This window comes from Bradyrhizobium sp. SZCCHNGR1005 (assembly GCF_032489995.1).
Classification (GTDB): Bacteria; Pseudomonadota; Alphaproteobacteria; order Rhizobiales; family Xanthobacteraceae; genus Bradyrhizobium.
Map to the genome: position 1 here is coordinate 345,364 of NZ_JAUEZC010000002.1, position 57,417 is coordinate 402,780.

The window sequence follows — 57,417 nt, forward strand, 5'->3', positions numbered from 1 at the left end:
GTTTCGCGTGGGTGCCGTTCGGCGGCGGCGCCCATATGTGCCTCGGTCTGCACTTCGCCAACATGCAGGCGAAATGCTTCGCTCGGCACTTCCTCGCCAACGTCGAGGTGTCGTTCGCATCGGACTATCGGCCGAGCTGGCAGGTGTGGCCGATCCCGAAGCCGCGTGACGGGCTGAAGGTGACGCTGAAGGCGCTGTGAGTGCACGCTCGAACAGAACATGCAGCACGCGGATCAGCTTCCCGGTCGCTTCGCTAACGCTCGCGATGACGGAGTTCATGATCTCGGCCCGTGCAGCACGTCATGGCGAGCCAACGGATTTGCGCAAAGCGCGGAGCGATGACAGGCTTCGCGAAGCCATCCAGAAAGCGCGTCAGGCTTCGGGATTGCTCCGCAGTGACGAGGCATCGCCGCGAACGCCCTCCGCCTTACTCCACCGCCTGACCCAACAGCTTGCGCATCGCTTCATATCCTTGCTGCTGCTGGCTCCAATTGCGGCCGCCGGTGATGGCGCCGTCGATGACGAGGTCATGCCCGTTGATGAAGCTCGATTCGTCGCTGGCGAGAAACACCGCGGCATAGCCGATGTCGTCGGGCAAGCCGGCGCGCGGGATCGGCTGCGCCGTCGCATAGGCGTTGCGGATCGTCTCGGGTGTCTTCTCCGCGACATCGGTGGACAGCCCCAGCGCCTTGCCGAAGATGCCGGTGGCGATCAGGCCCGGCGAGATCGAGTTGACGCGGATGCCGGACTCGCCGAGCTCCATGGCCACGCATTTGGTGAGATGAATGACCGCGGCCTTGGCTGTGCTGTAGACCAGCGAGGTCGAAAAGCCGGCGAGCCGGCCGGCGATGCTGCCATTGTTGATGATGCTGCCCGAACCCTGCTTCTTCATGTGAGGCGCGGCATACTTCATACCAAGCATCACGCTGCGCAGCAGAACAGCGATCGCGGCATCAAACCGCTCCGCCTCGAGCCCTTCGATGCCGCCGGTCTGCGCGGGACCGCCGGCATTGTTGAACAGGCAATCGAGCCGGCCGAAGCGTTCGACCGCGCCATCGATCAAGCCACGCACCTGCTCGTCGACCGCCACGTCGGTCTGATGAAAAATGCAATTCGCGCCCAACCTGCGCGCCAAGGCTTCGCCCTCGGCCGCGCGACGGCCGGCAGCGACGACCTTCGCGCCCTCGGCCACGAATATTTCAGCCGTGCGCAAGCCGATGCCGCTGGTGGCGCCGGTGATCACCGCGACCTTGCCGTTCAGTCGTCCCATGTGTTGCTCCCTTGTCCTTATCCAGGCGTGACCAGCGCGGATCCCGTTCCGCGTTGGAACTATTCTCAACCGTACCGCATGACAGGACAAACGGGAGACCTATCCACGATCGTGTCGAACTTCCGCCCTCTTGGCCTTAATTTGGATGCGCCGTTCAGGCTGATGAATGCAATGAGGCGATTCGTCGACGAGTTCCGGAGCGCTTGGCGGGGCGAATTGCAGCCGGCGCCAGCGATGAGTGTCGGTTTTGGTGTTCTCTGCCTGGCGCTGGCGACGCTGGTGCGCTGGGGGCTGGCGCACATCCGTCCGGACATCTTTTTCACGCCGTATTTTCCTGCAGTGGTCTTCGTCGCCGCATTCGGCGGTCCGCGCTATGGAATTGCAACCTCGATCGCAGGCGGCGCACTCGGCATGCTGCTGGAATTCGGCGCCGGCCCGTCCGATGGCGCGAAGCTCGTCTTGTTGGCCCTGTATCTGGTCGCCTGCGGCCTGGTGATCTGGGGCATCAGCCATTATCGCGCCATCGCAGCCAAGCAGCGCGAGATCGCCAAACGCCTGATCGAGGAAGAGCAGTATCGGAAGCTCGTGGTCGACGAGTTGCAGCACCGGCTGAAGAACAAGACCTCCACCATTCACGCCGTGCTGCATCAGGTGCTGTATGATCGCCCGGACGTGTGGGCGACGATCGATCATCGCATTCGGGCCCTGGCCACCGCCGATGACCTGATCGCCAAGGTCGATGGTCGCGGCTGCGACCTGAAGGACCTTTTGGTCTCCGAGCTCGGTCCGTATGGCCATGTGCGCTTCGAACTGAACGGCGGCCCGCTATTCCTGCCCGCCAAGCTCGCCGTCAGCCTGGCCCTCATCTTTCATGAGCTTGCGACCAATGCCGCCAAATACGGCGCCTTCTCGTCGCCCTGCGGCTATCTGCAGGTGAGGTGGACGGAGCAGGACGGCCGGCTCAAGCTCGCCTGGGACGAGTCCGACGGACCGCCGATCGAAACCGTCGGCGATCCCGGCTTCGGCACCAAGCTGCTGAAGGCGGCTCTGTCGACCTTCGACGGCACGTCCGAGACCAGCTTTCTCAAGACCGGCATTCACTGCACCATGCAATGTCGCATTCCGCCGAGCTGACGTATCGAAGCGAGACAATGCCTTGATCCCGCCACGCCCACCAAGCGATCGCATCAATACTCCATTAACGATGGCACGCCCGCAGGCCCCTGGAAATCGGTGCACGCGGCCGGCGAGCTCCGTGTTTCTACGTAGCGCTTAACTAAAATGAAGCGGGAACTTGCGCACATTCGCGCGCATGTACGGCATCGATCGTTTCAACCTTTCCTCCGGCGCAGATCAGAGCACAGCCACCACAGAGGCCGAGCTTCACTTCTTGCGCAATGTTCTCGGCCTGCTCCCGACCGGCGTGACGGTCCAGGACGAGCACGGCCGCTTTGTGCTGATGAACGATGCGGCCGCAGCGCAGCTCGGCTTGACTGCGGAAGGTCCGGCCGCCGCCGCGGCCACCAAACATGTCCAACGGCGGCAGGCGACCGGCCGCGACGTCTTGGGTTCAGGACGGCCGATGGTGGCGGAAGAGCCGGTCGCGACCGAGCACGGCGCGCAGACGCTGCTGACGGCGCACCGTCCTGTGCGGATCGGCGATCGCAACCTGCTGATCTCAAGCTCCGCCGATATCAGCGAGCAGAAGACGTTCGAAGAACAGCTCTTCCGTTCCGCCTATTACGACGAATTGACCGGCTTGCCGATGCGCCGCGTGGTGGAGCATCGCGCCGAGACTCTGATCAGGCAAGGCAAGACCGCCGGCCGGTTCGCCCTCGCCTTCCTCGATCTCGACAATTTCAAATACATCAACGATTACTACGGCCACGCCACCGGCGATGCGCTGCTGATCGCGCTTGCCAAGCGGATCGGCCGCGACCTGCGCGAGAGCGACCTGTTGTCGCGGATCAGCGGCGATGAATTCCTGCTGCTGCTCCACCCGATCGAGCGCGCCGAGGAGGTCTCCGAATTTCTGCAAGCGACGCTGCATCGGCTGAGCGCGCCCTTCTTCATCGACGGCGCCGAGGTCTTTGCCTCCGCATCGATCGGGGTCAGCCTCTTCCCCGAACATGGGACGAACTACGAGGTGCTGCGCCAGAACGCCGACCTCGCAATGTACCGGGTGAAGAATGCCAGCAAAGGTGCGATGGCGTTCTTCAACAGCGGCATGGAGCACGAAGCGCTCGCCCGCATGCAGGTCGAACAATCCCTGCGGCTCGCCATCCTGGAGAAGCGCTTCTGCTGTGCGTTCCAGGCGAAGGTCGACATCCGCACCGAGGAGATCAAAGGCATCGAGGCTCTGGTGCGGCTGCGCGACAATGAGGGCGTGATCCAGGCGCCGGGCGCCTTCGTCAACCTGGCCGTCGAGCTCGGGCTGATCGACGAATTGACGCATCTGGTGCTGGCCGAGATCATCCGATCCATCGACCTGATCAACGAAACTTTCGGCGCGGACACGACCATCAGCATCAATGTCGCGGCCAAGCAGGCCGGCAACCCGGACTTCATGCGGCCGTTTGCGCAGGCGATCGCGGCGACCGGCTTCCCAAAGCGCTTCATGGTCGAAGTCACGGAGGATGCGTTCGTCGCCCGCAGCCATTTCCAGGATCAGATCCTGCCGCTCTTGCGCGAGATCGGCGTCGGCATCTCGATCGACGATTTCGGCATCGGCTATTCGTCGCTCTCAGCGCTGGCCGACATCACCGCCGACGAGATCAAGATCGACCGTTCCTTCATCACGGACATTCACAAGCGTCCGCGCAGCCAGGGCATTTTGCGCGCGATCGAATCCTTGAGCGAAGCGCTCGGCATGACCGTGATCGCCGAAGGCATCGAGACATTCGAGGAGCTCGCTTACCTGCAAGCCGCGACCCGCATCCGCTACGCGCAAGGTTATTACTTCTCGCGGCCGATCTTCCTCGAGGAGTTGAGACCCGCGACGCCACTTGCAAGCGAAGCGCGCGTCAGCCTGGCGAGTCGCGCGGTGCAGGAAAACCGGCAGGCCTATATCCGCGGCAACCGCTATCGACGCTAGCCTGGCGGAACGGACGGGAGGCACCTTGCGGCGCGGAAACCGCCTTGCCTTGACCGAGCCCCCACACTATCAGTTCTCCCTATAAGCGCCCGAAAGCTGGGAGGATGGCTCGTGCGAAAGTCTGATTTTTTTAAGGGTATTGTTTCCGGGCTGGCCGTTGCGCTGCTCGCGACGTCGGCGCTGGCCGACGACCTGAAGGTCGCGCTGATCTACGGTAAGACCGGACCGCTCGAAGCCTATGCCAAGCAGACCGAAACCGGCCTCCGGATGGGCTTCGAATACGCCACCAAGGGCAGCATGACGATCGACGGTCGCAAGATCGTCATCATCACCAAGGACGACCAGGGCAAGCCGGACCTCTCCAAGGCGGCGCTGGCGGAAGCCTATCAGGACGACGGCGCCGACATCGCCATCGGCACCACGTCGTCGGCCGCTGCGCTCGCCGACCTGCCGGTCGCCGAAGAGAACAAGAAGATCCTGATCGTCGAGCCGGCGGTGGCCGACCAGATCACCGGCGAGAAGTGGAACCGCTATATTTTCCGCACCGGCCGCAACTCCTCGCAGGATGCGATCTCGAACGCGGTCGCGATCGGCAAGCCGGGCGTGACGGTCGCGACGCTGGCGCAGGACTATGCCTTCGGCCGCGACGGCATCGCGGCGTTCAAGGAAGCACTCGCAAAGACCGGCGCGACCCTGGCTGCCGAGGAATATGTCCCGACCAACACGACCGACTTCACCGCCGTCGCCCAGCGGCTGTTCGACGCGCTCAAGGACAAGCCGGGCCGCAAGTTCATCTGGGTACTTTGGGCTGGCGGCGGGAATCCCCCGGGAAAGCTGCAGGACATGGACCCCCAGCGCTACGGCATCGAGATTTCGACGGGCGGCAACATCCTCGCGGAACTCGCGGCCTATAAGCGGCTGCCCGGCATGGAAGGCGCGACCTATTACTATTATGACATCCCTAAGAACCCGATGAACGACTGGCTCGTCTCGGAGCACCAGAAGCGCTTCAACGCACCGCCGGATCTCTTCACGGCAGGCGGCTTCTCTGCAGCCATGGCCGTCGTCACCGCGGTGAGCAAGGCGAAATCGACGGATACCGAGAAGCTCATCGCGGCGATGGAAGGCATGGAGTTCGATACGCCGAAGGGCAAGATGATCTTCCGCAAAGAGGACCATCAGGCTCTGCAGAGCATGTATCACTTCCGCGTCAAGGTCGATCCGAACCTCGCCTGGGCCGTCAACGAGCCGGTGCGCGAGATCAAGATCGAAGAGATGGACATCCCGATCCGCAACAAGCGGTGAACGCTGCTCTCCCTCCCCTGCTTGCGGGGGAGGGCAGGGGTGGGGGAGCCTCGCGCGAGATCATTTCCGTACGAGAGACTTCCCCCGCAAGCGGGAGAGGCAACACCTGCTCCAGCGGATTGGTCTTCGAGCATCATATGTCCCATCTCGAAACGAGAGACCTCACCATCCGCTTCGGCGGCCATGTCGCCGTCGATGGCGTGAGCTGCAGCTTTCGCCCGGGCGAGCTGACGGCGATCGTCGGGCCCAACGGCGCCGGCAAGACCACCTATTTCAACCTGATCTCGGGCCAGCTCCGCGCCACCTCGGGCACGATCCTGTTCGAAGGCAAGGACATCACCGGCTATTCGGCACCGCTGCGCACCCGCGCAGGGCTTGGCCGCGCCTTCCAACTCACCAATTTGTTTCCGAACCTGAGCGTGGAGGAGAACGTGCGCCTTGCCGTTCAGGCCCAGCGCGGCGTTCACTACGACCTCTTGCGCCCCTGGATGGCACACCGCGACCTGATCGCCCGCGCCGACGCGATCCTCGACCAGGTCGCGCTCGGCAGCCGCCGCCAGGTCGCAGCAACTGCCCTCTCCCATGGCGATCAGCGCAAGCTCGAAGTGGCGTTGATGATGGCGTTGGAGCCGAAAGTGTTCATGTTCGACGAGCCCACCGCCGGGATGAGCATCGACGAGGTCCCGGTGGTGCTCGATCTGATCGCAAAGCTGAAGCAGGACAAAGCCAAGATCATCCTGCTCGTCGAGCACAAGATGGACGTGGTGCGCTCGCTCGCCGATCGCATCATCGTGCTGCATAACGGGCGGCTGGTCGCGGACGGCAAGCCGGCCGAGGTGATCGCCTCGCCGATCGTGCAGGAAGCCTATCTCGGCATTGCGCCGGGGCGGAGTGCGGCATGAGCGCGCTCCTCACCCTTGCCGGCGTCCACACCTATATCGGGCGCTACCACATCCTGCAGGGCATCGACTTCGACGTGCCGCAAGGCCAGACCACGATGCTGCTCGGGCGCAACGGCGCCGGCAAGACCACGACCTTGCGCACCATCATGGGGCTCTGGCAGGCCAAGAGCGGCATCATCACGCTTGCCGGCGAGCGCATCGAGCAGCTTGCCACGCCTGACGTCGCGCGCGCCGGCGTCGGCTACGTGCCGGAAAGCATGGCGGTGTTCTCGGACCTCACCGTGAAGGAGAACCTCGTCCTCGCGGCCCGCAACGGTCCCCTTGATGACGCGCAGCTCGCCTGGATTTTCGGCTTCTTCCCGGCGCTCAAGAAATTCTGGCTGTCGCGCGCGGGCTCGCTCTCCGGCGGCCAAAAGCAGATGCTGTCGATCGCGCGCGCCATCGTCGAGCCGCGCAAGCTGCTCCTGATCGACGAGCCGACCAAGGGCCTGGCGCCCGCCATCGTGATGGCGCTGATCGAATGCCTGAAGGAGATCAAGCGCCGCGGCGCCACCATTCTCCTGGTCGAGCAGAACTTTCACGCCGCGCGCGAGCTCGGCGACCAGGTGCTGGTGATGGACAACGGCACCATCGTGCATCGCGGCGAGATGGCGGCCCTCGCCGCCGACGTGCCGCTGCAGGAACATCTCCTCGGCCTTAGCTTGGAGGCGCATCAGTGACCGAGATCGCCGCAACGGATGCCTTGCCGAAGCCGAAGCGGGACATCGCGCCCGTGCTGCTGCCGATCGTACTCGCGCTCGTCATGTTGCCGCTGATCGGCTCTGCCAGCTCCTGGGTGACGCTCACGGTGGCGAGCCTTGCGATGGGCATGATGATCTTCATCATGGCCTCGGGCCTCACGCTCGTGTTCGGCCTGATGGATGTGCTCAATTTCGGCCACGGCGCCTTCATCGCGGTGGGCGCCTATATCGCCACCCTCGTGCTGGTGCCGCTCGCAAGCTTCACCCAGGCCGACTCGCTGTTGACCAACCTGATCGTGCTGGTTCCGGCCGCGCTGCTGGCGATGGCGGTGACCGCCGCACTCGGGCTCGTGGTCGAGCGCGTGCTGGTGCTTCCGGTCTACGGCCAGCATCTGAAGCAGATCCTGATGACCACGGGCGGGCTGATCGTCGCCGAGCAGACGCTCTATGCGCTGTTCGGCCCCCAGATCATTCCGATGCCATTGCCGGCGGCCTTGCGCGGCTCCTTCATCATCGGCGATGTCGCGATTTCGAAATATCGCGTGCTCGCGATGCTCGTGGGGCTCGTGATCTTCGTCGCGATCGAGCTCGTGCTCAATCGCACCAAGCTCGGCCTGTTGATCCGCGCCGGCGTCGAGAACCGCGAGATGGTGGAAGCCCTCGGTTATCGCATCCGCCGCCTCTTCCTCGGCGTCTTCATGACCGGCTCGGCGCTCGCAGGCTTAGGGGGTGTGATGTGGGGGCTCTATCGCGAGCAGGTTCATGCCTCGATCGGCGATGAGCTGACGGTGCTGGTGTTCATCGTCGTGATCATCGGCGGCCTCGGCTCGATCACCGGCTGCTTCATCGGCGCGATCCTGGTCGCCATGGTCGCCAATTACGGCGGCTTCCTGGTGCCGAAGCTCGCGCTCGTCTCCAACATCCTGCTGATGGTCGCCGTCTTGATGTGGCGGCCGCGCGGCCTCTATGCGGTGACCAGCCGATGATGATCCTTTCCGGCGACCCGCCGCGCAGCCGCGTGCTCTCCGCCCTGCTCCTCATCATCATGCTGGCGCTGCTGGCGACGCCCTTCATCTTCCCTGGCGCCAAGGCGATGAACGTCGCCGCGAAGATCTGCATCTTCGCCGCACTGGTCGGCTCCTACGACCTCCTGCTCGGCTATACCGGCTCGGTGTCGTTCGCACATACGATGTTTTACGGCATCGGCTCCTACGCGATCGCGATCGCGCTCTATGCGCTCGGCCCGAACTGGGGCGCCGTTGCTGCCGGCGTCGCCGCGGGCCTGCCACTCGCGCTGTTACTGGCGCTCGCGATCGGCCTGTTCTCGCTGCGCGTAGAGGCGATCTTCTTCGCCATGATCACGCTGGCCGTCGCCTCCGCCTTCCTGGTGCTGGCCTCGCAACTGTCCTGGCTGACCGGCGGCGAGGACGGCCGCAGCTTTCAGCTGCCCGAGCTGTTGCGGCCGGGCACGGTATTCATCCCGAAGGACTGGTTCGGCATTCCCATCAACGGTCGCGTTCTCACTTATTACATCGTGTTCGCGGTCAGCGCCCTGATGATCCTGGCCTTGCTGCGCGTCGTGAACTCGCCGTTCGGCCGCGTGCTGCAGGCGATCCGCGAAAACCGTTTCCGCGCCGAGGCGCTCGGCTATCGCACCGTGTTTCATCTCACCTACGCCAACTGCATCGCCGCCGTGATCGCGGCGCTCGCCGGCATGTTGAACGCGCTGTGGCTCCGCTACGCCGGCCCCGATACCTCACTCAGCTTCTCGATCATGCTCGACATTCTCCTGATGGTCGTGATCGGCGGCATGGGCACGATCTATGGCGCGATCATCGGCGCTGCGATCTTTCTGCTGGCGGAGAATTATCTGCAGAACCTGATGGGCGCGGCATCCGCGGCCGCGGCGGACGCCGGGCTGCCGCTGCTGCCCGGCCTGTTGCATCCGGACCGCTGGCTGTTGTGGCTTGGCCTGTTGTTCATCGCCAGCGTCTATTTCTTTCCGACTGGTGTCGTCGGGCGCCTGCGCAGCAAGCCGCGTCCCGCAAGCGGGCATTAACCAGACCGCCGACGCGCGTTCTGGCGCCCGCGCCCCCTTTCAAAGGTGAAATCTATCAAGGGGTGCCAGCTAAACTGGGCGTGGCGCCATCCATCCTTATTGCGCTTAATGATCCGGTAACCGCATTTCCTAACGGCTAGGCCATCTGTCCCGCTTATGTCTGGTCGGGAGCGGAAGAGAAATCGCGGAAACCCATCCAACATGCCTCCCGGCCTCGACCTGTCCGGCCCGATCGCGGCCAAGCCAGCTCCCAGCGAACTGCCGCGTCAGCGAGATCCGGTGCGGTGGCTGATCGCCTGCGGCTGTCTGCTGATCGGCGCCATCATCGTCGGCACCCTCGTGATGGCCGACGGCTTTCGCAGCCGCGCTCTGGACAATGGTGGCCGTGAACTCGAAAACACCGCGCTGCTGCTGACCCGTCATTTCGAACAGCAGTTCAATGACGCCGAAACCGTGGCGCGCGATCTCATCGACCGCATGCATCTGTCCGATATCGCCACGTCCGACACATTCCGCGCGCAAATGTCCGGCGGCGCCATCCGCGAACTGCTGCAGTCGGAGGGGAACGGGCTGTCCTATATGGGCGACCTCACCATCGTCGACGCCGACGGCCATATCATCAACTGGTCCGGCCCCACGCCGGCGCCATCGATCAACTTGGCTGAGCGCAACTACTTCAAGACCCTCAAGACCAATCCGTCGCCTGATCAGGTCGTGATCGAGACGATCCGCAGCTACGTGACCGGTCGCTGGAGCGTGCTGGTGGCGCATCGGCTCAGCGGCAAGGATGGCGTCTTCCTCGGCTTGTTGTCCCGCCGGATCAATCCAGAGACTTACGAGACCTATCTGCAGTCCATGGCGCTCGACCGCGGCACCGCGATCACATTGCTGGACGGTGACGGCACGCTGCTGGTCCGCCATCCGCGAGCCGACGACTTGGTCGGACACAAAATCACCGACGTAAAGCTGCTCGCGCCCGTGCTTGAGCAAGGCCGGCATAGGGCACGGATGCGGAGTCCGATCGACAATATCGAGCGGATCGGCGCCGGCGCCAGGATCGCTGATCTTCCGCTCGTCGTCGTCGCAACCAGGCACGTGGACGATGTGCTGGCGGACTGGCGATCGCAGGCCGTGCTGCTCGCCGCCGCCGCCGCGCTGACGGCCTGCGTGATCGCTGCGATGTTCGCGCTGATCATCCGGCAGATCGCGCGGCAGAATGGCGATGCCAAGCGCCGGCTCGAGCAGGAGAAGCAGCGGGTGGATACCGCGCTCAACAACATGACCCAGGGCCTCGTGCTTTATGACGCTAAGGCACGCGTGGCCATGTTCAACCAGCGCTTCCTCGACCTGCTCGGACTGGATGATCACGAAGAGCTGTCCGGCTGCCATTTCCGCGACCTCGTGGAGCGCGTCCGACATCGCGGTCTGCTGGACGTCGACGTCGATCAGTTCTGCACGCGGGTGATGGACAACGTTGCGGCCGGCGTCACCACACAGGCAGTGCTGGAGACGACGAGCGGCCGCTTCTATCATGTGATCGACAAACCGTTGGCCCATGGCGGATGGGTCACCACGATCGAGGACATCAGCGAGCATCGCCGGCTCGAGCAGGAGCGCGACCGCGACCGCAGCTTCCTGCGCAAGATCATCGACCACATCCCGTCCCAGATCACGGTGAAGGACGTTCGCGATCGCCGCTACCTGCTGGTCAACCGGGTCGCGGAACGGCATTTCCTGCGCGCGCGCGACAGCATCATCGGCAAGACCGTTTTCGAGCTGTTTCCCGAAAGCGCTGCGGAGCAGGTGACGGTCGACGACGATCGCGCGATAGCGAGCCCCGACGGCTTGTTCCTCGATGAGCATCCCACGGAGAGCCTGGCGCTGGGCCTGCGTTACGTCACCTCGTACCGCATCGCCATTCACGATGCGGCAGACGCGCCGCGCTACCTGATCCATATGGTCGAGGACGTCACCGAGCGCCGGCAGGCCGACGAGAAGATCGCGCATCTGGCGCATTACGACGCCCTGACCGATCTGCCGAACCGCGTCCTGTTCGCAGAGCGAATCGAGCAAGCGCTGGAACGGGCACGGAACGGCGAGCCGTTCGCGCTGGTCTATATCGATGTCGACGAGTTCAAGGGCATCAACGATTCCCTCGGCCACCACGTCGGCGACGAGCTCCTGAAGACGGTCGCCGAACGCATCAACAGCTGCGTTGCACCGGGCGATCTTGTGGCGCGGCTCGGCGGCGACGAATTCGCGCTGCTCCTGACCTCAGTGAAGGACCGCGACGACGTCCTCGACGTCGTCAGTCGGATCTTCGGTGCGATCCGGCGCCCCGCGCACTGCCTCGGCCACCAGCTTTCGATCGACGCCAGCATCGGCATTGCGCTCGCGCCGCAGGACGGCACTGAGCGCGACCAGCTGATCAAGAACGCCGATCTCGCGATGTATGCGGCCAAGGCCGGGGGGCGGCGCACGTCGCGCTTCTTCGAGCCGGCGATGGACGAGAGCGCACGCGCACGATTGCGGCTGGAACAGGATCTCCGCCGGGCGCTCGCCGAAAATCAGTTCGAACTGCATTATCAGCCGCTGGTCGACCTCCGCGACAACCGGATGACGGGATGCGAAGCCTTGCTGCGCTGGCGCCATCCGCAGCGGGGCATGATCCCTCCGCTCGACTTCATTCCGCTTGCCGAGGATACCGGGTTGATCGACGAGATCGGCGACTGGGTGCTCCGCACCGCGACTGCGGAGGCCGCCACTTGGCCGGCCGATATCCGCATCGCCGTGAATGTCTCACCGGTGCAGCTGAAATCGCAAAGCCTGGCCTTGCGCGTCGCCGGCGCGCTCGCGGCTTCCGGGCTCGCCCCGCAACGACTCGAGATCGAGATCACCGAGGCCGTTCTGATCCGAGACGACGAGACGGCGCTCAATATCCTGCACCAGCTGCACGAGATCGGCGTGCGCATCGCGCTCGATGATTTCGGCACCGGTTATTCGTCGCTCAGCTATCTCAAGCGGTTTCCATTCGACAAGATCAAGATCGATCGCTGCTTCGTCAGCGATCTCGAGGTCGGCGGCTCCTCGGCGATCGTGCAGGCCGTGGTCGGCATCGCCGCCGCCAGCAACATGACGACGACTGCAGAGGGCGTCGAGACCGGGCAGCAGCAGGCGCTGCTGCGTCAGCTCGGCTGCACCGAGATGCAGGGCTACCTGTTCAGCGCGCCAAAGCCAGCCTCCGAGCTGCGCAATCTGTTCGTGCCGGCGGGGAGCGCCAGGGCGGCAGGCTGAGCCGGGCCGAGCTGCGGCGCCCTATGCCCGACCGGGCTTACCGGGTATAATGCCGATATCCCGTCTGTGTCGGACGGCCATGTCAGGCAGGTCACCATGCAGCCCATGTCCCTTCTCCTGAACATCCTGTGGATCCTGTTCGGCGGCGCCTATATGGCGTTCGGCTGGCTGGTCGCCGCCGTGGTGATGGCGATCACCATCATAGGCCTGCCCTGGGCCCGCGCCGCCTTCAATATCGCGATCTATACCCTGCTGCCGTTCGGCTCCCGCGCCGTCCGTCGCGACGAATTGACCGGCGAGGAAGACGTCGGCACCGGCCCGCTCGGGCTGATCGGCAACATCATCTGGTTCGTGCTCGCCGGCTGGTGGCTCGCGCTCGGGCACCTGGTCACCGCGGTGCTGCTCGCCGTCACCATCATCGGCATTCCGTTCGCCTGGGCCCACCTGAAGCTTGCCGGCATCGCGCTGTGGCCGATCGGCAAGACCATCGTGCCGGCGTAACGGATCGGCTGGGGCCGGGAGGCAGGCGCAAGCTCCAGACCCCAGCCCGAAGGCCAAGTTCTATGGAACAATCGGGGTACGCCGATATTCGGCGGCTTTAAGGCCAGCCCGACCGGCCTCACCGCGCCAAGCCCGTTGCCCATCGCCCGCCAATCAGCTAAATGGACGGCTGCTGCACCCGTAGCTCAGCTGGATAGAGCGTTGCCCTCCGAAGGCAAAGGTCACACGTTCGAATCGTGTCGGGTGCGCCAGTGCTAACCGGTTAGATTGACTGGTGTTTTAGCCCGGCGCTCTCAGCTGCTGATCACCCGCGAAAGCCAATCCGTCACAGCCCTGTCACAGCTGGACGGAACATCATGCCTACGATCCGAAAGAGAGGCGCCACTTGGCAAGTCCAAGTGCGTCGCGCGGGCTATCCCGCGTTAGCCAAGTCGTTCTCGACGCGAACCGATGCAGTCACCTGGGCGCGGGAGCAGGAGCGCTCGATAGACCGAGCCGAGCTGCCCACGGACATCAAGGAGCTGAAGCGGCTCACGGTCGCTGACCTGCTCAAGCGGTACGAACAGGAGATCACTCCAAGGAAGCGCGGTGCCGCTTTCGAGCGGTCACGTATCCGGCAGTTGCTCGCTCACCGGATGTCGCAGACGAGCCTGAAGAACGTGTCCGGCGCGACGGTGACGCAGTATCGAGACGATCGCCTCAAGCTTGTGAAGCCGCCCTCTGTGCGCCGGGAGCTGGTCGTTCTGCGCCATGTCTTCGAGGTCGCACGACGTGAGTGGGGCCTTCCGCTCCAGGATAACCCCGTGAAGCGGATCAGGCTGCCGCAGGACGGCCGCCCGCGTGAGCGGCGGTTGCTGGGACAAGACGAGAGCAAGCTCTTTGCTGCCCTCCGCAAGCGCTCAGCGTGGTATCTGCGGCCGTTCCTGGTGCTCTTGGTCGAGACCGGGATGCGGCGCGGCGAGCTTTTATCGATCCGCTGGCGTGACGTCGACTTCGCCAACAGCACCGTGCAAATTCTGAAGACCAAGAACGGACATCCGAGGCGCATCCCACTTACGCCGATCGCGCTGGCGACGCTCGAAGGATTGACCCGAAGCGATGAGAGGGTCTTCCCGGTTTCCGCGAACGCCGTGCGGCTCGCCTGGGAGCGTCTGCGAACACGTGCGGGGCTGGTCGACCTTCGCCTTCATGACCTGCGGCATGAGGCAGTCTCCCGCTTCTTCGAATTTGGCCTCTCAACGCCAGAGGTTGCGATGATCAGCGGCCATCGTGAACCACGGATGCTGGCACGGTACACTCATCTGCAGCCCGAGCGGGTCGCTCTCAAGCTCCGAGGACAGGAGCCGTTCTCTGCCCCGAGCCAGTCAAATGGCGGGAGCGACCGGCCATGAGAATTGAAATTGCGCGGCTGAATGCCATCTTGGCCGGCACTGCTGCGGACCTCAACGCGATGGAGCTGCTGGTGCGGAGCGTTGCGATTGACGCCGAGCGGCGAGGCGAGGATGTGGGAGCTGCCATCAAGAGGGAGCTGCCATCGGTAGTCATTCCAACCACTGATGCAAATCGGACCAGTGAGGTTCCGACACCTATACCGCGTCAGCTCCAAGCGGACCCTGTACGCGCTCTCGACAGGTCCACACGGCCGAGTGTCGCGATCGAGGCATCCGAAATGCGAACTCCCCGAACGACGAAGTTCCAAGCCTTCAAGGAAGCGCTCGTCATCGGCACAGTCCTAACCTTCACCGGAGGCGGTATTGTTGTCCTCGGTCCTGCGATTTGGTTCGGCCTGAACGGACCTGCACTCGCGGTGATGGGAACGACAACATCGGTCCTGTTCTTCGCGTTGTGGTACGCGATCGTAAACCGGGACGATTGAGGCGAGGGATAGTGGAGAGGCCTAGTCGAGCCCAAGATCGGGCCTCTCTCCCTTGTCGCGCAAGGCTTCGTAGAGCTGTCCCGGACCGAGCAGGACATCCTTCAAACCTTCGCGCACTCGCTCGCTATCGATTGCCTGCTTGCTCATGGCACTGTGGGCCGCAAGGGCATCCATGACTGCGTTCATGATCTCCTTGGACAGCGTCGGGGAGTTGGCGAATTGGGCCTTTGTGTTGTTGCTCGCCTGAAGAACTAGCTCCTCCGACTCCAGGAGCTTCCCTTTGATGACGTTGTTGACGTAGACGAGCTGGTCGTCGTCCGTCAGATCGCCTTCGAACAGGTTGTTCAGTCGGGCAACGATCTCCTCAAGCCGGGCCTTCTCCTTCTCATGGATATACCCTGATCCCGCCTCGGAAAGGGGCGTTAGCTTGGGCGCCTCTCCTGTACCTAGCACGAGCTGTCGCTTGCCCTGATCCTTCAGATTGTGGTGGGTCAGCTTCACCTTGGAAAGATCGATGCCCTCTCGCTCACGGCCGAACTCGAGAAGCGGGATGAGCCGCCTGTAAAACAGGAAGCGCTTTTCGATGGCCGTGTTGCCGTAGTCGAATATCTGGGAGAGAAAGCTGTACATCCGCTGAAAGGCGCCCATGTCGGCCTTGAACAGGATGAGCGCATTGATCTCGCCACCGGCGGCCTCCGCGCCCTTGGTGTCACCCGCCGCAACGGCGGCTCTCTGCTTCTCCTGAGCCTGCTTGAACTTCTTCAGGAGGCGATCCGTCACAGGCGCAAGAGCTGCAATCAGCTCTCCCTGCCTGGCCTTTGGATTCATATCGACGGCCGCGACACGGTCGACCTCGAACTCGTCGTAATATCCTAATGCATCGAGCTTGGCCCTGAGATCGAACACGAGGTTGGGGTCGGTGACGCTGTCCAGCTCCGCCGTGTCGTAGTAGGTCTTGAACGCAGCCAGTACCTCTTCCGAACTGTTGACGAAGTCCAGCACGTAAGTCGTATCCTTGCCCGGATGGGCGCGGTTGAGCCGCGACAGCGTCTGCACCGCCTGGATGCCCGCGAGGCGTCGATCCACATACATGCCGCATAGCAGAGGCTGGTCGAAGCCAGTCTGAAACTTGTTCGCCACCAGCAGGATCTGGAACTCGTCGCCCTTGAACGCGTCGCGGATGTTTCGTCCATTCAGGCTGGGGTTGAGGGACTTGCTTGCCTCGGTGAAGGGATCAGAGCCGGACTCGCTGTCGTCGACTTCGCCTGAGAACGCCACCAGCGTTCCGATCTTGTAGCCCCGCGACTTGATGTATTTGTCGATGGCGATCTGCCACCGCACCGCTTCGATACGGCTTCCCAGAACGACCATCGCCTTGGCCCGGTTGTCCAGCAGCGGCGCCACGGTGCTGCGAAAATGTTCGACGACGATCTGCACCTTCTGGCTGATGTTGTAGGGATGCAGCCTCACCCATCGCATGATGCCCTTCAAGGCAGCATCGCGCTCGACCTCCTTGTCGTCCCACTCCCGCCCCTCATTGGCGAGGCGGAACGCCAGCCGGTAAGGCGTATAATTCTTCAGGACGTCGAGGATGAAGCCCTCTTCGATGGCTTGCCGCATCGAATAGACATGGAACGGAGCAGGCAGGTTACCTTCCCCGACCGGCTGATCCGGCTTTGGCGGACGCCCGAACAGTTGCAGCGTCTTGGCCTTCGGCGTGGCCGTAAAGGCGACGTAGGTGATGCCCTTCTCGTTGGCGCGAGCCGCCATCTGGGCTGCGAGCATGTCCTCGGTGCTGACCTCGCCCCCGTCTGCCAGCTCGGCCAGCTCCTCCGGGGTCAACACCTGCTTCAGCTTCGAGGCAGCCTCGCCCGTCTGTGACGAGTGCGCCTCGTCGGCAATCACGGCGAATCGCTTGCCCTCGGTCGCCGCGAGCCTGCGGACCTCTGTCAGAGCGAATGGGAAGGTCTGGATCGTACACACGATGATCTTCTTGCCCGCAGCAAGCGCCTCCGCCAGTTGACCACTCTTGCTTCCCCCTTCGGACTTGATGGTGACGACCACGCCCGTGGTGCGCTGGAAGTCGAACAGCGCTTCCTGAAGCTGGGCATCGATCACGTTGCGGTCGGAGATGACGATGACCGTGGAGAACAGCTTCTCATTGTTGGCGTCATGGAGGTCGGCCAGGAAGTGAGCGGACCACGCGATCGACTTGGTCTTGCCTGAGCCCGCCGAGTGCTGGATCAGGAACTTGCCGCCTGCCCCTTCCTCCAAGACCTTGGCCTGAAGCTTGCGAGTCGCATCAAGCTGGTGATAGCGCGGGAAGACGACACCCTTGATCTTCTTTCCGTCGCGTGTTGTGACGAGGTAGCGGCCGATGATCTCCAGCCAGCTTTCGCGCTGCCAGACCTCTTCCCAGAGGTAGCTGGTCGGATGGCCGGCTGGGTTGGGCGGATTGCCCTTTCCGCCACCATCGCCTTTGTTGAACGGCAGGAACTCGGTGTTTGCTCCATCCAGCAGCGTCGTCATGTAGACTTCGCTGTTGCTGACCGCGAAATGAACGAGCGCTCCACTCGGAAAGGCGAGCAGCGGCTCGGCTCCTTGCCCCTTCGGGCGCGGGTCGCGGTCGAACCTATACTGATCGATCGCATCCTGAACCGTCTGCGTGAAGTCGGTCTTTAACTCGACGGTGGCAACCGGAATGCCGTTCAGAAACAGAACGAGGTCGATGCAGTTTTCGTTTATCGTCGAGTAGCGCACCTGCCGCACCACGCGCAGCCGGTTCGCGGCGTAGCGAGCGAGGATGTCGGCATTCATCGCCAGCGCAGGCTTGAACTGCGCCAAAGCCAACGGCTGCCGCAATCCGATCAACTCGACGCCGTGCCGCAGCACATCCAAAGTTCCTCGGTCGTCGAGCTGTTTGCGGGCACGGTCGAGGACGACCGCGGTTGCGGATGCACCGTTGTTCTTAGTCAGCGTTGCCCATGCCTGCGGCTGGGTCGCCTCGATCCACGTCACGAGGTCAGGCGCGAACAAAGCGCGAGCGCGGTCGTAAAGGGCGGCGTCGCTTTCCACATGGAGCCAGCCATGGGCCGCGAGATGGTCGCAGACCTCGGCCTCGAAGCTGATCTCCTTGTGGAGGGTCATGCGGCCTCCGCAGCGGCCGTTGCGATGTTGCGGACGTCAATCTTCCCGGTGACGGCCGCTGAGATGAGGGCGCTACGTCGCTCTTGAAGGAGAGTAATGGCCATTGCGGCTGTCGCCTCCAGTTCATCCGACTTAGACCGTTCTTCTTGCAGGAACCGCGCAATACTCTTTTGCTCATCGAGGGGAGGTAGTGGAAGTTCAAGGTTCAAGAACTTGTCAGGTTCAAGCCGCCACTGGTCGGGCCTAATTCCATTCGAAATGGTGCGGTAGACACCTGGAAGAAGCCGGCATCTCAAGAGCTCATTGAGGTAAGCCGAATGCTCAGAATGTTCGGGCTGGAACACGGCGTAGTCAGGGCTAGTTATCCCCAGAAGCAGAGAAATCCCAAGCGATCCTTGCCACGACTTCATCTTGTTGATGACGAGATCATTGGGGCGCACGGTCTGATAGAGAGAAAGGTCTTCTGGTGTCTTGTTAATGTTGTCGTCCCGCGACGCCTTGTTGATGACGCCAAAATCGCGGTACACAGACAACACTGGCAGCGATGCCGCCTCTTGCCGCTTCACGAACCTGAACAAGTTTCTTACCCGGCAAATCTTCCAGTGCGCCGGGATTTCGCCTAACCACTCAACGCCGCTGTGCTTCATCGGTGCGGCGAGGTCGAGACCCTTTGTCACCGCATGGGAAATGACAGCCTGCCGCTTCTCCTGCAACAACTCGATCAGCCGTCGCTGTTCCGCGACAAGATCATCGATTTTAGCGGTTTCACGGTCGAGGAAGGCACAAATCGTCGTCTGCTCCGATAGGCTGGGCAGAGCGAACCGGAAGTTATCAATCGCGTACTTACCAAGTGCGTACCGGGTAAGCCCCCTGGATTGAACCTCGAATGTGGTCTTCGCAAAAGAGCTTCTGAAGAGGTGTGCCAGAAATGCCCCCAGCACGTTACCTCGCTCCGGGCGGATCAGCGCAAGATGATAGCCGCAAACCACACTTGGCAAATCTTCCTGAACGTAAGCGGAGATGCCAATGTCGCGAGGGTCCTCGGAGTCTTTGGTGATGATGCAATCTCCGCGGGCCAACGTCAGTCTTGCAATCTGTTCCGGCGACGCCGTCGCTCGCATGAACTCGATTGCTGAAGTGATCCGCTCATTCCGATAGACGTCGAGGTAGTTGCAGAGGCTTACTTCCTCCTCCCCTTCGACGGAGTGCTTGTCCACATTGCTAAGATGCACTTTCGCCGACGACTTCAATGGTAGGACGCGCCAGTGATCCGGTACAGTTCCTAGAAAGGGAATGCCGCTCTCTTTATACTTGGAGTAGCTAGGGAAACTCATGCCGCCAACCCCTCGATCATTGCCTTGATGCGACCGGTGACTTCCTTTAGATCGTCATCGATCTCGGCCAGCGAGCGCGGCGGCTCGAAGACATAGAAGTGCCGGTTGAACGGTATTTCGTAGCCAACCTTTGTCTTCTCCTCATCGATCCACGCATCACTCGCATGGGGCCGTACCTCTCTCTCGAAATACGCCTCCACGCTCTCTGACAGCGGCACGTTCTCCGTGTCCCGCAATGAACTATCCGCCTGCGGCTTGCCTTTCTGCTTGCCCTTCGTTCCCAACACGACGCGTCCCTTGTCGTCTCGCAGGGGCCGTTCGACTATGATGGCGCGGTAACCAAAGTCATCGTTGGCGAAGACGCGCGACAGCGGCGCCAGCTTCACCTTGCCGCTCTCCGGGGCCGCTGGCGGCTGTTGACCAGCCTCGACCACCAGGCGGGCCGTCTCCTTGCCGTCCGCGTCCAACACGGTTGCAAGCTGCGCCTCGACGAAGCCGCCGAACAGCCGCGTGACCGTGGCTATGTCCTCCTCGCCCATCTCCTTGCGCTTAGAGCCGAGGCTCTTACGCATCTTGCGCCAGAACGACGAGGCGTCGATCAACTGCACCTTGCCCTTGCGCTTCGCTGGCTTGCGGTTCGACAGAACCCAGACGTAGGTGGAAATGCCGGTATTGTAGAACATATCGGTGGGTAGGCCGATGATGGCCTCAACCAGATCGTTCTCCAGCAGGTAACGGCGGATTTCGCTCTCGCCTGAGCCCGCACCACCGGTGAACAGGGGTGAACCGTTGAGCACGATGCCGAACCGGCTTCCGCCGTCCTGCGCTGGGCGCATTTTCGACAGTAGGTGGAGGAGGAAGAGGAGAGAGCCATCCGACACGCGCGGCAAACCGGGGCCAAAGCGACCATTGAACCCCTGCGTCTCGTGTTCCTTACGAACCTCTTTCTCCACTTTCTTCCACTCCACCCCGAACGGAGGATTGGACAGCATGTAGTCGAACTTGGGGTGGGGGTGACCATCTTCAGACAGCGTGTTGCCCGGGACAATGTTGGCGACATCCTGGCCCTTGATCAGCATGTCCGCCTTGCAGATCGCGTAGCTCTCGTCGTTCAGCTCCTGGCCGAACATTGTCAGCTTGGCCTTCGGGTTCAGAGCCGCGAGGTGCTCACCGGCGACGGATAGCATGCCGCCGGTTCCGGCAGTCGGATCATAGATGGTGCGGACCACGCCGGGCTTGGTCAGGACATCATCGTCCTCGATGAACAGCAGGTTGACCATCAGCCGAATGACTTCGCGGGGCGTGAAGTGCTCACCGGCGGTCTCGTTCGACAGCTCCGCGAATTTCCGGATCAGCTCCTCGAAGGCCAAACCCATGTCGTGGTTGTTGATGACCTCCGGGTGCAAGTCGATCCCGGCGAATTTCTCGGTGACGACGAGGTAGAGCAGGCCGCTCTTGGCGAGCTTGTCGACTTGGGTGAGGAAACTGAACCGCTCGAAGATGTCGCGGACCTCCGGCGAGAAGGCCTGGACGTAGGCGTAGAGGTTCTGGCTGATGTGGTCCTGGTCTCCGACGAGCTTGCCGAGGTCGAGCTCCGAGGCGTTATAGAAGCCGAGACCGGAGGCGCGACGCAGGAAGGGATCGGGGTTCAGCCCGGCCTTCGTCTTCGCGGCCAGTTCGGCCAGCACCTTGGACTTGGTCGGCTCCAGCACGCAGTCCAGGCGCCGCAGCACCGTGAACGGCAGGATGACCTTGCCATAGTCCGACTGCTTGTAATCGCCGCGCAGCAGATCGGCCACGGACCAGATGAAGGACGAGAGATTTTGGTGGTTCACGAATGGGAGGTCCTGGATATCCTTGGAGGACGTCAATCTGCCAAGAGCCCCCTTCCGGGACAACCCGGAATTGCGACGTTCTCCCGGAAGGCTTGACCTCCGAACCCGTCGCACCAGGCCAATACGGCGTCCATTCTGCAAGCTCGCATGAGCAGCATACAGCTCGCCCTAACCCCCGATGGACCCGCTAGATATAGCAATCCACATGAGAAGCCCTACGAGCCTCCCAGGGGGAATTTGGCTTTGGGGCGCAGGGGACCATTTCCCATACAATGCAAGCTTCACGGCCCGCCCCAGAGCATTTGAGGGCCCATGTTGCGACTACGCCCATTAGCAGCAACCAACGCTCCGCCGAGCGGCATCCGATGAGAGCAAATTTACGGTGACAAGCCGCTAAATGTAGCGGGTCGCTCGCTGTCCTGGGGCGATCTTCGGGCCGCCCTCGGACGCGTCAAGGCGTGTCTGGCGGGGTATTCCTTACGTCTACCAAACCTACTGCTCGTCTACCTCAGCTCGACCGGCACGAGCCCCCCTTCAATCAAGAGAAGCAGGAACAATTCTCATGCATCGACCATCCTCCGACAACTGGGTCCACTACCGTGAACGATCCTCCGACCCCTTCCACAAGAAGGGCCACGTCCTTTCGGTCAGGGTCGACCAGGACGCCTATCAAAAATTGTCTGACCTCCGAACGCAACTCGCCGCCCGGATAGGCGTCCGCCAGATCACCATGTCCGCCGCGCTCGCGTACTGCATCACGACGGCCAGCGCCGACTGACCCACCTGAAAACTCCTCATCATGCTCAAAGCTCTTCAGCACGGTGAGGACCATTTCCCAAGCCAGCCGACCATCCTCCGGAAACGTCCTCAACATGCTGGGTCTTCCCGGCATTGCGAGGAGCTTTCCACCGTCAGGTAGACGCCAGAGCCTGCATCTGACGCCCCGACCTGCGCTCACGCCCCAGCCGACGCGTCGCCCACGTGCGCTGCTCTTAGCACCCTGAGGCTCTTTCTCGTCCCCTCGCCCATCGACCACCTTGCTCATCACCGTGAGCGAGGACGCGGGCCTTTGCATTCCAGGATCATCATGCCAACCAAACTCGAAACAGCCTATGAAGCTGCCATTCAACAGCAAGCCGCCTCCCGCCACCGAGCCATCACGAAGTTCGATCGGGAAGTCGCACGATCAATTCTCACCGCCGGTCTTCTCGCGATCCACGACAGCTCAGCGAATGTCGCGCAATACAGGGTGGTAGCAGCGCCGACAGGCAGCGGGAAGTCCAGCTATGCTTTGGCGTTCATCAAAGCCTATATTCAGACCGTCTCCGACGCTTCAGTGCTCTTCCTCGTCGAAACGATACAGCAGGCAGAAGCGACTTACAGGGAGATGTCGGCCCTGTTGGGTGCAGAGGCGGTTGCCGTCTGGACCAGCGCCCATGACAGACGGGTGCCAGCGGAAACAACGCATCGGGACCATGGGTTCACACCGACGCGCAGCTTCTTCGTCGACGATCTCGCCTCCTATCCCGTCGCCATCGTCACCCACAACTTCTATGCGGGACGAGGGAGAGCAAAGGCGACCATCCATAAAGATGGAAGCCGCAAGCTCACGTTTGTCGACGAGCGACCTGCGGATGTCGGCATCTTCGATGTGGATACGGGCCTCATCAAAACGGTCCGCGACAGGCTCGCCGAGATGCATTCGTCCAACCTCGAACATGTTGCCAAGCTGACTTCGCTGCATGACCACCTCGAAGCCGTGTGGCGAAGCACGTCGAGCAGACAAGCATTCGACGAGATACCGGCCACCACCGATATCGATCTCAGTTGGTTCATGTCCGATCAAGCCGGAAATTACATCGTGTCGTCGGACGAGAGCATCAGGCTGGCCTTTAGCTTCGGCAGAGCGCTGGCAAAGGGCTTTGCCTTCCTATCCCGCTATGATGACCACGGGAACGGCGCCCGCTTCATTGGCTATGAGATGAACATGCCATTGAGGCCCGGGACGATCCTGCTCGACGCCACCGCCGACATCGACGGCGTGTCGATAGTGGTCACCAACCGGAAGCCGGTTCCTGTTCCGCAGGTCGACTACAGCAACCTCACCATCACCCATATCCCACCGCAGCTCCCAAAGAAGAAGACATTGGCCCAAATCATAAGTCATTCGAGAGATGCGCGACCCTACGCGCAATGGATCATGGAGACCGTGAAACAGAATACAAAACCCGGAGAGAAAATTCTCGTCGTCGCTCATAAGGGCCTGTTCAATCATGCCTACTTGCCCGACGGGCACAGCCGGTTCGAAAATGCCCTCGACCTCGACGGGAGGCAGGTTTGTCTCTCGCATTGGGGAACTGGCATCGGCTCCAATCGATGGCGAGAGGCAACCGTGGTCTTCCTCTTCGGTGACTACCATGTCCCCAAGAGGGCCATGGTCGGCACGAGCCTGGGCTTGAGAGAACAACGAGCGACGTCGGTGACACTCGCACCGTTTCAGAGCCCAAACCCGCGAGCAGGCGGTTTGAAGGCACTTCGGGATGGCAATCTGTGTCGGCACACCAAGCAACTCGCGATGCGCGGCAACGCGCGAAACATCGACGAGAACGGCGTGTGCGGTCATCAGCGGCTATACCTCACCTGCGAGTTCGAACGGTTGATCGCCTACAAGGACCAGATGTTCCCTGGCGCGACGATCACCAGTCGACCGTCGACGGCAGAAGGTGCATTCGCCGGCGCGAAGGCGCTGGCCAGTTTTTTCTACGGCTCCGACGTAAGCGAGGTCACCACCGCAGAGTTGGAACAGCGCACGGGTGTGTCGTTGAGGAAGAACGTCGCCCGCTATCTGAAGGCGCCGATCGTTCAAAAGGCGATGGAAGATAATGGCTTCAGATTCCAGCCCGGGTGTGGCCGTGGCAGGCCCGGACGCTTCACGCGGACCACGCCCCTGAAAGCCGCCGCCTGACAAGGCAAGTCGAGGCTGCCGGAGAAGACTTCGCCCAGAAGCCCCGGCAGGCTTGTTCACGTAGCCCGAGGCAAATGAGAGCGGGCTCTAAAATTTTGGGCAAACTTCTGAGAGCCTTGCGTCACCCCCGCAGGGCTCGTTTCCCCCCGGTGCCCTGGCACAGTCTTGTCACAGCCAACTGTGACAGGGTCGCCGCTCCCGCGTCGCCTCGTCCCACGAGACCCTTTCGTCTGTCAGACTGGTGTGCTAGGGATGGTCGGTGTAACGGACTGGTTCTCAAGGGGAAAACAGAAGCGCCCCGATCACCGTGTCGACCGCTAGCACAAGGCACCCATGGCTCAGCCTTGTAGAGCGTTGCCCTCCGAAGGCAAAGGTCACACGTTCGAATCGTGTCGGGTGCGCCATTTCGGTACAGAACTGGGCACGCCAAAACCCGCCGTTTTTGCGCGGCGATGCCGCGCCCAACGTGCGCGGGCACGCTTTCGACCATCTCTTCCGCGTCCACTTCGATTCACTGGACTCAGCGCGTCCGCCACACGCGCGCCGCTGACGCCAGCGGCGGCGCCCTAGCCGATCAAGGTCGCGATGCTCTCGGCAAGCCGCACCAGTGCAACGCCAGTGAGAACATGGGGTGCGCAATCGCGCACACGCACGAACCCGAGCTTACGATAGAGACTCCGCGCCGAGTTGTTTTTGCGCACTTCCAAGTCGATGAAGCTTGCTTGACGGCTAAGCGCTTCGTGTGCGGCCCAGGCTAGTAGCGCCCGACCGATGCCGCGATGTCTACTCTCCGGGGCCACGAACAGATCATTGACGTGCAGGGTGGGTTGGGTCCAGCCGGGAAAGAAGCGCTCGCTCACGATCATCATACCGACGACGCTACCGGCGAGTTCGGCAACGAAGGCAGCAAACCTCGGCGCGTGGCCGAACAAATCGCGCTGCCAATCTGCCTCGCTGGCGTTGATTGCATGCAATGCCCCCTCGGCGCGTGCGAGCCTTTCCTTCATGATCCGGATCACTGGAACGTCGCTCGGGCGCGCCGGGCGGATATTGCAAGGAAGTGAGTCCATTGGGAGCAGCGAGCGGTTCACCTTGGCGAGTCGCCAATGAGGCGGTCTTAGCTTTTCAGAACGAGCCTTGCGAATTCGCTCACGTATTGCAGCCACCAATTTCGTCGCAAGCGGGCGATCTGTTCAAGAGTCTGTGCTGTCGGCAGGAGCATGCAACCGATCCTTGTGCGATTCCGTATGAGGTGCAAGTCTGAACAGGAACTGTTCACAAATTGTAAACCATGGAATTGCGCGGAACGGAGCATAGCAAGCGGTAGCGAAGCACTCGCGCGACTGGACCTAGTACCTCCGATCTGAAATCGCTACACGCCGCGAGTTTGTCTCAGTGGCCGCAGCATCATAGCGCTGTGACGAGGTCATAGGGCCCGACTTCATCGGTTATGCCCGCAAATTTACGGAACTTCCGAGCAACGACTAGGACTGGCAGCGTTCCATGGATCTGTTCATCGGCACAATGGGCGCAGGGCAAATCGCCGGCGGGAGCGGTCCGGCCAGATAATGTCTGTCGCTCATTCGCGCACGGACAGCACGATCTTGCCGATATGGCCGTTTGATTCCATGTGCGCGTGCGCACGGGCCGCTTCGGACAACGGATAGACACGATCGATATGCGGGCGAACCGCGCTCGCGAGAAGCGGCCAGACCTGCTGCTGCAGGCAGCCCGCAATCCGCCGCTTGAGTTCGAGCGGCGTCGAACGCAGGAACGCGCCGGTGACGCTGGAGCGGCGCGCCATCAGACTGCGCAACGGCACGCTGAGCTCCTTGCCGCCGCCGGCCGAGAGAAAGGCGATACGTCCGCCCGCTGCGAGTGCAGCGAGATCCTGCACGATGTGCACGCCGGCCGAGGTGTCGAGAATGCAATCGACGCCGCGCCCGTTCGTCGCGGCGCGAACCTGTTCAGCGAGATCGGGATCGGCGTAATCGAACACGGCGCGGGCGCCGAGGCCACGCGCCACCGCGCGCTTCTCTTCCGTGCCGGCGGTAGCGAAGACATCATGACCGAGCGCATGCAGCAGTTGGATCGCGATCGTGCCGACGCCGCTGCTGCCGCCATGGATCAGCGCCGTCTCTCCTGGCGCCATGCGCATCAGGTCGAAGAAATTGAACCAGGTCGTGAACAAGGCTTCGGGCAGCGCAACGCCGCGCACCCAGTCGAACCCGTCTGGCATCGGTAGCGCAAGACGCTGATCGGTCGCGACATATTGCGCATAGGCGCCGCCATCCGTCAGGGCGATCACCGCTTCGCCGAGCCGCTCCTTCGCGACGTTGCTGCCGCAGGCGACGATGCGGCCGGAGGCCTCCAGGCCCGGCACCGGATTCGGCTCGCGTGAGGGCCCCGCTGCGCGCTGATTGCAATCGTGCCGGTTGATCCCGGCGGCTGCGATCTCGATCAGCACATCGTCGGGCCCGAGCTGCGCCGGCACCGGCCAGTCAAACCGCTCGAACAGGACCTCCGGGCCACCGGCGGCGGTGATGATGACGGCGTGCTGAATCTCCGGGATCATGCTCGTTTGCTCATGCGCTCACTTCCCGACCAGGCTGCATTTGCTGCGATCGAGCGAGCGGAAGGCCTGATCCGGCGGGATCGTCGCGACCAGCTTGACGAAATCCCATGGGCCTTTCGATTCGGCCGGCGTCTTCACCTGGACCAGATAGAGATCGTGCACCATGCGCTGATCGTCACGGATGTGACCGTTGCTGGTGTAGGCATCCGACACCGGCGTGGCCTTCATCTTCGCCATCACGGTTGCGCTGTCGTCGGAGTCGGTGTCCTTCACCGCCTGCAGATAATGCCGCACCGCGGAGTAGACTCCGGCCTGGATCTGCGAGGGCATCGCCTTGCGGCGCGCGTAGAAGGCATCCGAGAACCGGCGCGCGGCAGGAGAGGCATCTTCGAAGAAGCTGGTGACGACGAGATCGCCCTGCGTGGCCTTGAGGCCGATGGCTTCGATATCGACGTTCTGGAACGACATCGGCACGATCTTGATGCCTTGCGCCGCGAGCCCGAACTCGTCGGCCTGCTTGATCGCGGTGGCATTGTCGCCGGCGACGTTGAGTGCCAGAATTTTGGCCCCCGAAGCCTGCGCCTGCAGCAGGAAGGAGCTGTAGTCGGGCGTGCCGAGCTGCGCCTTGACGCTGCCGGCGACCTTGCCGCCAAGCTCCGCGATCCGGGCGCGCGCAGTCGCCTCCAGCGAATGGCCGAACGCATAGTCACCGGTGATGAAGAACCACGGCTCCTTGCTGGTCTGCATGATGCCCGAGACCATTGCGGTCGCGGTCGAATAGGCATCGTGGGTCCATTGCACGGAGGTCGGGGCGCAGGCCTCGTCGGTGAGCTGGTTGGCGCCTGCCCCCGAGATCAGAAAGATCTTCCCGTTGCTGCGCACCAGCTCCTGCACCCCAAGCGCGGCGCCCGAGCTTCCGCCATCAGCGATCGCCTGCACACTATCCTGCTCGAACCAGCGCCGCGCGATGGAGACCGCGATGTCCGGCTTGTTCTGATGATCCGCCTGCAGGATCTCGATCGGCTTGCCATCGATGTTGCCGCCGAATTCTTCCGCTGCCATCCGTGCCGCTTCGACGGAGCCAGGCCCCATGGCGGTGGCGAAAATGCCGTTCATGTCCGTGAGCACGCCGATGCGAATGGCATCGCCTTTGATCTCGGCCTGCGCGGACGAGGCTGCAAGCAGAAGCGCGACGACAATGCTGGACCTGAGACAGCGCGACATGATGATCCTCCCCGGATTCAACGACTTTGTTTTTGATTGTGGTGTCTTGGTTGTGCGCCTCACGACGTGCCGTGAGGCGCACCAGCTCACGCCGCGGCTTCGGCCGCGACGGGATTGCGCAGGATGCCAATGCCCGAGATCTCCACTTCCACGGTGTCGCCCGGCTTCATGAACAGAGGCGGGTTGCGCTTGAAGCCGACCCCGCCCGGCGTGCCGGTGACGATCACGTCGCCGGGCATCAAGGTCATGATGGTCGAGCAATAGACGATCAGATCCGGCACGTCGGTGATGAGGTGATCCGTGGTGGTCCGCTGCACGGTTTCGCCATTGAGGCGCGTCTGCAGCGCGAGCTTTGAGGGATCGGGAACCTCGTCGGTGGTGACCAGCCACGGACCGAACGCGCCGGACCGATCGAACGTCTTGCCGGACAGAAACTGCGAGGTGTGGCGCTGCCAATCGCGGATGCTGCCTTCGTTGTAGCAGGAATATCCGGCGACATGCTTGAGCGCGTCCTCGCGCGTGATGTGACGGCCGGCTTTGCCGATCACGAGTGCTAGCTCGCCTTCATAATCGAAATGCTCCGAGACATCAGGACGGATGATCGGCTGCAGATGCCCCACCTGGCTGGTCGGAAAGCGCGCGAACAGCGCCGGCTTCTCGGTGACGGCCCGTCCGGTCTCGGCGACGTGATCGCGATAATTCAGGCCGACACAGATGATCTTGCCGGGGTCTGGGATCACCGGCGCGTAAGTCAGCGCGTCCAACGCATAGTCCGGCGTCTCGGATGCGAGCAGACCGGCGACGCCGCCGAGCGCGCCCGCTTCGAGCAGCGCACGCAAGCTTTTCGACGGAAGACGACGGCCGAGATCGACCACGCCGTCTCCTTTGACGACGCCGAAGCCGGACCGGCCGTCGATGACAAATGACAATAGCTTCATGCGCGAACCCTTGTTTCGATTGCAATGATCAAGCAGCGCTCGGCATCGGCGCCGCGAAGGAGAGCGTGGACAGCAGCGCGGCGAGATCGTCGGCTTTGCGTACGCCTCCCAGGATGTAGCGGTCCGGCCGCATCAGCACGGCCTTGAGGCCGCACCGGTGCAGCCAGTCTTCAAGACCGGCGGCCTCCTCGCTGTGCAGAAGCTCGACACCCGCTGCGGCCATGATCGCGCGGTGCTGCTCGCTCAGGGCGGAGCCGAGATCGGCGCCGCATAGCAATGCAGAGCGATAGCCGACGCGATCATCGGCGCGCTCGCCATTGTCCAAGCGGAATTGCGGCGCCAGCTTTCCCGTCATGCCGGTGTCGCCGCCGGTAAGACCTGGGCCGAGCACCGGCTTCTGGACATCGAGCTTGAGCTGGCCATTGTCATGGGGCGTTCCGGTCGCCAGCGCGACCTCGACGGCCTTGGTGTTGATCAGCCCGCCGAGCCGGATCGCAAGCTCGATGAACTCTCGCACATGCGGAGCACGCTCGCTCTGATAGCTGTCGAGCAGGTCAGGCGCGGCCCTGCCGTCGACGACATAGGCCAGCTTCCAGGCGAGATTGGCGACGTCGCGAATGCCGGCGCACATGCCCTGGCCGAGAAAGGGTGGCGTCTGATGCGCGGAATCACCGGCCAGCAAAAGCCGTCCCGCGCGCCACTGCTTGGCAACGGCCGAATGAAATGTATAGACGGCGGCGCGCTCGATCTCGGCCTCGTCGGGCCTGAGCCACGGCGACAACAGCTCCCACACCCGCGCCGGCTGCGCGATTTCGACGACATCCTCATCGGGACGAACCGTGATCTCCCAACGCCTGCGGTTGCCGGTGCCGCGGATATAGGTCGCCGGCCGCTGCGGATTGCAATGCTGAACGCTGAAATCGCCAAGATCAGGCCGCTCGCTCCTGAGCAGCACGTCGAGCACCAGCCAGCGTTCATGGAAACCGAGGTCGTCCAGGCCTGAGCCGATGAAGCGACGCACCAGCGAGCGCGCACCGTCGCACCCCACGACATAGGCGCAAGTCGCCTCGAGGAGCTGGCCCGTGCCCAGGTCCTCGTAGCGAACCCGCGCGCCATCGCGATCCTGATCAATGGCAAACACATCGCAGCGGTTGCGCAGCTCGACGTCGGGCCAGCGCTCCAGGCCCTTGTTGAGCACATCCTCGAGATCTGGCTGATGAAAGCGGTAGCTGAGATTCCACCCCATCGGCGTCAATTCGCGGGGGCGCGGCCAATCGAGCAGCAGCCGGCCCTCGGCATCGACGAACCGCATGCCGGGACTCAAGGTGACGTGCGGCAGGATCGCGTCGGCAAGGCCGACGGTCTGGAACACGCGCATGCATTCGTCATCGAAATGCACCGCGCGCGGCAAGTGATAGGTCTTCGCCTCGCGTTCCAGCACCAGCGTGCGCACGCCGCATAGCCCGAGCAAATTGGCAAGCGTTGCGCCGACCGGGCCCCGGCCCACGATGACCACGTCGAAGCTTCCGGAAGATGCGGATATGTCGCTCATATCCGCATCTGTTCCGCAACCGCCTCGCAGCTTCAAGGCGCGGGTGCGAACTGTCCGCGCAGCGGACGCTCAGGCCTCGACCGGGATCGCAGCGGCGGTTTCGAGCAGCGGAGCGGCGTATTTCGCGACGGCCTCATCCAGCGACATCGCCGAGCGGATCCAGATGATCGAGATGCAGCCGAACACGACGTCGCCGCGGGTGATCGGCACGGCGATGGAGGATGTCCTGGCGTTATATTCGCCTTCATTGCGGATGGCGTAGCCGCGCTGAGACGTCTCCACGATCATGCGCTTCAAACGGTCGGGCGCGAGAAACGGGCGGTCGTCGGCATCATCGATGCGCCGCAGATGGTTGATGATGACGTCGCGCTCTGCCGGCGCGCAGGCGGCCAAATATGCGCGGCCGGCAGAGGTCTGCAGCATCGGCAGGCGCTTGCCGATCATGCCGCGATCGATCGAGAGCGGGCTGCGCGCATGGGTGGTCTCCTGGATGACCATCGACGCATTCTCATAGGTCGACAGATCGACCGGCCACACCAGCGTCCTGCTGAGTTCGGCGAGATAGGACGCGGCCACCTGACAGATGAAGATGCCGGGATCGTAGCCGTCGCCAAGGCTCAAGGCGTGACGGGTGACACGGAAGCGATCATCGCTGGCGCTACGCGCGACATAGCCGAGTTCCTCGAGCGTCTCCAGCAGGCGATAGACCGTGGGCCGCGGCAGATCGAGCTGGCGCGCGACATCGCCGGCGCGGATGCCGCCGGATCGATTGACCTCGCGCAGCACGTCGAGACCACGCTTGAAGGCGCGGACACCCTCCGCCGGACGGGCCCGCGGAGATCGCGTCCGTTGCTTGGACACCTTGAAATTCCTCCCTGTCCTTCTCATCCGCTCGCCGATACCGTCTTGAAAACGCGAACCGGATGCAGGGACGACAGTCTACTGCAGGAACGAACAGGGCTGATACGAAATTCCGCACCAGCCCCTGTCGGGAGGACAGCATGGAAATCACCGCACTGGGTTACGTCGGCATCAAGTCCTCCCAATTGGAGCAGTGGAGCCGTATGGCCACCGACCTGCTCGGAATGCAGCGGGTCGATGGTGCGGCCAAGGTGCAGGCCTACCGCATGGACGATCGCAAGCAACGGCTGATCGTCGACGGCAGCGACGATTCCGGACTCGCTGTGATGGGCTGGGAAGTTGCCGATGCGGCGGCGCTCGACCGCCTCGCCGGGCGGCTCGAAGAGCATGGGGTCAAGGTGACGCGGGGCGCGCGGGCGTTGGCCGAGCAGCGCCACGTCACCGAGCTGATCTCCTTTCAAGATCCCGCCGGCCATCCGATCGAAGCGTTCTGGGGCGCGGCGCTCGCGTCCGATCCCTTCCGGCCGGGGCGACCGATCTCCGGCTTTCGCACCGGCCCGCTCGGCATGGGGCACGTCGTGCTCAACGTCGAGGAGGTCGAGCCGCTGTTGCAGTTCTACCGCGACCTGCTCGGCTTCAAGGTCTCGGACTTCGGGCTCACCCCTTACAAGCTCTATTTCTTCCACGTCAACGGCCGGCACCATAGTTTTGCGATGGTCGGCTCGGGGCGCCGCGCGCTGCATCATTTCATGGTCGAACTCGGAAGCCTCGACGATGTCGGCCAAGGCTACGATCTCGCGCAGCTCGAAAATGGCCGCGTGGCCTACACGCTGGGCCGCCACACCAACGATCACATGACCTCGTTCTACGTCAATACGCCGTCCGGCTTCTTCATCGAATATGGCTGGGGCGGCCGGGTGATCGATCCCAAGACTTGGCAGCCGCATGAGACCTTCGACGGTCCCTCGCTCTGGGGCCACGAGCGCTTGTACATGCCGGAAGAGCAGCGCAAGCGGCTGCGGGACATGCGGCTGTCCGCCGCCGCGCGCGGCATTCGCGTGCCGGACCCCAGCGTGCCGCCCTTGAACTGCCCCTGGTTGGACACGGTGATCGCGCAGGAATGAGCTGATGTTGCTGTGGGCGGCACAGCGAGCGGCGATTTCGATCTCTGATGCTCTCCCGACGGCGCCTCTGATCCGGCCGCGCTTCGGCCGGCGCCGAGCGTCATGTAGTTATGAGTTGCGGGGTGCGGAGACCTCGGATCATGCGCCGTCCTGACTGCTCGATCCTTCGGACTTGCCGCGATCCATGCCGCTGGAGGCTCATTCACATGCTGGTGAACCATGATCCAGATCAAGACTCACCTCCAATCGTTGAATTTTCATTGCATCGCAACCAGGAGATGTTTTGAAAATTTTAGGAATCACTCCTGGATCAAAGCGACATCAAGGAGCTGACTATGACCAAACGTATTCTTGTCAGTCTTGCTATCCTCACTCTCGCCGCTTCCGCCGCTTCGGCCGCGCCTCGGAACCATCATCAGCGCGCAATGAACGCGTATGCCCGCGTCGGCGGACCTCCGGTCAGTGCGCCGGCCGGTGTGAGCAACGATGACCGCGCCTTGTATTTCCAGAACCTGCGCGACTCCGGTTACAACCCGAGGAACGACTACAACGCGAACGGAACTATCAAGACGCAATAACGTCAGCTCTCGTTGATCCATCATCGCCTTCCCCTCGGGCTCAGACAGCAGCCTCGCGGGGAAGGCATGTTGGCGCTTTTCGACGCGCTTGCGCCGTTCGATTGGTTCAGGTGCCTTCCGGCCATCGGCGCGTCTCGGGCCCCGCAATCAACATTGTCAGTCGAAAATCCGCCCAGCCCGCGAACGACATTGAGACTTGCTGATAGTGCAGCAGCCCATCAGCCGGGTGTTTGAAGATGCGCTCGCCGCCTTCGCGGGCCAGCACGCCATGGGCAGCCCAGGCGCGCGCAAAATCGGGGCTCTTCCCACGCAACTCTTCGACCAGACCGCACACCGCGGGATCATCGACGTGCCCCGTGGTTGCAGCACGAAACTCGGCAACGACGCGCTGTGCGCGAATGTCCCAATCGACGATGAGCGAGCGCGCCTCGGGCCGCAGGAAGATATAACGTAGCAGGTTGGGCTCGCCCCCGCGATCGAGCCAGCCCGCAAATAGTCGCGCCGCTTTGGCATTCCAACGACGCCCCGTCCAGGTGCGGTCGAGGATATAGGCCGGACCGTCGATCGCATCGACACAGCCAAGCATCTCATCCGGGGGATTGTCGTCGGTATCGGCCCTGTCGGGGTCGCGCTTGCCGGACAGTTCGAACAGATAGCTTCGCTCGGCCCGCGACAGGCGCAGGCCTCGCGCCAGACGGGCAAGTGCCGCGGGCGAAACGGAAACGTCGCGGCCCTGCTCGATCCATGTGTACCAGGTCGCGCTCAATCCGCAGAGCTGCGCCAGTTCCTCGCGCCTGAGACCGGGCGTGCGCCGCCGTGGCGCGCCAGCAAGTCCGTGCGCGGCTGGATCCTGGCGCTCTCTTAACGAGCGCAGAAATGCCCCCAGAGAGAGGGCTTGGTTTTCCGGTGCGTGTCCCTTCATGGTGCAGGAAATACTAGGATAAGTTCCGATATTAAACCGGCATGCCGCCGATGATACCCTTCGCCATCTGGAAGGGAAGGGAGGATCGGCATGGGCAAGCAGTTCGCGAAGATCGAGCCGGAGCACCGGTATTTCATCGCGCGGCAGAAGATATTTTTCGTCGCCACTGCCCCGCCGAAGGGGCGCATCAACGTCTCACCGAAAGGATTATCGTCTCTGCGCGTCCTCGCCGACAACGAGGTGGCCTACCTCGATTGCACCGGCAGCGGCAGCGAGACCCGCGCCCACCTCGCGGCCTCCGAAGACAAGCGGCTGACCATCATGTTCTGCGCATTCGAAGGCCCGCCCGTCATCCTGCGCCTGTACGGTCAGGGGCGGTCGCTGATGCGCGGCACACCGGATTATGCCGCCCTGCTCCCGCAGTTCGAGGAGATGCCCGGAGCCCGCCAGATCGTGCGTCTCGCCGTCGATCTGGTGCAGACGTCGTGCGGCATGGGCGTGCCTCTCTTCGACTACAAGGAGGAACGGGGCAGCCTGATCCGCTACTGGACCGCGCAGGGGCTCGACAATCTGCGCAAATATTGGGGGCTTAAGAACACGAAAAGCATCGACGGGCTGCCGACCGGCTTCTCCCCGGACAGCATGGCCGGGATGCGTTGAGGCTACTCGGGATGGCATCGTGCTGGCGGATTTCCGCGAACGGCCGCTCGCGCCCAAAAGCCGATTCCGCCCATTCGCTCAATACGATGACCCCTGTCCAGATCACGAACGAAAAATATTCTTCTTTCGTTTTTTCAGAATTCATGATTATCTACTGCCATCCAGCCTCGTGCAGAGGGCGTACGCGCGATCGTCACGATACGTGAGGCGGGAAGCGGTGGCCGCGAGGCATTGCAGCATTCATTGGCAGCATTCATTGAATGCGGACGAACGGTGCTCTTGCGGACGGCCAAGCCGCGTGGTCCTGGCGCCTCGGTGCTGGCGCTAAGTTCGCGACGGTGCCACTCGACATCGCTCTGCGATGAGATGGCATCGCGCTGATGACGGGGGCAAGAGAGCCGATCCCCGGGGAGAGCGCGGAGTAAGCCGTAACACCATCGCGCAGGGAAGGCCGGGTCATCTCGGCTGAGCCTGTGGTTCCTGCCCCGTGCACTTCTTCACGCACGGGGGCCATGGGTGCCAGCCGGCACCTGGTCTTCCCTGCCCCTCTCGCTTGCAGAGGGCTCGCATTCAGCACAACTCGGGCGCATCAGCACCGCGAGACCGCGGCGGCTTGGATCGTCTCGTGCACCGCTTCCTTGCATCGTTCCGAACATCATCATCAAGACCGCGCGAGCGCGGAATTAGAGATTGCAGCGGCCCGATCGATCCGGTCGAGTCATGCAGACACGTTCAGGGGGGTGGAGGCATCCACCTCGTCCTGACATTCGTCCGAACCAATGCGAGAGGTCAAGCCGATGAACGGTGCAGAGCTTTTGGTCGCCGCCTTGCAGAACGAGGGCGTCACTCGGATCTTTGGCGTACCTGGCGAGGAGAATCTCGATGTGGTCGAAGCGCTCCGGCGCTCTCCCATCGAGCTGGTGCTCACACGGCATGAACAGGCCGCAGCCTTCATGGCCGCCACCCACGGTCGGCTCACCGGCCACCCCGGCGTCTGCCTGGCGACACTGGGACCGGGCGCACTCAACTTCACGACCGGCGCCGCCTATGCGCTGCTCGGTGCCATGCCGATGATCATGATCACGGGACAGAAAGGCATTCTGAGCCGCAAGCAGGCGCGGTTTCAGGTGGTCGACATGGTCTCGACCATGACGCCGCTGACCAAGATGGCGCGCCAGATCGTCAGTCCGGCGACCATTCCCTCGATCGTTCGCGACGCCTTTCGCGTGGCTCAGCAGGAGCGGCCGGGACCGGTGCATCTGGAACTGCCGGAAGACATCGCCGCCGCCAAAACTGCAGACACCGCTCCGATCCCGCCGCATCCGATCGACATGCCGGTCGCCCAGCCCGCAGCCCTCGATCGCGCGGCCGAGCTGATCAGAGCCGCACAGCGGCCGCTGATCATGTTAGGTGCCGCCGCCAGCCGGCCACGCATCGCGGCGGCGCTCGCCGATTTCGTCCGCCGCCTGCAGATTCCGTTTTTCAACACGCAGATGGGCAAGGGCTCGGTGGCCGGCGGCTCCGGACTCTACATGGGCACCGCCGCGCTTTCCGAGCGCGACTATGTTCACGACGCGGTCGACCGCGCCGACCTGATCATCGCCATCGGCCACGACACCGTAGAGAAGCCGCCGTTCCTGATGGGGCCCGGCGGGCCGACGGTGCTCCACGTCGGCTATCTTCCCGCGACGGTCGAAGAGGTGTTCTTTCCGCATGCCGAGCTCATCGGCGATGTCGGTCCAAGTCTGAAGCTGCTGGCTGACCGGCTCGAAGGCCAACTGCCGAATGCCGGCGCGTTGCTGACGCTGCGCGCGGAGATCCTCCGCCACATCGCAGACCGCGCCGAGGAGAGCCGCTATCCGCTGACACCGCAGCGGATCGTGCACGACGTGCGCAAGGTGATGCCCGAGGACGGCATCGTTTGCCTCGACAACGGCATGTACAAGATCTGGTTCGCCCGCAACTACAGGACCCGCGTCGCCAACACGCTGCTCCTCGACAATGCGCTTGCGACCATGGGTGCCGGGCTGCCGTCGGCGATCATGGCTGCGTGTCTTTATCCCGATCGGCGCGTCATGGCGGTGTGCGGCGACGGCGGCTTCATGATGAACTCGCAGGAGCTCGAGACGGCGGTCCGGCTCGGCGTGAACCTGGTCGTGCTGATCCTGCAGGACAATGCCTATGGCATGATCCGCTGGAAGCAGGGCGTCGACGGCTTTCCCGATTTCGGCATGACCTTCGGCAATCCCGATTTCGTCGCTTACGCGCAGGCTTATGGCGCCAAGGGCAGCCGGGTGGCGACGGCCGACGGGCTGGCTCCGGCGCTCGAAGCCGCGTTCGATGCACAGGGCGTGCATCTTGTGAGCGTTCCGGTGGACTACTCGGAGAACATGCGCGTGCTGGTGCAGGAGCTGCAGGCGCATGCGCCGGGAGGGGGTGCGGGAGGAGGTGAATGAGCGCCACGTTCCCGCCTGGACAATCTACTCCGCCGCGGCGGCGCCCAGCTCGCCGGCGCGATCGAACACCACCTTGCCGTTCAGAAGCGTGATATCGCAGTGGACATCATGCTCCAGATGCGCAGGCTCGATCGCGAAGAGGTCATCGCTGAGCACCGCGATATCGGCCGCCTGCCCAGGCACCAGCCGTCCTATTTCATGTTCTGCAAACTGCGTGTAAGCGCCGCAATAGGTGTAGGCATGCAGCGCTTCGGCCATCGAGAGCAGCTGATCCGGCCCCAGCACCGTGCGCCGGTTCGACATCCGCGTCGTCATCGTGAACAGGTTCTTGAACGGATCGGTGGTCGACACCGGCGCATCCGAGCTCGCCGCCGGGTGCAGGCCGGCATCAAGCCATTTGCGCATCGGATAGGCCGCGGCCGTGCGCTCGGCGCCGACATTGCGCAGATAGAGGTCACCGAACTCGTACATGAAGATCGGCTGCGGCACCGGATCGATGCCGGCGTTCGCCATGCGCGCGATCTGGCCGTCGCTGAGGAAGCCGCAATGCTCGATGCGGTGGCGGCGGCCCTCGATCGGCTGATCCGTCGTGCCGGCCTTCTCGATCCCGCTCAGCACCTGCTCGATCGCGGCATCGCCGATCGCATGAATCGCGAGCTGATAGCCGAGCGCGTGATAATGCGCCAGGAACTGATGCATTTCCTTATCCGAGAAGCAGAAGATGCCGCGATTGTCAGGCTCGCCGACCAGATAGGGCTCGCTCATCGCCGCGGTCAGGCCGCCGGCGCTGCCGTCGCCGAACACCTTCATCGCGCCGTAGCGCAACAGGCCGGTACGGCGGCCGAAGCGATAGCCGGCTTCAAAGGCCTTGTCGCCGATACCGTCGGGATTGCCGTAGATGCAGGCCCAGACCCGCAACGGCAATTCGCCCGCGGCCGCGAGTTCTTCATAGGCCGCGATCTCTTCCATCCCGGCGGACATGCCGACCGCCGCATCCATCACGCTGGTGAAACCCTGCGACAGCATAAAGCGGCTCGCGCGGTCGATCGCCGCGCGCAGCTCTGCCCGGGTCGGCTTCGGGGCGACCTCGACGATCAGACGCATTGCGCGCTCGGCCAACAGCCCGGTCAGCTCATTGTCGCGCCGCTCGATCAGCCCGCCATCCGGGCTCGGCGTGTTGTGGCCGATGCCGGCCTCGCGCAGCGCCAGCGTATTGGCGATCGCGACATGGCCGCAGGTGCGCTTGATGTAGACCGGATTATCAGGCGCGACGTGGTCGAGCTCGGCGGCCGTGGGGTGGCGCTTTTCTGCAAGCTCGTTGTGGTCGTAACCGCGGCCAAGAATCCACTCGCCGGGCGAGGCCGTTTTGGCCTTTTCCGCGATCCGGCGCAGGATCTCGCCGACGCTGCGCGCGCCCGTCTCGGGGCGCAGATTGATCTCGGCCATATGGAGACCAAAGGGCAGCAGATGCATGTGCGCATCGTTCAGCCCGGGCACTGCGAGGCGGCCGCCGAGATCGATCGTGCGCGTCGCGGGACCGGCAAGGCCTGCGATATCGGATGCTTTGCCAGTTGCAAGGACGCGACCGCCAGCGACGGCAAGCGCTTCGACGAAGCCGTCATTCAGGCCGCAGAAGATGCGGCCGTTGCCGAGGATGAGATCTGCTTGGTCCATTACCCGCGCGCCCCCGATTGCCTGTCGCGCCAAGCTCAGCGGGCCGATGCGGTGATGTCAATCGCGCTTGCCGCATGGGGCAATGCGATGGCGGGGCGTGAGGAAAATTTACGCAAGGTGATCGCGGCGTGCACGCGACGCGGCGGCTTCAGCCGGCATTTCTGCTCAAGCCGTCGGCAACCGTTCTCGAAAGAAACTGACGACGCGCGCCACGGCATCGCCCGTCGCGGGATCATTGTCGGCGAAGTCGAAACCATGGGCCTTGCCGGGATAGGTGACGAGCTCGGCCGGTGCCCCCACCGCCTTGGCGAGTTCGACCAGAGCCTTGCCGCGCGCCAACGGAACATTGCGATCGGCGTCGCCGTGCAGCTCGATCAATGGCGGCATATGCTTCACGCCGGGCGCGATCTGGTCGGGCATGCCGGCATACAGCACCGCGAGCGCGGCAACGCGTTCATCGCGCACGGCTGTCGCCGCAGCAACGAAGCCGCCGAGCGAAAATCCGACCAGGCCAAGCCGGCCGGAACTATCGGGCCGCGCCAAGACCGCGGAGATAACCGACGATACCCGCTCGGCCCAGGCAGCAAATCGTGCGTCCTGATGAGCGATGCGAGCTTCCCGCGTGCTGATCTTCGCCAGCGCCTGTTCGTCGACCGGGCTGTAATAGCGCACCAAGTAGGTGTCGATGCCCGCTTCCGTCAGCGCGTTGGCATAGCGTTCGTAGGCACGCTGCCTCAATTCGACACCGCGCGCGCCATGCAGGACCAGGACGCTTGGCCGCTTCGCCGTGCCGCTTGCGGCATAGCGGGTCAAAGCGATCGGGCCTTCGGCCGACTCCACGTTGAACTGTTCGGCAGGCTCCGCGCGCAAAGGGTGAGCTGCAACAAGAAGGGCAAGACCGCTCAGGACGGTCCTGCGGGTGACCGGGAGGGTCGCAATGGATATGGATGGGATATCCGGCGTCGACATCGTGACAGATCCTTATGCCTAGACCACTTACGGCAAAAGGGACCGGCGGGAACGGACTGTCAAGTCGGTGCCGCGATCCCAGGATACGCGACACGCAGCTGCTGCGGCTTAGGCGGCTGCGGCCATCTCCCAGCGCGCCGGCGCACGAAAGGCCTGATGCGAAACCGCGAACGCGCTCGCAGCGCTGCGCGCGGCAAAATAGTCCTCAAGCTCGGCGACGGCGCGGCTTTCCCACTCTTCCGCCTGCTCCAGCAGCGACCAGCGCTGATGCGGGCGGCGCGCTGCGGTCTGGCGATACAAGGATGCGATGGTGCGATAGCGGCGCACGTTTTCCAGGACGGCTTCCCCATTCATCGTCATGCTCAATCTCCCCACTCTGTCCCCCTCAGGACAGAGCCACGGTGCACCAGCGCGATTTTCGAAATCGTTAGCGGCCCGGCTCGGCCGATGCGATGGTTGGCGAACCGTTGCCAGCGCGCCCAGGCCAGCGTGCCCAGACCGGCACGGCCGAGCGGCGCATGCCGCGTCGTCCTTCTCGCCCGCGCGGTTAAACATCCCGAAACCCTGTTCGGCAGAGGGCCGGAGGGTGTCTCCTTTCGGCTACGCACCAGTCGCGGTGACCGAGGCGCGGAAGCGCCAGATCGTCAGCCCCAGAAACACGGCGGCGATGCCGGCAACCAGGAGGAACTGCGGCCAAACCACATCGAACCCGGCGCCGCGATACAGGATCGCCTGCGCGAACGACACGAAATGGGTCGAGGGCGACGCCTTCATGATCGTGGACAGCCATTCCGGCTGGCTCTCGACCGGGGTCGAGGCGCCGGACAGCATGTTCATGGGGACGGCAACCAGGATATAGAGCAGCCCAAGCTGCGGCATCGAGCGCGCAATCGTCCCGAGAAACAGGCCGACGGCGGTGGCAAAGAACAGGTAAAGGACCGCGCCCACCATGAACAACGGGATCGAGCCGTTGATCGGCACGCCAAGGATGAGCCGAACCACGACATAGAGCGCCAGCATCACTGCGACCGCGATCACCAGCGCATTGGCCCATATCTTCGACATGGCGATCTCGAATGGCGAGAGCGGCATCACCAGCAGATGATCCATGGTGCCATGCTCGCGCTCGCGCACCAGCGCAGCTCCGGCCAGTATGATCGCGAGCATGGTGACGCTGTTGATGATGCCCATCACGCCTTCGAACCAGGCGGTGTCGACATTCGGATTGAACGCGATCCGCGTCACCAGATTGACCGGGGACAACGGCGTTTTTTGCGCCCGGGCCAGGAACCAGTCGATCTCGGTGTCGATCATCTGCAGGATGTAGCCAGAGCCGAGGCCCGCCTGGACCATCGCCGTGGCATCGACATTGACCTGCAAGGACGGCTTATGACCGGCCATCACGTCGCGCTGGAAGTTCGGCGGAATGTCCAGCACGAAGGTGAACTTGCCGTTGTTCATCAGCGGCTCGATCTGTCCTTCCGCGATATGAACCGGTGGCTGGAAGTAGGGCAGCAGAAATGCACCGATGATCCGACGCGAGAGTTCGGAGTTATCCTCGTCAGCCACGGCAATGGAGGCGTGGTAAAGCTCTTGCGAGTTGCTCTGCGCCTGGCTGATCACTGCGACGGTGAACGAATAGATCACGAGACCGATCAGCACGAAATCGCCGAACAGGCTGCGCAACTCCTTCGTTCCGAGCCAGAAAATGTTGGACAGCGAGCGCATGGCGCCTCACCGCTCCTGCTTCGGCAGCAGGACGAGACTCAGCGTCGTCAGCACCGGAATGAACACGAGCAGCATCAGGATATATTGGCCGAGATCGGCAAAGCCGAGACCCTTGGTGAAGGTACCGACCGTGATCGGACGGAAGTAGGTCATCGGAAAGCACATCCCGAGCAGCTGGGCGAATCCCGACAGCGAGGACACCGGGACCAGCATGCCGGAGAACTGGGTGGCCGGCAGGATGGTCAGGATTGCAGTCCCGAACAGCGCCGCAATCTGGGTTCGGCAGAAGGTCGAGATCAGCATGCCGAAGCCGGTCGTCGTGAAGACATAGACCAGAGTTCCGACGAGCAGCGGCAGCAGGCTGCCTTTGAAGGACACTCGGAACAGCCACAATGCCATGATGAACATGACGACGAAATTGACCAAGGCGACTGCGATATAGGGCAGCTGCTTGCCAAGCAGGAATTCCAATCGCGTCACCGGCGTGACGTAGAGATTGGTGATCGAGCCGAGCTCCTTCTCGCGAACCACCGCCAGCGCCATCAGGATCGCCGGAAACAGCGCCAGCATCAGCGCGATCGTGGTCGGTACCATCGCATAGATGCTGTCGAACGACTGATTGTACTTGAATCGGATGGCGATAGTGGCGGGCGAAGGCGCAGCCGGCTGCGTGGTCTTGACGGCCGGATCGGACAGATAGAGCAGATGCGTGCCCTGAAGATAGCCGCGGATGGTCTCGGCGCGGAACGGCATCGAGCCGTCGATCCAGGCCGATACGAAAGCCGGGCGGCCTCGCTTGATGTCGACGCCGAAGTTCGGCGGAATCTCGATCGAGGCCTTGATGTCGCCGTTCTTCATGCGCCGTTCCAGGTCGGCGTAATCGGTGATCGGCGGCCGTTCGGTGAAATAGCGCGAACCGCGCAATTCCGAGAGATAGGCGCGACTTTCCGGCGTCTGATCGTGATCGAGCGCCGCAAAAGTCAGATTGTTGACGTCCGTGGAGATGCCGAAGCCGATCACGATCATGAGGAAGGCGGTGCCGAACAGCGCAAACAGCAGCCGGATCGGATCGCGCACCAGTTCGAGCCCCTCCCGGATCGTATAGGCGAACAGCCGTCGCGAACTGAACAACGCGCGCCTTCCGTCGGCCTCCGATCCGGCTTCCGCCGATCTTGCCGCAACCGCGCGGTCGGGATTCGTCTGGGTCAGCGTGACCGATGCGCCGTCCTCCACGCCCGCATCCTGCTCGAGGAAGGCGATGAAGGCTTGCTCGAGCGTTTGCACGCCTTTGGCCCTAACCAATCCCTCGGGGGTATCGGTCGCAAGCACGCGACCGTCGTGCATCAAGGACAGACGGTCGCAGCGCGCCGCCTCGTTCATGAAGTGCGTCGAGACGAAGATCGTCATGCCGTCGCGGCGGGACAGCTCGATCAGAAGGCGCCAGAACTGGTTGCGCGCCACCGGATCGACACCCGACGTCGGCTCGTCCAGGATCAGCAAGTCCGGCTTGTGGACGATCGCAACCGCAAGCGACAAGCGCTGGCGGATGCCGAGCGGCAGATCGGCCGCGAGACTGTCGAGATGGTCGGCGAGATCGCAGCGATCGACCAGTTCGTCGATGCGTTTTCCTGCCTGATCGAGCGGCAGATGAAACAATCGTGCATGCAGGACGAGATTTTGCCGCACCGTCAACTCGCCATAGAGCGAGAAGGCTTGCGACATGTAGCCGACCCGCTGGCGGGATTTGTTATCGCCGGCCTCCATGCTACGCCCGAAGATCAGGGCCTCGCCTTCGCTCGGCGACAACAAGCCGGTGAGCATTTTCATCGTGGTGGTCTTGCCGGAGCCGTTGGAGCCGACGAAGCCGAAGATCTCACCCTTGCGGATCGAGAAGCTGACACGGTCCACGGCCGTGAAGTTGCCGAACCGGCAGGTGAGGTCGCGCGCGATGATCACGGGCTCGGCGCTGCCGTCGAGCGCCACGCGGATCGGCATCTCCGCCTGTGCCTGGCCGGGGGCTTGCGGCAACAATGCGACGAAGGCGTCTTCGATCGAGGCAGCGCCGGTCTGCGCCCTGAGCTCCGCGGGCGAGCCGGTCGCGAGCACGCGACCATCGTTCATGGCAATCAGCCAATCGAAGCGCTCGGCCTCTTCCATATAGGCGGTGGCGACCATCACGCTCATGCCGCCGACACTGCGCGCGCGCAGCCGATCGATCAGATCCCAGAACTGGCGACGCGACAGCGGATCGACGCCGGTGGTCGGCTCATCCAGGATGAGAAGATCGGGATCGTGGATCAACGAGCAGCACAATCCGAGCTTCTGCTTCATGCCGCCGGAGAGCTTCTTGGCCGGACGGTCCGCGAAATCTGCCAGCCCCGTGCTCTCGAGCAGCTCGGTGATGCGCCATTCGCGCTCGTCCTTCGATTGGCCGAACAGGCGGGCGAAGAATTCGATGTTCTCGCGGACGCTGAGATCGGGATAGAGGTTCTTGCCCAGGCCTTGCGGCATGTAGGCAATGCGCGGGCAGACCTTGGCCCGTGCGCGCTGGTCCCCAATATCAGCGCCAAGGACGGTCGCCTGTCCTTCCTGAATCGCGCGGGCTCCGGCCACGATCGAGAGCAGCGACGATTTTCCGACCCCGTCGGGGCCGATCAGTCCGACAAGGCAGCCGGACGGAAGATCCAGCGAGACATCGTCGAGGGCGGTGACGTCGCGATAGCGCTGCGAGACGTTCCTGATCACCGCAACCGGAGGCCCACCCACGCTCATGGCGATGCTTGCAGGCTGGCTGGCCAAGCGACGTCGGGCTTCCAGCGGATATAGGCAATGCCCGGCAGCCCGCTCCTGACGGCATCGGCGTGCGCAGCCAGCAGCTCCTGGTCGACCCGCACGCGGATGCGGAACATCAGCTTGTCGCGCTCGGTCTGCGTCTCCACCGTCTTGGGCGTGAACTGCGCTTCGCTGGCGACGAACGAAACCTTGGCGGAAATCGGATGGTCGGGATAGGCGTCGAGGACGATGCGAGCGTCGGCTCCGACCTTGACCTTGCCGGCCTGCTCGGTCGGCAGGAAGATGTCCATATAGACATAGCCGACATCGAGCATGGTGAAGACCTTGCCGCCTGCGGCCAATACTTCGCCGATATTGGCGAGCCGATACTGGATGCGGCCGGCTTTCGGTGCGATCAGCGAGTTGTCGGCAATCTGCACGCGATAAAGCGCGGCATCGTGACGAACCGCTTCCAACGCACGCCCGGCTTCCGACACCCTGGCCTGAGCGCCGATGAGCCCCGCGGTGGCCGCATCGAGCGTCTGCTGCCGCTGGTCGGCGATTTCCTTGGTGGTCCAACCGTTCTGCAACAGCGCGCGGGTTCGCTGCATCTCCTGCTCGGCCAGGGTCTTCTGCGTCTGGGCTTGCGTGACGTTCGCCTGCGCCTGGTCGACGACATGTTGCGCCTGTTGCTCCTGGGCCTCGGCTTTCGACAGCGACTGTTGGAGCTCCTGGGTGTCCATTCGAGCGACCACCTGCCCGGGCACCACCGTATCGCCGATGTCGGCGAACAACGCGGCGACGCGTCCGGCGTATTTGGTGGCGATATCGATCTCGTCGGCCTCGATGCGGCCGTTGCCGAAGCTGATGCCGACCGGCAGCGGCGGATGCAGATGCTTCCAGTAGAGATAGCCGCCGCCCGCGCCGGCGCCGAGAACGGCAGCGAGCAGCAGGAACGGCCAGAAGCGGCGCCTCGGACGGGCAACATGCCGCACGGGAACGGGCAGAGCGCTGACGTGAGCTGGATCCACCCGATGGGGCTCAGATGCGCTCGCGGCTTGCGGAGCGGCGACGAGCTGATCTTGCTGCGGATCCATGTACAACGCCTTTGCATTCCAGAACACCCGTGTCGTGCCACAGGCACCCGCGGATCCGTTGACGCAGCTCAAACGGCGCGCGCGGCGCCTGGCGAGACGGGATCAAGTTTTGGTTATGGCGTTCAGCTCATCGCGCACGCGCGCAATCACCGGGGCGTAGTCGCGGCCCAGATCCTGCCGGAACAATCGCACGTTCGGATACCAGGGGCTGTCGTCACGGTTCAACAACCAGCGATAATCCGGCGTGAACGGCAGCATGATCCAGGTCGGCGTGCCGAGGGCGCCCGAAAGATGGGCAACGCTGGTGTCGACCGTGATGACGAGATCGAGGCAGGAGATCAGCGCCGCGGTGTCGACAAAGTCCACGATATCGGCGGTCAGATCGAGGATGTCCGGACGCAGCGCGAGAAACGCCCGATCCGCGGCGCGAGGTTCCTTCTGCAGGCTGATGAACTGCGCATTCAGCTCGAGGAGCGGCGCCAGCGCCGACAGCGGCACCGAGCGATTGTGGTCGTTGAGATGGGCGGGGTTGCCCGACCAGACCAGACCGACGCGCAGCTTTCCGGTCGGGCCGAGCCGATCCCGCCACATCTGCATGCGCGCGGCCGGCGGAGGCGACAGGTAGGACGGCGCGGACGGAATCGTTTCCAGCTGTGTTGCGAAAGCAAGCGGCAGGCTCGACAACGGACAATGAAAGTCGATGGCGGGCAATTCATCGACGCCGCGTGCAAGACATCGTTCCACGCCGGCAACGCCGGCCAGCAGCGGCTGCAGCACCGCATCGACTTCCAGCAGCACGCGCGCGCCTTGCGCGGCCACCATAGTCGCATAACGGCAGAACTGGATGGTGTCGCCGAGCCCTTCGTCGCTGTGCAGCAGGATCGTTCTGCCCGCGAGCGGCGCATCGGCGAGCCACAAGGGAGCGGAAAATCTGCGCTCGACGAAGCCGACCGCGCGGCAGTTGCGGCCCCATTCGCGCGCCGCCCAGCCGCGCTCGAAATCGCCGGTCAGGAGCCAAAACAGCGCCGCGTTCCAATGCGCATCGGCAAAGTCCGGCTTCAGCGCGATCGCGCGCTCGAAGCTCGCAAACGCCGCCTCGAAGCGGTGCAGCTCGGCGAGCGACGTGCCGCGATGATTGTGAAAATCGGCAACGTCCGGCCGGATGGCGATCGCCGTATCGAACACGGCAATGGCCTCGTCATGCCGACCCAGATTCTGCAGGATGCAGCCGAGGCTGTTGGCGATATCCGGGTCGTGCGGTGCCAGCGCATGGGCGCGTTTTCCGACCTCGAGCGCTTCGGCGTAGCGACGCACCCGCCTGAGCGAGATGCCTTTGAGGCAGAGCACGCCGGGCTGATCCGCTTTCAGCTGCAGCGAGCGGTCGAACCGCGCAATCGCGTCGTCATAGCGGTCGGCGTCGAAATAGGCCAACCCCGCGTGATTGGCGGCGTCGAGATCATTGTGCCCGCATTTCAGCGCTTCATCGAAGCTCAATGCCGCCTCGATGTGGCGGTCCTGCGCCTTCAACAGCTCGCCGAGCCGAAACCAGGTCTCAGCCCGCTGCGGGGCGAGTTGCAGCGCCTGGTCATAGGCCTGCGCGGCTTCACTGAACCTGCCCTGCTGCTGCAGCAGCGCGCCAAGAGCCTCCCAGCTTTCGACCGCATCGGGCTTCAGCTGCAGCGCGCGATCGTAGCATTTGATGGCTTCGTCCCATCGCCCCCTCGCGCGCAGCGCCTGGCCGAGATCGACGAAGTAGTCAGCGACCGCCGGATCCTGGGTGATCGCACGGGCGAACCATTCGATCGCAAGATCGTGCCGCTCCGTCGCAAGACAAACCCGTCCCATCGCATGCAGCGCATCGGCATGGCCCGGATCCAGGGTCAGCGCACGCCGGCAGGCCTGTTCGGCATCCGCCACCCGGCCGGCCCGCAACATTCGAAGCGCCGCCGCGCACAGCGCCTCTGCCGTATCGGGCTGCGTGGCGCCGGCGACCTTGTTGGACTTGCCGGAAGGCCGGCGCTGCTGGCGATTCATCGCGAATTTCTGCCACTCCTGCAGGCAGCAGTAGATGATTCCCGGATTCCGGAGAAGATTGTTCCGCGCGATCTTATCGGTCTCAAAGGCTCGGCGCCGGAGCCAGCGGCAGCGCCTGGAGCCCGCCGAAGCGGCGCTCGCGACCATGGAAAGAGGCCAAGGCTTGCGCGAGGTCCTGCGCATCGAAGTCGGGCCACATACGCGAGGTGAAATGCAGCTCGGCATAGGCGCCTTCCCACAACAGGAAGTCGGACAACCGCTGCTCGCCCGAGGTGCGGACGATCAAGTCGACGTCGCGCAACCCGGCCTCACCGGTGACCAGGTTCGAGAAGGTCTCGCGGCTGAGCTCGCCGAGCTCGCGCGCCTTCAGCGCAGCATTCAGGATCGCGTCGCGCGCCGAGTAATCGACCGCGATCCGCAGGTGCAAGGTGGTGCCGGCCTTGGTGGCGGCTTCGGCGCGGACGATCGCGGCCGCGATCCCATCCGGCAGGCGGTCGCGACGGCCAATGACGGTCAGCCGCACGCCGTTGCGCACCAGCGCCTGGACCTCGTTGGCGAGATAGACGCGCAGCAACGTCATCAGTCCTGCGACCTCGGCGCGCGGGCGGCGCCAATTGTCGCTGGAAAACGCATAGAGCGTCAGGGTGCCGACGCCCTGCTCCGGCGCCGCTTCGACCACGCGGCGGATCGCCTCCACGCCGGCCTCGTGCCCGCGCAAGCGCGACAATCCGCGCCGTGTGGCCCAGCGGCCGTTGCCGTCCATGATGATCCCGACATGGAGCTTCTCGCTCACGATCGGTTCATGTTGAGGCTGGAAAGGACTTTGCATCACAAAGCTCCTGGTCAAAAAAAGGGGAGATCAAGCCCGGCTTGGCAGCACGCCGAGCGAGGCGGCCGCATCCTTGCCGACGGGCTCCTTGCCGGCGGCTTTGGCAGCGTCGCGCACCAAACCTTCGAGCACGGCAAGATAGTCGAGGAAGCGACGACGGCCGGTCTTGGTCAGGCGGCAAGTGGTATGCGGGCGGTTGCCCTCATATCCTTTCATCACCTCGACGAGGCCCGCGTCCTGCAGCACTTGCAGGTGTCGCGACAGGTTCCCATCGGTCAGTCCGCATAGCTGCTTCAGGTCGGCAAAGGCCAGCCCCTTTGGATGCGCGATCAACGATGTGAGCAGGCCGAGCCGCGCCTTTTCGTGAATCACGCGGTCGAGCCCGTCGTAAGAGAATGGCGCGCTGTTGTCAGTCTTCGACATCGGCTTCTCCGGACGCAAAATACAAAATTGCCGCCATCAACGCCTGACCGACCGCGAACGGCAGGCCCATGGTCCAAGGCGACAGCGAGTGGGTCGCGCTGGCCAGCACGAGCACGGCAAAGCCGGCGAGAAAATACCAGGCGCCCGCCAGCGCCACGGTGCGCGGCAGCAAGCGGACCGAGGCGAATACGCCGAGCGAGGTCAACACCTGCCAGAGTCCCGGCAGCATCCAGAGCGCTTCGGGGGCGAACCTCCACAACAGGATTGCCAGCAGGACGCCGGCAATCCCGGCGGGCAGGAACTGCTCGACCGCCTGGTGGATCATCGCGTCCGCAAGACCGGAGTGATGCCGGCGCGAGCGCGCCCGCATCTCGACCCAGATCATCGCGAGCGACAGGATCGCCGCGGCGGCCCAGCCCAGAAGGAAAGCTAACGGCTGAGCTGTGGGATCATCCAGCAAGGAGTGCTGCAGCACCGCGGTGATGAGCGCAACGGCCGACGTTGCCGCCATCGTGGCCGGACCATAGCCGCGGAACGCGGTGCCGGCAGCGAGTTGACTGCGAATGGCGCCGATGTCGGCGAGCGCCTTGTCGAGATCGCGCATCTCATACCCCGAACGAGTCGAACCGGACCAACTCGTACTTTGTACGGCAAAGTATACGGCCTTGCAAAGTGGATGCAAGGTCTTTCACGTGCTGCGCGACCGATTTTCTCCCTCAGTAATACTGACGGTAGCGATAATACCGCCGACGTTGCGGGGGCGGCAGTTCGTCGGCATAGACCGGAAGACCCCGACGAGCGCGCGCGAAAGCAACCACCGGGTTGATGCCGCAGGACACGAAGCGTCCGGACGCGCTGGCCTGGCATTGAGCGAATGTCTGGTAGGAGCAGTCACCGGGATAGCCGACGCCGCGGCCCTGCACGCACCAGGGATATTCGTATGCCGCCGCCGGCGTGACGCTGGCCGTGCTCGCCAAGCCCGTACCGACCAGGGCCGCTGCCATCAACGCGATCCGACGCATGATTCCTGCCTCCTCCGTCACCGAAGCGCGTTGAAGCACGGTGCCATGGTCAAAAAACGACATTTTCGCGGGCCTCGCGCGATGCGTTCGTCGTGAAGCGACGGAGCCACACCGCCGCGCTATTCCACCTTCAGCCCGGCGAACTCGACCACCTTCTTCCACTTCTCGGTTTCGGCCGCGATCATCGCGCCGAACGCCTCCGGAGACTGGATCAGCGGCTCGCCGCCGAGCTCTATGAGGCGCTTCTTCGTCTCGGCTTCGGCCAGGATGGTGTTGATCTGCTTGTTGAGCGCCGCGACGATCTCCTTCGGCGTGGTCCTGGGCGCACCGACCCCGAACAGCGCACTCGCCTCATAGCCCGGCACGGTCTCGGCGATCGCCTGTACCTCCGGCAATTGAGGCGAACGCTCGGCTGTCGTGACGCCCAGCGCCCGCAGCGCGCCCGAACGGATGTGCTGGATGATCGAGGGCATATTGTCGAAGATCACCTGCACCTGGCCGCCGAGCATATCCGTGATCGCCGGCGCCGCGCCGCGATAGGGCACATGCTGCATCTTGGTGCCGGTCATCGCCATGAACATCTCGCCCGACAGATGCACCGAGGTGCCGTTGCCGGAGGAGGCCATGTTCACCTTGCCGGGATTGGCCTTCAGATAGGCAATGAATTCGGCGACGTTGTTGGCCGGCACGTCCTTGTTCACGGCGATCACATTCGGCACGCGATTGAACGAGGCGATCGGCGCGATGTCTCGGACGAAATTGAACTTCAGGTTGGCGTAGAGCGTGGCGTTGATGTAGTTCGCCGGATTGACGAGGAGAATCGTATAGCCGTCGGGGGCGGCGTTCACGACGGATTCGGTGCCGATATTGTTGCCGGCGCCCGGCTTGTTCTCGATCACGAATTGCTGACCCATGGCCTCCGAAAGCCGCTGACCGATCAGCCTTGCCAGGATGTCGGTGGCGCCGCCAGGCGGATAGCCGACCACGAAGCGGATCGGGCGGGTCGGATAGTCCAGCGCCGACGCGCCGCGGATGAAGGCAGTGGCCGGAACTGCGGAAGCGATCAGGCCGATCGCGTGGCGACGTGAGATCATGCGTTTCCCCGAGGCATTATCGTTGTTATTGCTGGCCCGTCCGCCGCCGTCTTAGCTGGCGGTCTTGAGACCGGATCACCCGCTTCATGAAAAAGGGATAGTCCATGTCGGTCAAGGTCAATGCGCTCGATCACCTCGTGATCAATGTCAGCGACGTCGCCCGCACGACGGAATGGTATCGCAAGATCCTGGGCATGGAGGTCGTCGTATTCGACCCCGGTCCGGGCAAGGCGAAACGCACCTCGCTGATGTTCGGCAATCAGAAGATCAATGTGCGGCCGAAGGACGCGGACAAAGCCGACTGGTTCACCGCCGACCACGAGATGGCCGGCAGCGACGATCTATGTTTCCTCACCACGGCCGCGCCTGAGGACGTGGTGGCGCATCTCAAGGCGCATGGCGTGACGATCGAGGAGGGGCCGGTCGCCAAGCAGGGCGCCCGCGGCACCTTGCGGTCTGTCTACTGCCGCGATCCCGACGGCAGCCTGATCGAGATTTCGTCGTATGCCGAATGAGAGCTGCTTCGACGCCCCGGAGCGGGCCACGTTGCGCGCGATGGCTAAGTAACGGGGGAAACGCGTCCGCGGACCGCGGCGCGAATGCGATCCGCGCCGGCGAGCACGCGACCCGTCAGATCAATGTGCACCCATCGCAACGGGGCGGAAGGCCTGCAACAGCTGCTGATCCAGCTTCGCTCCCATGTTTTCCATGATCGCGAACGCGCGGGCCGGCGGGAACGGCGCCCGGTAGGCTCGCCGCTCGGTCAGCGCGCTATAAATGTCGACGATCGTGGTGAGCCGCACGATGTCGCTGATCTGTTCGCTGCGCAGCGCGTTCGGATAGCCGGTCCCGTCGAGAAATTCGTGGTGGTGCAGAATGACGTCGAGCATTTCCGGCGGGAAGCCACCTTGCGCGGAGAGCGCTTCATAACCGCGCCGCGGGTGCTGCCGCAGGATCGCGATGTCGTCGGATGTCAGCTTGCCTTGCTTGTCGAGCACCGCGACCGGAATGAACGCCTTGCCGACGTCGTGCAGCAGCGCGGCGCGGGTCAGGCGCCGCTGGTCGCCGTCGCGCATGCCGAGATGCAGCGCAAAGCCGACCGCAAAGCCGGTCACGAACAGGCAGTGGCGATAGGTGTCGTTGTGATGGCAGCCGACGACGGTCAGCCATTCGCGCAGCGACGAATGCTTGATGGCCTTCAGGATCCTGCCCTCGGCCGCGATGATGTCGTCCATCGACAGCGGCACGCCGGCCGGCAGCTTCTCGAAGATCTTGACCATGACCTCGTGCGCCGCCTCGACGCCGCGGTTGAGCAGCTTGCCGCGATCGGTCTCGTCATAGCCGTCATTGCCGGGAAAGGCACCGCGGACCCGCTGCAGCACATCCCCCGGGCTGAACGGACGGGCGATCGTATCGGTCGCGCCGAGCGCCCAGGCCTGCATGGTGGCGTGATGCAGAGCCTCTTGCAGCACGAACAGCCGCGGCATATCGCTGTAAGCGCGCGACGACAGCTTCTTGCGCACTCGCTGCACGCTCTCCGGCGAGCGCAGATTGATGTCGACGATGACGCCGGAGAAGCGGCCTTCTGGATCTTCCGGGATCTCGGCGGTCGGGATCATGTCGACGTCGCCGACCGACCGCAGGATGCGCGCGAGCTCGCTGCTCTGGTCGCCGCGATCCGATGCCAGCAACAAATGGCGCTTGGTTGCGGATGCGGTCTTCTTGGCTACTGCAGTCATGCGTGCGCGCCCCCGGGCCGTTTTGTTGCCGGCAGAATTTACCCGGCCGCGAGTTCCTCGCGGCTTAAGCAGCTCGTTCAAACTGTCTGCATTGCGGTAACCGCGAAGCTAACCTGATCGCGAGAATGCGCGGGAATTCCGGACGATTTGAATCAAAAGATCCGCGGGAAGGCGTACCGGCGCCCGGTCCGCATCACACCCTCCGCAACCCTACGCCTTCATCGCGCCCTTCTTCACCTTGACCTCACCCGAGCGCGCCACCGCGACATGGGCTACGCAGGCGGCCGGCTTGCGGGGCTTTGCGCTCCAGCGAGAAGTCGATCCCCATCCGCACCTGGGAACAATGATCGCGATATCGTGACGGCGCGACGACATCCCAAAGACATCCGCGCCAACTCGCGCGCCCTGCGCTCTATGCTTTGCGATGTGGTGCGAGGCATGCGATCCGACCACATGCTGTTGCAAGCCGCGGCTGTTTTCCTGATCCGCCGGATCACGCTAGACTGCGGCGCAACACACCAGCATCGAGACCGAACAACATGACCTGCATGGAACGCGGCACGGTACGGAGACTGCGGTTTCAGCTGCTGGCCTTGGTCGCCGGCATCGCGACGCTTGGCTCGGCAAAGGCGGATGCGCAACAGATTGGGTGGAGCGCCGCGCACCGCGTGCCGTTCACGGCAACGCTCTCCAACAACATACCGCTTGCCTTCGGTATGGACACCGAGACGACAGCCCGCGCGCTCGGCCAGCCGCTCCATTACGTGAGGGGATCGCCGGGCAACGAGATCTTTCTGGTGCTGCGCAATCTCGGCGGCAGCGGCCTGGTCCCGCATCACCATCGGCTGTTCCTCAAGTTTCGCCAGGGGCGGCTGACGGGCTGGAAAGAGGACTATGGCGAGAACTGGATGTGGCAATAGCAGCGAACGCGCCGCTTCGATCCGATCTCCAGCAAACTCAATGAGGAACGATCCGTGGGACACGACACCAAGCTGACGGCATCCGACAATTTTGAGCTCGGCGCCTACCGCGCCGATCCCGCAGGCCAACCGAAGGGCGCGCTGGTCGTGATCCAGGAGATCTTCGGCGTCAATCACCACATCCGCCACGTCTGCGATCGCCTCGCCGCGGAAGGCTATATCGCCGTGGCACCCTCGATCTTCGATCGGGTCGAGCCCGGCTTCACCTCGGGCTATTCGCCGGAGGAAGTCGCGGTCGCGCGCAAATTCATCACCAATCCGGATTGGGAGGCGATGCTGCGCGACACCCAGGCCGCAATCGATTCCGTGCAAGCCGCCGGCCCTGTCGGCATCATCGGGTTCTGTCTCGGCGGCAGCATCGCCTATGCGGCGGCTCTCAGGCTGTCGGGGTTGAAGGCCGCGGTCGGCTATTATGGCGGGGCGATCGTGCGCTTCGCCGACGAGCCGCTAAAGGTGCCGGTACAACTGCATTTCGGGGAGAAGGATGCCGGCATTCCCTTGAGCGACGTCGAGACCATCAAGGCCAAGCAGCCAGAGGTCGAAATCTTCGTCTATCCGGGGGCGCAGCACGGCTTCAGCTGCGACGAGCGCGCGAGCTACGACAAGACCTGCGCCGATCTCGCCTGGCCGCGGGCGATGGCATTTTTCGGCAAGCATCTGAAGTGATCGGCTGTCATTCCGAGGCGCGCGAAGCGCGCCCCCGGAATCACCGATCACGTCAGAACCAGCGTTCGCTGACCTGGATGGTATCGCCGGGTTTCAGCGAGGTACCGAGTGGCACCTCGTAACGTGCCGTCCCCGATGCGTCGGTATGGGTCAGCGTCACCGTGTCGCGCCGGGCCCGCGGCGAGAAGCCGCCGGCAATCGCGATCGCGCTCTCGACCGTCATGTTCGGCACGTAAGGATATTGGCCGGGCGCCTGCACCTCGCCGAGGATGAAGAACGGCCGATAGGCTTCGATCTCGACAGCCACCGACGGCTCACGGATGTAGCCGTTGCGCAAGCGGCCTGTGATCTCGGAGGCGAGGCCGGCCGTGGTGCGGCCGCGCGCGGGCACGGCACCGATCAGGGGCATGGTGATCGATCCCGATGCGTCGATCGCATAGGTATTCGTCAGGCCCTCCTGGCCGTAGACCACGACGCGCAGCTTGTCGCCGGCATCGAGATGATAGACGGAGTCGCGACTTCGCACCGGGCCGCCATAGGCGACCGGCATGGGAGCGGCGGCGAACGACTCGCGCAGCGCCGCGATCGCCCCCCCGCCCTGCCCGGTGGCGGCAACCGGGCGTGAAGCAGGCGGCGGACCGTAGGCCATTGCATCGAGATCGCTCGCGGACTGGCCGACGGCCACGGGGGAGACCGTCTGCATGCAGCCCGACAACAGCGAGGCAATGACGATGGCAATGACCGGCAGAGAGAACGCGCGCACTCGGGACAATCCCAGAAAGAGGATATGCCTAGTGATGCGCGGTTAAGGTTAACAAAGCGTTGGCGCGCGGTGCGGCGTCCCGTCCTCCGCGATCCCAGCCGATCGAAACAGCGAGTTCCGTCCTCCGCTCAGCGAGGAGGAAGACGGCGAACGTGCACCCACCGAGCTTCACTCAGCTTACGCGCTGACGCCGATACCGATCGGACAGGCGACGCCGGTGCCGCCGAGGCCGCAATAGCCGGCCGGATTCTTCGCCAGATATTGCTGATGATAATCCTCGGCGAAATAGAACGGGCCGGCGGGCGCGATCTCGGTCGTGATCGCGCCGAGGCTCTTCGCGCTCAGCGCCTTCTGATAGGCGGCCTTGGACTCTGCAGCCGCCTTCGCTTGCGCGTCGTCGAAGGTGTAGATCGCCGAACGATATTGGGTGCCGACATCGTTGCCCTGGCGCATGCCCTGGGTCGGATCGTGGCTTTCCCAGAACGTCTTCAGCAGCCGCTCATAGGAAATCAGCTTCGGATCGAACACGACCAGCACGACCTCGGCATGCGCGGTCCGTCCCGAGCACACTTCCTCATAGGTCGGATTCGGCGTGTGACCGCCGGCATAGCCCACTGCGGTGACATGGACGCCATCTCCGAGCTGCCAGAACTTGCGCTCGGCGCCCCAGAAGCAGCCGAGCCCGAACATGGCCTGCGCGAAGCCGGCCGGATAAGGCGCTTGCAGACGATGGCCGTTGACGAAATGCGTGGTCGCGGTCGGGATCGGGGTGCTGCGGCCTGGCAGCGCCTCGGCGACGCTCGGCAGGTCGGTGGCTTTGCGCGTGAACAGCATGGCTTTCCTCCGGGCACGGTCCGACGGCCCGCAGGAGGCGGCGCCGTCACCTTCGGCCGATCTTATATAGGGCTCTACGTCGGGACCGGCAGGCCCGTTACCGATCGGCAGCTATGGAGATCAGTCGCGGGAATAGCCGATCAGAGGCTTGCGCGGGCGGAACACCAGCATCAGGACGATGCCCAGGAGACCAAGCACGGCAAACACCGGCTGATCCAGCACGCCCTTGACGATCCATTCCCACAGGAAGGGCGCCCTGGCCTCGATCCAGGCATGGAACGCGGCCTGGCTGGACTGATGGACGTCGTTCCAGAACTGGCCGAAGCGGGTGAATTGCAGGGTCTGATCGGCCACCCAGCGAGCGCCGTCATAGACCATGAAGATGAAACCGCCGGCCAAGAGCAACAGCCCCACCAGTCGGAAGAAACCGCGGATCATGCCTCACCTGCTCCTGTGGCGCGGTCAGCGCGCTGCTAGGCCTTACCGGGCGATTTCAGGAAATTCAACCTCGTCAGGGGCTTACGGCCGCAATTGCCCTGCCGGACCGGGCTTTCCAGCCGCGCGAGGCCGTTGACGCTCCAAAGACCGCCCTCTATAAGGGCCGAAATGGCGGTGGGCGCAATCCCGCCGCCGCTGTTCTTTGAGCAGCGCCGACCTACCGAGCCTCTGGCGCTCCGGTCATGGCATTCTCAGAGAGGCGTCCAAACAACCCATCGCGTCGATCGGGCCGCAAGCCGCGGCCAGCGCGGATCTGCAGATTGCGGCGACGCTTGCCGCCGAAGGATATGTGAGAGCATGGCCAATACGACTTCAGCCAAGAAGGCGACGCGCAAGATTGCCCGCCGCACCATCATCAACAAGTCGCGTCGCACCCAGATGCGCGGCGCGGTGCGCAGTGTCGAGGAAGCGATCGCGAAGGGTGATCGCGAGGCGGCGTTGCAGGCAATGACGCGCGCCGAGCCGCAGCTGATGCGCGCGGCACAACGCAACATCATTCACAAGAACAGCGCGAGCCGCAAAGTATCGCGCTTGTCGCACCAGATCGCGAAGCTCGCGAAGTGAATTGATCGCACCATCCTAATCACGCAATGATGCATCGAAGCCCGGCGCGACGCCGGGCTTTTTTGTTGTCTTGTTCTGCGCGACTGCAGTGCAGATATTTTTCTGCGCACACGCGCGACGCATTTGCACGTGCGTTCACCACGTCTGTAGCTTTGCGTGCACGGTCCGTAATTTTACGAGGTGACAATTTAGCCGCACCTGCAACGCGAAGAACGACAGCGTCGCAGACCCAGCACCAACAGTGTCAAGACAACGCGCTTGGCGATTCCGAGCACAGCTGCACGCGCACGATGCGACGCGGGAGTTACTCGAAAAAACAATCTCGAAAAACTTCGGCTCGAAAATGACTTACCCACATAGCGCGACCAAGTATTTGGAAAAGATGCTCGTCAATCGGCCAACGTAAATTTTTTATGAAAAATTTTTGCGCGGCGCGTGCGATCCGTCACATCCGAGATTCCTCGCGCTGATTCAAGAACATGCTTTCTCGAACTGCAACGCTGCACTGCAGAGCGCTCG

At 63.4% G+C, this 57,417-nt stretch carries 50 protein-coding genes and 2 tRNA genes (1 of these 52 only partly in view); 23 read left to right on the forward strand and 29 right to left on the reverse strand.

Translation table 11 applies throughout. From position 1 onward, the window contains the following. Positions 1-200: the 3' end of a cytochrome P450 gene (locus QXZ85_RS07710; protein ID WP_315702448.1), read on the forward strand. Its footprint begins 1,177 nt before the window's first position; 200 of the gene's 1,377 nt are visible here — the last part of the coding sequence; its start codon lies off the left edge, out of view; the stop codon is at positions 198-200. A 227-nt stretch (positions 201-427) separates the two neighbouring features. Here the strand turns inward: QXZ85_RS07710 and QXZ85_RS07715 are convergent, their stop codons facing one another. Next, the gene (locus QXZ85_RS07715; protein WP_315761685.1) at positions 428-1,270 is read right to left on the reverse strand and encodes a glucose 1-dehydrogenase; all 843 of its coding nucleotides are present in this window, start codon (positions 1,268-1,270) and stop codon (positions 428-430) included. Positions 1,271-1,441: 171 nt separating this feature from the next. On the opposite strand from QXZ85_RS07715, the gene QXZ85_RS07720 reads away from it, so the two are divergent. From QXZ85_RS07720 to QXZ85_RS07775, 12 genes are all read left to right on the forward strand, one after another. Beyond that, on the forward strand, positions 1,442-2,404 hold the full coding sequence (locus QXZ85_RS07720) for a sensor histidine kinase (protein WP_315761683.1): 963 nt from the start codon (positions 1,442-1,444) through the stop codon (positions 2,402-2,404). A gap of 178 nt (positions 2,405-2,582) precedes the next feature. After that, complete coding sequence (locus tag QXZ85_RS07725) at positions 2,583-4,364, forward strand: putative bifunctional diguanylate cyclase/phosphodiesterase (RefSeq protein WP_315769654.1); 1,782 nt, start codon at positions 2,583-2,585, stop codon at positions 4,362-4,364. 111 nt (positions 4,365-4,475) lie between these two features. Next, positions 4,476-5,669, forward strand: a complete 1,194-nt coding sequence (locus QXZ85_RS07730) for a substrate-binding domain-containing protein (RefSeq protein WP_315702445.1) — start codon at positions 4,476-4,478, stop codon at positions 5,667-5,669. Between the two features lie 137 nt (positions 5,670-5,806). Further along, the gene (locus QXZ85_RS07735) at positions 5,807-6,571 is read left to right on the forward strand and encodes an ABC transporter ATP-binding protein (protein ID WP_315702444.1); all 765 of its coding nucleotides are present in this window, start codon (positions 5,807-5,809) and stop codon (positions 6,569-6,571) included. Then, the gene (locus QXZ85_RS07740) at positions 6,568-7,290 is read left to right on the forward strand and encodes an ABC transporter ATP-binding protein (RefSeq protein WP_315702443.1); all 723 of its coding nucleotides are present in this window, start codon (positions 6,568-6,570) and stop codon (positions 7,288-7,290) included. Before QXZ85_RS07735 ends, QXZ85_RS07740 begins: the two co-directional genes overlap by 4 nt. Then, positions 7,287-8,297, forward strand: a complete 1,011-nt coding sequence (locus tag QXZ85_RS07745) for a branched-chain amino acid ABC transporter permease (protein ID WP_315702442.1) — start codon at positions 7,287-7,289, stop codon at positions 8,295-8,297. Before QXZ85_RS07740 ends, QXZ85_RS07745 begins: the two co-directional genes overlap by 4 nt. Beyond that, a complete protein-coding gene (locus QXZ85_RS07750) occupies positions 8,294-9,370 on the forward strand; it encodes a branched-chain amino acid ABC transporter permease (RefSeq protein WP_316165267.1) in 1,077 nt (358 codons plus the stop codon). Before QXZ85_RS07745 ends, QXZ85_RS07750 begins: the two co-directional genes overlap by 4 nt. A gap of 201 nt (positions 9,371-9,571) precedes the next feature. Then, complete coding sequence (locus tag QXZ85_RS07755; protein WP_315766321.1) at positions 9,572-12,664, forward strand: EAL domain-containing protein; 3,093 nt, start codon at positions 9,572-9,574, stop codon at positions 12,662-12,664. Between the two features lie 96 nt (positions 12,665-12,760). Beyond that, a complete protein-coding gene (locus tag QXZ85_RS07760) occupies positions 12,761-13,165 on the forward strand; it encodes a YccF domain-containing protein (RefSeq protein WP_315702439.1) in 405 nt (134 codons plus the stop codon). A gap of 174 nt (positions 13,166-13,339) precedes the next feature. Continuing rightward, positions 13,340-13,416: transfer RNA gene (locus tag QXZ85_RS07765), tRNA-Arg, on the forward strand. 147 nt (positions 13,417-13,563) lie between these two features. Continuing rightward, entirely contained in the window at positions 13,564-14,556 is a 993-nt protein-coding gene (locus QXZ85_RS07770) for a site-specific integrase (protein ID WP_316173886.1), read from the forward strand. Then, positions 14,553-15,041, forward strand: a complete 489-nt coding sequence (locus QXZ85_RS07775) for a hypothetical protein (RefSeq protein WP_316173889.1) — start codon at positions 14,553-14,555, stop codon at positions 15,039-15,041. The genes QXZ85_RS07770 and QXZ85_RS07775 overlap by 4 nt, the downstream gene beginning before the upstream one ends. A gap of 21 nt (positions 15,042-15,062) precedes the next feature. Here QXZ85_RS07775 and QXZ85_RS07780 read toward each other — a convergent pair whose 3' ends face one another. The 4 genes from QXZ85_RS07780 to QXZ85_RS07795 form a co-directional block, all read right to left on the reverse strand. Further along, positions 15,063-18,188 (reverse strand): type I restriction endonuclease subunit R, encoded by a 3,126-nt coding sequence (locus QXZ85_RS07780; protein WP_316173891.1) that lies wholly within the window; start codon positions 18,186-18,188, stop codon positions 15,063-15,065. Further along, positions 18,185-19,522, reverse strand: coding sequence for a restriction endonuclease subunit S (locus tag QXZ85_RS07785; protein ID WP_316173893.1), 1,338 nt, complete (start codon positions 19,520-19,522; stop codon positions 18,185-18,187). Before QXZ85_RS07785 ends, QXZ85_RS07780 begins: the two co-directional genes overlap by 4 nt. Next, positions 19,519-21,357, reverse strand: a complete 1,839-nt coding sequence (locus QXZ85_RS07790; RefSeq protein WP_316174206.1) for a class I SAM-dependent DNA methyltransferase — start codon at positions 21,355-21,357, stop codon at positions 19,519-19,521. Before QXZ85_RS07790 ends, QXZ85_RS07785 begins: the two co-directional genes overlap by 4 nt. Positions 21,358-21,895: 538 nt before the next feature. Next, positions 21,896-22,231 (reverse strand): hypothetical protein, encoded by a 336-nt coding sequence (locus QXZ85_RS07795; RefSeq protein ID WP_316173895.1) that lies wholly within the window; start codon positions 22,229-22,231, stop codon positions 21,896-21,898. Between the two features lie 213 nt (positions 22,232-22,444). Here QXZ85_RS07795 and QXZ85_RS07800 point away from each other — a divergent pair, with 213 nt between their 5' ends. Both QXZ85_RS07800 and QXZ85_RS07805 read left to right on the forward strand, forming a co-directional pair. Next, the gene (locus QXZ85_RS07800) at positions 22,445-24,322 is read left to right on the forward strand and encodes a DEAD/DEAH box helicase family protein (protein WP_316173897.1); all 1,878 of its coding nucleotides are present in this window, start codon (positions 22,445-22,447) and stop codon (positions 24,320-24,322) included. Positions 24,323-24,649: 327 nt separating this feature from the next. After that, positions 24,650-24,726 (forward strand) — tRNA-Arg (locus tag QXZ85_RS07805). Positions 24,727-24,888: 162 nt separating this feature from the next. Here the strand turns inward: QXZ85_RS07805 and QXZ85_RS07810 are convergent. The 6 genes from QXZ85_RS07810 to QXZ85_RS07835 form a co-directional block, all read right to left on the reverse strand. After that, positions 24,889-25,329, reverse strand: coding sequence for a GNAT family N-acetyltransferase (locus QXZ85_RS07810; RefSeq protein ID WP_315743495.1), 441 nt, complete (start codon positions 25,327-25,329; stop codon positions 24,889-24,891). A 572-nt stretch (positions 25,330-25,901) separates the two neighbouring features. Beyond that, entirely contained in the window at positions 25,902-26,897 is a 996-nt protein-coding gene (locus tag QXZ85_RS07815) for an NAD(P)H-quinone oxidoreductase (protein WP_316173899.1), read from the reverse strand. Between the two features lie 18 nt (positions 26,898-26,915). Then, positions 26,916-28,121, reverse strand: a complete 1,206-nt coding sequence (locus QXZ85_RS07820) for an ABC transporter substrate-binding protein (RefSeq protein WP_315702434.1) — start codon at positions 28,119-28,121, stop codon at positions 26,916-26,918. Positions 28,122-28,207: 86 nt separating this feature from the next. Continuing rightward, complete coding sequence (locus QXZ85_RS07825; RefSeq protein WP_315702433.1) at positions 28,208-29,059, reverse strand: fumarylacetoacetate hydrolase family protein; 852 nt, start codon at positions 29,057-29,059, stop codon at positions 28,208-28,210. Between the two features lie 28 nt (positions 29,060-29,087). Then, positions 29,088-30,611, reverse strand: a complete 1,524-nt coding sequence (locus QXZ85_RS07830; protein ID WP_316173901.1) for a bifunctional 3-(3-hydroxy-phenyl)propionate/3-hydroxycinnamic acid hydroxylase — start codon at positions 30,609-30,611, stop codon at positions 29,088-29,090. 69 nt (positions 30,612-30,680) lie between these two features. Beyond that, positions 30,681-31,472 (reverse strand): DNA-binding transcriptional regulator, encoded by a 792-nt coding sequence (locus QXZ85_RS07835; RefSeq protein WP_315702431.1) that lies wholly within the window; start codon positions 31,470-31,472, stop codon positions 30,681-30,683. A 140-nt stretch (positions 31,473-31,612) separates the two neighbouring features. Here QXZ85_RS07835 and QXZ85_RS07840 point away from each other — a divergent pair, with 140 nt between their 5' ends. Continuing rightward, entirely contained in the window at positions 31,613-32,596 is a 984-nt protein-coding gene (locus QXZ85_RS07840; RefSeq protein WP_316173903.1) for a VOC family protein, read from the forward strand. 335 nt (positions 32,597-32,931) lie between these two features. Beyond that, positions 32,932-33,174: a hypothetical protein gene (locus tag QXZ85_RS07845; protein ID WP_315702429.1), complete on the forward strand. Its 243-nt coding sequence runs from the start codon at positions 32,932-32,934 to the stop codon at positions 33,172-33,174. Positions 33,175-33,280: 106 nt separating this feature from the next. Here QXZ85_RS07845 and QXZ85_RS07850 read toward each other — a convergent pair whose 3' ends face one another. Beyond that, positions 33,281-34,096, reverse strand: a complete 816-nt coding sequence (locus QXZ85_RS07850) for a helix-turn-helix transcriptional regulator (RefSeq protein ID WP_315761779.1) — start codon at positions 34,094-34,096, stop codon at positions 33,281-33,283. 90 nt (positions 34,097-34,186) lie between these two features. Here QXZ85_RS07850 and QXZ85_RS07855 point away from each other — a divergent pair, with 90 nt between their 5' ends. Together QXZ85_RS07855 and QXZ85_RS07860 are read left to right on the forward strand one after the other, a co-directional pair. Continuing rightward, positions 34,187-34,756 (forward strand): pyridoxamine 5'-phosphate oxidase family protein, encoded by a 570-nt coding sequence (locus QXZ85_RS07855; RefSeq protein ID WP_315702428.1) that lies wholly within the window; start codon positions 34,187-34,189, stop codon positions 34,754-34,756. A 797-nt stretch (positions 34,757-35,553) separates the two neighbouring features. Next, positions 35,554-37,212, forward strand: coding sequence for an acetolactate synthase large subunit (locus QXZ85_RS07860; protein WP_315769648.1), 1,659 nt, complete (start codon positions 35,554-35,556; stop codon positions 37,210-37,212). Between the two features lie 24 nt (positions 37,213-37,236). On the opposite strand, the gene QXZ85_RS07865 is transcribed toward QXZ85_RS07860, so the two are convergent. From QXZ85_RS07865 to QXZ85_RS07920, 12 genes are all read right to left on the reverse strand, one after another. After that, positions 37,237-38,886, reverse strand: a complete 1,650-nt coding sequence (locus QXZ85_RS07865; RefSeq protein ID WP_315769649.1) for an amidohydrolase — start codon at positions 38,884-38,886, stop codon at positions 37,237-37,239. Positions 38,887-39,051: 165 nt separating this feature from the next. Further along, positions 39,052-39,855, reverse strand: coding sequence for a dienelactone hydrolase family protein (locus QXZ85_RS07870; protein WP_315743507.1), 804 nt, complete (start codon positions 39,853-39,855; stop codon positions 39,052-39,054). A gap of 108 nt (positions 39,856-39,963) precedes the next feature. Beyond that, positions 39,964-40,215, reverse strand: a complete 252-nt coding sequence (locus QXZ85_RS07875) for a hypothetical protein (RefSeq protein ID WP_409977468.1) — start codon at positions 40,213-40,215, stop codon at positions 39,964-39,966. Between the two features lie 240 nt (positions 40,216-40,455). Next, entirely contained in the window at positions 40,456-41,583 is a 1,128-nt protein-coding gene (locus tag QXZ85_RS07880) for an ABC transporter permease (RefSeq protein WP_315702424.1), read from the reverse strand. Between the two features lie 6 nt (positions 41,584-41,589). Beyond that, positions 41,590-44,355 carry a ribosome-associated ATPase/putative transporter RbbA gene (gene rbbA / locus QXZ85_RS07885; RefSeq protein WP_315702423.1) on the reverse strand — a complete coding sequence of 922 codons (2,766 nt, stop codon included), beginning with the start codon at positions 44,353-44,355 and terminating at the stop codon, positions 41,590-41,592. Continuing rightward, complete coding sequence (locus QXZ85_RS07890) at positions 44,352-45,452, reverse strand: HlyD family secretion protein (RefSeq protein ID WP_315702422.1); 1,101 nt, start codon at positions 45,450-45,452, stop codon at positions 44,352-44,354. The genes rbbA and QXZ85_RS07890 overlap by 4 nt, the downstream gene beginning before the upstream one ends. 102 nt (positions 45,453-45,554) lie before the next feature. Next, the gene (locus QXZ85_RS07895; protein ID WP_315769650.1) at positions 45,555-47,486 is read right to left on the reverse strand and encodes a tetratricopeptide repeat protein; all 1,932 of its coding nucleotides are present in this window, start codon (positions 47,484-47,486) and stop codon (positions 45,555-45,557) included. Between the two features lie 82 nt (positions 47,487-47,568). Continuing rightward, the gene (locus tag QXZ85_RS07900; RefSeq protein WP_315743512.1) at positions 47,569-48,315 is read right to left on the reverse strand and encodes a di-trans,poly-cis-decaprenylcistransferase; all 747 of its coding nucleotides are present in this window, start codon (positions 48,313-48,315) and stop codon (positions 47,569-47,571) included. 30 nt (positions 48,316-48,345) lie between these two features. Then, complete coding sequence (locus QXZ85_RS07905) at positions 48,346-48,738, reverse strand: transcriptional regulator (RefSeq protein ID WP_315702419.1); 393 nt, start codon at positions 48,736-48,738, stop codon at positions 48,346-48,348. Beyond that, the gene (locus tag QXZ85_RS07910; RefSeq protein WP_315747554.1) at positions 48,725-49,342 is read right to left on the reverse strand and encodes a hypothetical protein; all 618 of its coding nucleotides are present in this window, start codon (positions 49,340-49,342) and stop codon (positions 48,725-48,727) included. The genes QXZ85_RS07905 and QXZ85_RS07910 overlap by 14 nt, the downstream gene beginning before the upstream one ends. Positions 49,343-49,454: 112 nt before the next feature. After that, the gene (locus QXZ85_RS07915; RefSeq protein WP_315702417.1) at positions 49,455-49,760 is read right to left on the reverse strand and encodes a DUF3551 domain-containing protein; all 306 of its coding nucleotides are present in this window, start codon (positions 49,758-49,760) and stop codon (positions 49,455-49,457) included. Positions 49,761-49,879: 119 nt separating this feature from the next. After that, positions 49,880-50,854 carry a tripartite tricarboxylate transporter substrate binding protein gene (locus tag QXZ85_RS07920; protein WP_316173908.1) on the reverse strand — a complete coding sequence of 325 codons (975 nt, stop codon included), beginning with the start codon at positions 50,852-50,854 and terminating at the stop codon, positions 49,880-49,882. 104 nt (positions 50,855-50,958) lie between these two features. On the opposite strand from QXZ85_RS07920, the gene QXZ85_RS07925 reads away from it, so the two are divergent. Next, entirely contained in the window at positions 50,959-51,369 is a 411-nt protein-coding gene (locus QXZ85_RS07925) for a VOC family protein (RefSeq protein ID WP_315702415.1), read from the forward strand. A 120-nt stretch (positions 51,370-51,489) separates the two neighbouring features. On the opposite strand, the gene QXZ85_RS07930 is transcribed toward QXZ85_RS07925, so the two are convergent. After that, positions 51,490-52,593, reverse strand: a complete 1,104-nt coding sequence (locus QXZ85_RS07930) for an HD-GYP domain-containing protein (protein WP_315702414.1) — start codon at positions 52,591-52,593, stop codon at positions 51,490-51,492. Positions 52,594-52,803: 210 nt separating this feature from the next. Further along, positions 52,804-52,968 (reverse strand): hypothetical protein, encoded by a 165-nt coding sequence (locus QXZ85_RS07935; RefSeq protein WP_315702413.1) that lies wholly within the window; start codon positions 52,966-52,968, stop codon positions 52,804-52,806. A gap of 173 nt (positions 52,969-53,141) precedes the next feature. Here QXZ85_RS07935 and QXZ85_RS07940 point away from each other — a divergent pair, with 173 nt between their 5' ends. Both QXZ85_RS07940 and QXZ85_RS07945 read left to right on the forward strand, forming a co-directional pair. Further along, positions 53,142-53,513, forward strand: a complete 372-nt coding sequence (locus QXZ85_RS07940; RefSeq protein WP_315703151.1) for a hypothetical protein — start codon at positions 53,142-53,144, stop codon at positions 53,511-53,513. A gap of 54 nt (positions 53,514-53,567) precedes the next feature. After that, a complete protein-coding gene (locus tag QXZ85_RS07945; protein WP_315702412.1) occupies positions 53,568-54,239 on the forward strand; it encodes a dienelactone hydrolase family protein in 672 nt (223 codons plus the stop codon). A gap of 52 nt (positions 54,240-54,291) precedes the next feature. Here the strand turns inward: QXZ85_RS07945 and QXZ85_RS07950 are convergent, their stop codons facing one another. From QXZ85_RS07950 to QXZ85_RS07960, 3 genes are all read right to left on the reverse strand, one after another. Then, positions 54,292-55,002, reverse strand: a complete 711-nt coding sequence (locus QXZ85_RS07950) for a polysaccharide biosynthesis/export family protein (RefSeq protein WP_315702411.1) — start codon at positions 55,000-55,002, stop codon at positions 54,292-54,294. Positions 55,003-55,179: 177 nt separating this feature from the next. Further along, positions 55,180-55,836, reverse strand: coding sequence for a peptide-methionine (S)-S-oxide reductase MsrA (gene msrA / locus QXZ85_RS07955; RefSeq protein WP_315728118.1), 657 nt, complete (start codon positions 55,834-55,836; stop codon positions 55,180-55,182). 120 nt (positions 55,837-55,956) lie between these two features. After that, positions 55,957-56,274 (reverse strand): hypothetical protein, encoded by a 318-nt coding sequence (locus QXZ85_RS07960; protein WP_315747549.1) that lies wholly within the window; start codon positions 56,272-56,274, stop codon positions 55,957-55,959. Between the two features lie 357 nt (positions 56,275-56,631). On the opposite strand from QXZ85_RS07960, the gene rpsT reads away from it, so the two are divergent. Continuing rightward, positions 56,632-56,898, forward strand: a complete 267-nt coding sequence (gene rpsT, locus QXZ85_RS07965) for a 30S ribosomal protein S20 (protein ID WP_315702408.1) — start codon at positions 56,632-56,634, stop codon at positions 56,896-56,898. The last annotated feature ends 519 nt before the right edge of the window (positions 56,899-57,417 follow it).

What these genes read in the sequence shown, in the direction of transcription:
- QXZ85_RS07895 (WP_315769650.1), bottom strand. Translation starts at nt 47,486, where the DNA reads ATGAATCGCCAGCAGCGCCGGCCTTCCGGCAAGTCCAACAAGGTCGCC.
- QXZ85_RS07890 (WP_315702422.1), bottom strand. Translation starts at nt 45,452, where the DNA reads ATGGATCCGCAGCAAGATCAGCTCGTCGCCGCTCCGCAAGCCGCGAGC.
- QXZ85_RS07800 (WP_316173897.1), top strand. Translation starts at nt 22,445, where the DNA reads ATGCCAACCAAACTCGAAACAGCCTATGAAGCTGCCATTCAACAGCAA.
- msrA (WP_315728118.1), bottom strand. Translation starts at nt 55,836, where the DNA reads ATGCTGTTCACGCGCAAAGCCACCGACCTGCCGAGCGTCGCCGAGGCG.
- QXZ85_RS07720 (WP_315761683.1), top strand. Translation starts at nt 1,442, where the DNA reads ATGAGGCGATTCGTCGACGAGTTCCGGAGCGCTTGGCGGGGCGAATTG.
- QXZ85_RS07920 (WP_316173908.1), bottom strand. Translation starts at nt 50,854, where the DNA reads ATGATCTCACGTCGCCACGCGATCGGCCTGATCGCTTCCGCAGTTCCG.
- QXZ85_RS07775 (WP_316173889.1), top strand. Translation starts at nt 14,553, where the DNA reads ATGAGAATTGAAATTGCGCGGCTGAATGCCATCTTGGCCGGCACTGCT.
- QXZ85_RS07715 (WP_315761685.1), bottom strand. Translation starts at nt 1,270, where the DNA reads ATGGGACGACTGAACGGCAAGGTCGCGGTGATCACCGGCGCCACCAGC.
- QXZ85_RS07815 (WP_316173899.1), bottom strand. Translation starts at nt 26,897, where the DNA reads ATGATCCCGGAGATTCAGCACGCCGTCATCATCACCGCCGCCGGTGGC.
- QXZ85_RS07935 (WP_315702413.1), bottom strand. Translation starts at nt 52,968, where the DNA reads ATGTCGTCGCGCCGTCACGATATCGCGATCATTGTTCCCAGGTGCGGA.
- QXZ85_RS07785 (WP_316173893.1), bottom strand. Translation starts at nt 19,522, where the DNA reads ATGAGTTTCCCTAGCTACTCCAAGTATAAAGAGAGCGGCATTCCCTTT.
- QXZ85_RS07750 (WP_316165267.1), top strand. Translation starts at nt 8,294, where the DNA reads ATGATGATCCTTTCCGGCGACCCGCCGCGCAGCCGCGTGCTCTCCGCC.
- QXZ85_RS07875 (WP_409977468.1), bottom strand. Translation starts at nt 40,215, where the DNA reads ATGACGATGAATGGGGAAGCCGTCCTGGAAAACGTGCGCCGCTATCGC.
- rpsT (WP_315702408.1), top strand. Translation starts at nt 56,632, where the DNA reads ATGGCCAATACGACTTCAGCCAAGAAGGCGACGCGCAAGATTGCCCGC.
- QXZ85_RS07840 (WP_316173903.1), top strand. Translation starts at nt 31,613, where the DNA reads ATGGAAATCACCGCACTGGGTTACGTCGGCATCAAGTCCTCCCAATTG.
- QXZ85_RS07820 (WP_315702434.1), bottom strand. Translation starts at nt 28,121, where the DNA reads ATGTCGCGCTGTCTCAGGTCCAGCATTGTCGTCGCGCTTCTGCTTGCA.
- QXZ85_RS07865 (WP_315769649.1), bottom strand. Translation starts at nt 38,886, where the DNA reads ATGGACCAAGCAGATCTCATCCTCGGCAACGGCCGCATCTTCTGCGGC.
- QXZ85_RS07735 (WP_315702444.1), top strand. Translation starts at nt 5,807, where the DNA reads ATGTCCCATCTCGAAACGAGAGACCTCACCATCCGCTTCGGCGGCCAT.
- QXZ85_RS07905 (WP_315702419.1), bottom strand. Translation starts at nt 48,738, where the DNA reads ATGTCGAAGACTGACAACAGCGCGCCATTCTCTTACGACGGGCTCGAC.
- QXZ85_RS07925 (WP_315702415.1), top strand. Translation starts at nt 50,959, where the DNA reads ATGTCGGTCAAGGTCAATGCGCTCGATCACCTCGTGATCAATGTCAGC.
- QXZ85_RS07755 (WP_315766321.1), top strand. Translation starts at nt 9,572, where the DNA reads ATGCCTCCCGGCCTCGACCTGTCCGGCCCGATCGCGGCCAAGCCAGCT.
- QXZ85_RS07740 (WP_315702443.1), top strand. Translation starts at nt 6,568, where the DNA reads ATGAGCGCGCTCCTCACCCTTGCCGGCGTCCACACCTATATCGGGCGC.
- QXZ85_RS07940 (WP_315703151.1), top strand. Translation starts at nt 53,142, where the DNA reads ATGGAACGCGGCACGGTACGGAGACTGCGGTTTCAGCTGCTGGCCTTG.
- QXZ85_RS07850 (WP_315761779.1), bottom strand. Translation starts at nt 34,096, where the DNA reads ATGAAGGGACACGCACCGGAAAACCAAGCCCTCTCTCTGGGGGCATTT.
- QXZ85_RS07900 (WP_315743512.1), bottom strand. Translation starts at nt 48,315, where the DNA reads ATGCAAAGTCCTTTCCAGCCTCAACATGAACCGATCGTGAGCGAGAAG.
- QXZ85_RS07910 (WP_315747554.1), bottom strand. Translation starts at nt 49,342, where the DNA reads ATGCGCGATCTCGACAAGGCGCTCGCCGACATCGGCGCCATTCGCAGT.
- QXZ85_RS07725 (WP_315769654.1), top strand. Translation starts at nt 2,583, where the DNA reads ATGTACGGCATCGATCGTTTCAACCTTTCCTCCGGCGCAGATCAGAGC.
- QXZ85_RS07845 (WP_315702429.1), top strand. Translation starts at nt 32,932, where the DNA reads ATGACCAAACGTATTCTTGTCAGTCTTGCTATCCTCACTCTCGCCGCT.
- QXZ85_RS07795 (WP_316173895.1), bottom strand. Translation starts at nt 22,231, where the DNA reads ATGTTGAGGACGTTTCCGGAGGATGGTCGGCTGGCTTGGGAAATGGTC.
- QXZ85_RS07830 (WP_316173901.1), bottom strand. Translation starts at nt 30,611, where the DNA reads ATGAGCGACATATCCGCATCTTCCGGAAGCTTCGACGTGGTCATCGTG.
- QXZ85_RS07880 (WP_315702424.1), bottom strand. Translation starts at nt 41,583, where the DNA reads ATGCGCTCGCTGTCCAACATTTTCTGGCTCGGAACGAAGGAGTTGCGC.
- QXZ85_RS07855 (WP_315702428.1), top strand. Translation starts at nt 34,187, where the DNA reads ATGGGCAAGCAGTTCGCGAAGATCGAGCCGGAGCACCGGTATTTCATC.
- QXZ85_RS07760 (WP_315702439.1), top strand. Translation starts at nt 12,761, where the DNA reads ATGCAGCCCATGTCCCTTCTCCTGAACATCCTGTGGATCCTGTTCGGC.
- QXZ85_RS07930 (WP_315702414.1), bottom strand. Translation starts at nt 52,593, where the DNA reads ATGACTGCAGTAGCCAAGAAGACCGCATCCGCAACCAAGCGCCATTTG.
- QXZ85_RS07860 (WP_315769648.1), top strand. Translation starts at nt 35,554, where the DNA reads ATGAACGGTGCAGAGCTTTTGGTCGCCGCCTTGCAGAACGAGGGCGTC.
- QXZ85_RS07870 (WP_315743507.1), bottom strand. Translation starts at nt 39,855, where the DNA reads ATGTCGACGCCGGATATCCCATCCATATCCATTGCGACCCTCCCGGTC.
- QXZ85_RS07780 (WP_316173891.1), bottom strand. Translation starts at nt 18,188, where the DNA reads ATGACCCTCCACAAGGAGATCAGCTTCGAGGCCGAGGTCTGCGACCAT.
- QXZ85_RS07915 (WP_315702417.1), bottom strand. Translation starts at nt 49,760, where the DNA reads ATGCGTCGGATCGCGTTGATGGCAGCGGCCCTGGTCGGTACGGGCTTG.
- QXZ85_RS07825 (WP_315702433.1), bottom strand. Translation starts at nt 29,059, where the DNA reads ATGAAGCTATTGTCATTTGTCATCGACGGCCGGTCCGGCTTCGGCGTC.
- QXZ85_RS07960 (WP_315747549.1), bottom strand. Translation starts at nt 56,274, where the DNA reads ATGATCCGCGGTTTCTTCCGACTGGTGGGGCTGTTGCTCTTGGCCGGC.
- QXZ85_RS07810 (WP_315743495.1), bottom strand. Translation starts at nt 25,329, where the DNA reads ATGAAGGAAAGGCTCGCACGCGCCGAGGGGGCATTGCATGCAATCAAC.
- rbbA (WP_315702423.1), bottom strand. Translation starts at nt 44,355, where the DNA reads ATGAGCGTGGGTGGGCCTCCGGTTGCGGTGATCAGGAACGTCTCGCAG.